57 protein-coding genes (2 of these 57 only partly in view) are annotated in these 56,024 nt (G+C 45.8%); 25 read left to right on the top strand and 32 right to left on the bottom strand.

Going from position 1 to position 56,024, the window contains the following annotated elements:
* Positions 1-271: the 5' end (the start) of a hypothetical protein gene (locus SPIGRAPES_RS00260; RefSeq protein ID WP_014268766.1), read on the bottom strand. 467 nt of this gene lie to the left of the window's left edge; 271 of the gene's 738 nt are visible here — the first part of the coding sequence; it begins with the start codon at positions 269-271; the stop codon falls past the left edge of the window.
* A gap of 109 nt (positions 272-380) precedes the next feature.
* Here SPIGRAPES_RS00260 and SPIGRAPES_RS00265 point away from each other — a divergent pair, with 109 nt between their 5' ends.
* Positions 381-1,031: a TetR/AcrR family transcriptional regulator gene (locus SPIGRAPES_RS00265; RefSeq protein ID WP_014268767.1), complete on the top strand. Its 651-nt coding sequence runs from the start codon at positions 381-383 to the stop codon at positions 1,029-1,031.
* Between the two features lie 140 nt (positions 1,032-1,171).
* On the opposite strand, the gene SPIGRAPES_RS00270 is transcribed toward SPIGRAPES_RS00265, so the two are convergent.
* The 5 genes from SPIGRAPES_RS00270 to SPIGRAPES_RS00290 form a co-directional block, all read right to left on the bottom strand.
* Positions 1,172-1,654, bottom strand: a complete 483-nt coding sequence (locus tag SPIGRAPES_RS00270) for a hypothetical protein (RefSeq protein ID WP_215904760.1) — start codon at positions 1,652-1,654, stop codon at positions 1,172-1,174.
* A gap of 32 nt (positions 1,655-1,686) precedes the next feature.
* Entirely contained in the window at positions 1,687-2,334 is a 648-nt protein-coding gene (locus SPIGRAPES_RS00275; protein WP_155816629.1) for a hypothetical protein, read from the bottom strand.
* 95 nt (positions 2,335-2,429) lie between these two features.
* Positions 2,430-3,209: a hypothetical protein gene (locus SPIGRAPES_RS00280; protein WP_014268770.1), complete on the bottom strand. Its 780-nt coding sequence runs from the start codon at positions 3,207-3,209 to the stop codon at positions 2,430-2,432.
* A 184-nt stretch (positions 3,210-3,393) separates the two neighbouring features.
* Positions 3,394-4,275 carry a hypothetical protein gene (locus SPIGRAPES_RS00285; protein ID WP_014268771.1) on the bottom strand — a complete coding sequence of 294 codons (882 nt, stop codon included), beginning with the start codon at positions 4,273-4,275 and terminating at the stop codon, positions 3,394-3,396.
* Between the two features lie 29 nt (positions 4,276-4,304).
* Positions 4,305-4,979, bottom strand: a complete 675-nt coding sequence (locus SPIGRAPES_RS00290) for a hypothetical protein (protein ID WP_014268772.1) — start codon at positions 4,977-4,979, stop codon at positions 4,305-4,307.
* Positions 4,980-5,178: 199 nt separating this feature from the next.
* Here SPIGRAPES_RS00290 and SPIGRAPES_RS00295 point away from each other — a divergent pair, with 199 nt between their 5' ends.
* Positions 5,179-5,865: a lysophospholipid acyltransferase family protein gene (locus tag SPIGRAPES_RS00295; protein ID WP_155816630.1), complete on the top strand. Its 687-nt coding sequence runs from the start codon at positions 5,179-5,181 to the stop codon at positions 5,863-5,865.
* A 1-nt stretch (position 5,866) separates the two neighbouring features.
* Here SPIGRAPES_RS00295 and SPIGRAPES_RS00300 read toward each other — a convergent pair whose 3' ends face one another.
* The 4 genes from SPIGRAPES_RS00300 to SPIGRAPES_RS00315 all read right to left on the bottom strand — a co-directional run bounded on the left by SPIGRAPES_RS00300 (position 5,867) and on the right by SPIGRAPES_RS00315 (position 10,442).
* Positions 5,867-7,120 carry a serpin family protein gene (locus SPIGRAPES_RS00300; protein ID WP_014268774.1) on the bottom strand — a complete coding sequence of 418 codons (1,254 nt, stop codon included), beginning with the start codon at positions 7,118-7,120 and terminating at the stop codon, positions 5,867-5,869.
* 166 nt (positions 7,121-7,286) lie between these two features.
* On the bottom strand, positions 7,287-8,576 hold the full coding sequence (locus SPIGRAPES_RS00305; protein ID WP_014268775.1) for an ABC transporter substrate-binding protein: 1,290 nt from the start codon (positions 8,574-8,576) through the stop codon (positions 7,287-7,289).
* A 68-nt stretch (positions 8,577-8,644) separates the two neighbouring features.
* Positions 8,645-9,496, bottom strand: coding sequence for a carbohydrate ABC transporter permease (locus SPIGRAPES_RS00310; RefSeq protein ID WP_014268776.1), 852 nt, complete (start codon positions 9,494-9,496; stop codon positions 8,645-8,647).
* Between the two features lie 10 nt (positions 9,497-9,506).
* Complete coding sequence (locus SPIGRAPES_RS00315) at positions 9,507-10,442, bottom strand: carbohydrate ABC transporter permease (protein WP_014268777.1); 936 nt, start codon at positions 10,440-10,442, stop codon at positions 9,507-9,509.
* 364 nt (positions 10,443-10,806) lie between these two features.
* On the opposite strand from SPIGRAPES_RS00315, the gene SPIGRAPES_RS00320 reads away from it, so the two are divergent.
* Entirely contained in the window at positions 10,807-12,360 is a 1,554-nt protein-coding gene (locus SPIGRAPES_RS00320; RefSeq protein ID WP_041384772.1) for a 4Fe-4S binding protein, read from the top strand.
* Between the two features lie 77 nt (positions 12,361-12,437).
* On the opposite strand, the gene SPIGRAPES_RS00325 is transcribed toward SPIGRAPES_RS00320, so the two are convergent.
* The 3 genes from SPIGRAPES_RS00325 to SPIGRAPES_RS00335 all read right to left on the bottom strand — a co-directional run bounded on the left by SPIGRAPES_RS00325 (position 12,438) and on the right by SPIGRAPES_RS00335 (position 14,972).
* On the bottom strand, positions 12,438-12,752 hold the full coding sequence (locus SPIGRAPES_RS00325; protein WP_014268779.1) for a hypothetical protein: 315 nt from the start codon (positions 12,750-12,752) through the stop codon (positions 12,438-12,440).
* A gap of 123 nt (positions 12,753-12,875) precedes the next feature.
* Entirely contained in the window at positions 12,876-14,369 is a 1,494-nt protein-coding gene (locus SPIGRAPES_RS00330; RefSeq protein ID WP_014268780.1) for a metallophosphoesterase family protein, read from the bottom strand.
* A gap of 87 nt (positions 14,370-14,456) precedes the next feature.
* Positions 14,457-14,972 carry an FUSC family protein gene (locus SPIGRAPES_RS00335; protein WP_014268781.1) on the bottom strand — a complete coding sequence of 172 codons (516 nt, stop codon included), beginning with the start codon at positions 14,970-14,972 and terminating at the stop codon, positions 14,457-14,459.
* Positions 14,973-15,117: 145 nt separating this feature from the next.
* Here SPIGRAPES_RS00335 and SPIGRAPES_RS00340 point away from each other — a divergent pair, with 145 nt between their 5' ends.
* Positions 15,118-15,621, top strand: a complete 504-nt coding sequence (locus SPIGRAPES_RS00340; RefSeq protein WP_014268782.1) for a DOMON domain-containing protein — start codon at positions 15,118-15,120, stop codon at positions 15,619-15,621.
* 56 nt (positions 15,622-15,677) lie between these two features.
* Here SPIGRAPES_RS00340 and SPIGRAPES_RS00345 read toward each other — a convergent pair whose 3' ends face one another.
* A complete protein-coding gene (locus SPIGRAPES_RS00345; protein WP_014268783.1) occupies positions 15,678-16,154 on the bottom strand; it encodes an LCCL domain-containing protein in 477 nt (158 codons plus the stop codon).
* 301 nt (positions 16,155-16,455) lie between these two features.
* Between SPIGRAPES_RS00345 and SPIGRAPES_RS00350 the strand changes: the two genes are divergently transcribed.
* From SPIGRAPES_RS00350 to SPIGRAPES_RS16350, 3 genes are read left to right on the top strand one after another with little or no spacing between them, the layout of a single operon-like run.
* Positions 16,456-17,526: an HD domain-containing phosphohydrolase gene (locus SPIGRAPES_RS00350; protein WP_014268784.1), complete on the top strand. Its 1,071-nt coding sequence runs from the start codon at positions 16,456-16,458 to the stop codon at positions 17,524-17,526.
* A 9-nt stretch (positions 17,527-17,535) separates the two neighbouring features.
* Positions 17,536-20,445, top strand: a complete 2,910-nt coding sequence (locus SPIGRAPES_RS00355) for an ATP-binding protein (RefSeq protein ID WP_014268785.1) — start codon at positions 17,536-17,538, stop codon at positions 20,443-20,445.
* Between the two features lie 12 nt (positions 20,446-20,457).
* On the top strand, positions 20,458-21,561 hold the full coding sequence (locus tag SPIGRAPES_RS16350; RefSeq protein ID WP_014268786.1) for a PAS domain-containing protein: 1,104 nt from the start codon (positions 20,458-20,460) through the stop codon (positions 21,559-21,561).
* A 15-nt stretch (positions 21,562-21,576) separates the two neighbouring features.
* On the opposite strand, the gene SPIGRAPES_RS00365 is transcribed toward SPIGRAPES_RS16350, so the two are convergent.
* The 3 genes from SPIGRAPES_RS00365 to SPIGRAPES_RS00375 all read right to left on the bottom strand — a co-directional run bounded on the left by SPIGRAPES_RS00365 (position 21,577) and on the right by SPIGRAPES_RS00375 (position 23,733).
* A complete protein-coding gene (locus tag SPIGRAPES_RS00365; protein WP_014268787.1) occupies positions 21,577-22,764 on the bottom strand; it encodes a nucleoside-diphosphate kinase in 1,188 nt (395 codons plus the stop codon).
* Between the two features lie 83 nt (positions 22,765-22,847).
* Complete coding sequence (locus tag SPIGRAPES_RS00370; protein ID WP_014268788.1) at positions 22,848-23,399, bottom strand: cysteine hydrolase family protein; 552 nt, start codon at positions 23,397-23,399, stop codon at positions 22,848-22,850.
* Positions 23,356-23,733 carry a desulfoferrodoxin family protein gene (locus SPIGRAPES_RS00375; protein WP_014268789.1) on the bottom strand — a complete coding sequence of 126 codons (378 nt, stop codon included), beginning with the start codon at positions 23,731-23,733 and terminating at the stop codon, positions 23,356-23,358. The genes SPIGRAPES_RS00370 and SPIGRAPES_RS00375 overlap by 44 nt, the downstream gene beginning before the upstream one ends.
* Before the next feature lie 129 nt (positions 23,734-23,862).
* On the opposite strand from SPIGRAPES_RS00375, the gene SPIGRAPES_RS00380 reads away from it, so the two are divergent.
* The 6 genes from SPIGRAPES_RS00380 to SPIGRAPES_RS00405 all read left to right on the top strand — a co-directional run bounded on the left by SPIGRAPES_RS00380 (position 23,863) and on the right by SPIGRAPES_RS00405 (position 29,585).
* Positions 23,863-24,696: a phosphate ABC transporter substrate-binding protein gene (locus SPIGRAPES_RS00380; RefSeq protein ID WP_014268790.1), complete on the top strand. Its 834-nt coding sequence runs from the start codon at positions 23,863-23,865 to the stop codon at positions 24,694-24,696.
* A gap of 4 nt (positions 24,697-24,700) precedes the next feature.
* Positions 24,701-25,570, top strand: a complete 870-nt coding sequence (gene pstC / locus SPIGRAPES_RS00385; RefSeq protein WP_014268791.1) for a phosphate ABC transporter permease subunit PstC — start codon at positions 24,701-24,703, stop codon at positions 25,568-25,570.
* Positions 25,560-27,011, top strand: coding sequence for a phosphate ABC transporter permease PstA (gene pstA / locus SPIGRAPES_RS16355; RefSeq protein WP_014268792.1), 1,452 nt, complete (start codon positions 25,560-25,562; stop codon positions 27,009-27,011). Before pstC ends, pstA begins: the two co-directional genes overlap by 11 nt.
* Complete coding sequence (gene pstB / locus SPIGRAPES_RS00395) at positions 27,008-27,772, top strand: phosphate ABC transporter ATP-binding protein PstB (protein WP_014268793.1); 765 nt, start codon at positions 27,008-27,010, stop codon at positions 27,770-27,772. The genes pstA and pstB overlap by 4 nt, the downstream gene beginning before the upstream one ends.
* Positions 27,773-27,786: 14 nt before the next feature.
* A complete protein-coding gene (gene phoU / locus SPIGRAPES_RS00400) occupies positions 27,787-28,443 on the top strand; it encodes a phosphate signaling complex protein PhoU (protein ID WP_014268794.1) in 657 nt (218 codons plus the stop codon).
* Positions 28,444-28,520: 77 nt separating this feature from the next.
* Positions 28,521-29,585, top strand: a complete 1,065-nt coding sequence (locus tag SPIGRAPES_RS00405) for a lipid II:glycine glycyltransferase FemX (protein WP_041384781.1) — start codon at positions 28,521-28,523, stop codon at positions 29,583-29,585.
* On the opposite strand, the gene SPIGRAPES_RS00410 is transcribed toward SPIGRAPES_RS00405, so the two are convergent.
* Both SPIGRAPES_RS00410 and SPIGRAPES_RS00415 read right to left on the bottom strand, forming a co-directional pair.
* Positions 29,573-30,538 carry an XdhC family protein gene (locus tag SPIGRAPES_RS00410; RefSeq protein ID WP_155816632.1) on the bottom strand — a complete coding sequence of 322 codons (966 nt, stop codon included), beginning with the start codon at positions 30,536-30,538 and terminating at the stop codon, positions 29,573-29,575. The genes SPIGRAPES_RS00405 and SPIGRAPES_RS00410 overlap by 13 nt on opposite strands.
* Positions 30,535-31,689, bottom strand: a complete 1,155-nt coding sequence (locus SPIGRAPES_RS00415) for an aminotransferase class V-fold PLP-dependent enzyme (RefSeq protein ID WP_014268797.1) — start codon at positions 31,687-31,689, stop codon at positions 30,535-30,537. Before SPIGRAPES_RS00415 ends, SPIGRAPES_RS00410 begins: the two co-directional genes overlap by 4 nt.
* Before the next feature lie 100 nt (positions 31,690-31,789).
* On the opposite strand from SPIGRAPES_RS00415, the gene yedE reads away from it, so the two are divergent.
* The 4 genes from yedE to selD are packed head-to-tail and all read left to right on the top strand — an operon-like array spanning position 31,790 to position 34,332.
* On the top strand, positions 31,790-32,854 hold the full coding sequence (yedE, locus tag SPIGRAPES_RS00420) for a YedE family putative selenium transporter (protein WP_014268798.1): 1,065 nt from the start codon (positions 31,790-31,792) through the stop codon (positions 32,852-32,854).
* A 10-nt stretch (positions 32,855-32,864) separates the two neighbouring features.
* Positions 32,865-33,074 carry a sulfurtransferase TusA family protein gene (locus tag SPIGRAPES_RS00425; protein ID WP_014268799.1) on the top strand — a complete coding sequence of 70 codons (210 nt, stop codon included), beginning with the start codon at positions 32,865-32,867 and terminating at the stop codon, positions 33,072-33,074.
* Positions 33,074-33,316 (top strand): putative Se/S carrier protein, encoded by a 243-nt coding sequence (locus SPIGRAPES_RS00430; protein ID WP_014268800.1) that lies wholly within the window; start codon positions 33,074-33,076, stop codon positions 33,314-33,316. Before SPIGRAPES_RS00425 ends, SPIGRAPES_RS00430 begins: the two co-directional genes overlap by 1 nt.
* A complete protein-coding gene (selD, locus tag SPIGRAPES_RS00435; RefSeq protein ID WP_041384344.1) occupies positions 33,313-34,332 on the top strand; it encodes a selenide, water dikinase SelD in 1,020 nt (339 codons plus the stop codon). Before SPIGRAPES_RS00430 ends, selD begins: the two co-directional genes overlap by 4 nt.
* A gap of 103 nt (positions 34,333-34,435) precedes the next feature.
* On the opposite strand, the gene murQ is transcribed toward selD, so the two are convergent.
* From murQ to SPIGRAPES_RS00455, 4 genes are all read right to left on the bottom strand, one after another.
* Positions 34,436-35,332 (bottom strand): N-acetylmuramic acid 6-phosphate etherase, encoded by an 897-nt coding sequence (gene murQ / locus SPIGRAPES_RS00440; RefSeq protein ID WP_014268802.1) that lies wholly within the window; start codon positions 35,330-35,332, stop codon positions 34,436-34,438.
* A gap of 11 nt (positions 35,333-35,343) precedes the next feature.
* Positions 35,344-36,198: a carbohydrate ABC transporter permease gene (locus tag SPIGRAPES_RS00445; protein ID WP_014268803.1), complete on the bottom strand. Its 855-nt coding sequence runs from the start codon at positions 36,196-36,198 to the stop codon at positions 35,344-35,346.
* On the bottom strand, positions 36,195-37,109 hold the full coding sequence (locus SPIGRAPES_RS00450; RefSeq protein WP_014268804.1) for a carbohydrate ABC transporter permease: 915 nt from the start codon (positions 37,107-37,109) through the stop codon (positions 36,195-36,197). Before SPIGRAPES_RS00450 ends, SPIGRAPES_RS00445 begins: the two co-directional genes overlap by 4 nt.
* Before the next feature lie 82 nt (positions 37,110-37,191).
* Positions 37,192-38,469 (bottom strand): ABC transporter substrate-binding protein, encoded by a 1,278-nt coding sequence (locus tag SPIGRAPES_RS00455; RefSeq protein WP_014268805.1) that lies wholly within the window; start codon positions 38,467-38,469, stop codon positions 37,192-37,194.
* Between the two features lie 369 nt (positions 38,470-38,838).
* Between SPIGRAPES_RS00455 and SPIGRAPES_RS00460 the strand changes: the two genes are divergently transcribed.
* The 3 genes from SPIGRAPES_RS00460 to SPIGRAPES_RS00470 are packed head-to-tail and all read left to right on the top strand — an operon-like array spanning position 38,839 to position 42,067.
* Positions 38,839-39,654: an electron transfer flavoprotein subunit beta/FixA family protein gene (locus SPIGRAPES_RS00460; RefSeq protein ID WP_014268806.1), complete on the top strand. Its 816-nt coding sequence runs from the start codon at positions 38,839-38,841 to the stop codon at positions 39,652-39,654.
* Positions 39,651-40,649, top strand: coding sequence for an electron transfer flavoprotein subunit alpha/FixB family protein (locus SPIGRAPES_RS00465; RefSeq protein ID WP_014268807.1), 999 nt, complete (start codon positions 39,651-39,653; stop codon positions 40,647-40,649). The genes SPIGRAPES_RS00460 and SPIGRAPES_RS00465 overlap by 4 nt, the downstream gene beginning before the upstream one ends.
* On the top strand, positions 40,646-42,067 hold the full coding sequence (locus SPIGRAPES_RS00470) for an FAD-binding oxidoreductase (RefSeq protein ID WP_014268808.1): 1,422 nt from the start codon (positions 40,646-40,648) through the stop codon (positions 42,065-42,067). The genes SPIGRAPES_RS00465 and SPIGRAPES_RS00470 overlap by 4 nt, the downstream gene beginning before the upstream one ends.
* Positions 42,068-42,190: 123 nt before the next feature.
* On the opposite strand, the gene ablB is transcribed toward SPIGRAPES_RS00470, so the two are convergent.
* From ablB to yqeC, 5 genes are all read right to left on the bottom strand, one after another.
* Positions 42,191-43,042: a putative beta-lysine N-acetyltransferase gene (gene ablB / locus SPIGRAPES_RS00475; RefSeq protein WP_014268809.1), complete on the bottom strand. Its 852-nt coding sequence runs from the start codon at positions 43,040-43,042 to the stop codon at positions 42,191-42,193.
* Positions 43,035-44,372 (bottom strand): lysine 2,3-aminomutase, encoded by a 1,338-nt coding sequence (kamA, locus tag SPIGRAPES_RS00480; RefSeq protein WP_014268810.1) that lies wholly within the window; start codon positions 44,370-44,372, stop codon positions 43,035-43,037. The genes ablB and kamA overlap by 8 nt, the downstream gene beginning before the upstream one ends.
* A gap of 531 nt (positions 44,373-44,903) precedes the next feature.
* Positions 44,904-45,821, bottom strand: a complete 918-nt coding sequence (locus tag SPIGRAPES_RS00485; RefSeq protein ID WP_014268812.1) for an AEC family transporter — start codon at positions 45,819-45,821, stop codon at positions 44,904-44,906.
* 178 nt (positions 45,822-45,999) lie between these two features.
* Positions 46,000-47,805 (bottom strand): selenium-dependent molybdenum cofactor biosynthesis protein YqeB, encoded by a 1,806-nt coding sequence (yqeB, locus tag SPIGRAPES_RS00490; protein WP_014268813.1) that lies wholly within the window; start codon positions 47,803-47,805, stop codon positions 46,000-46,002.
* Positions 47,802-48,518 carry a selenium cofactor biosynthesis protein YqeC gene (gene yqeC, locus SPIGRAPES_RS00495; protein WP_014268814.1) on the bottom strand — a complete coding sequence of 239 codons (717 nt, stop codon included), beginning with the start codon at positions 48,516-48,518 and terminating at the stop codon, positions 47,802-47,804. Before yqeC ends, yqeB begins: the two co-directional genes overlap by 4 nt.
* Before the next feature lie 88 nt (positions 48,519-48,606).
* Here yqeC and SPIGRAPES_RS00500 point away from each other — a divergent pair, with 88 nt between their 5' ends.
* Complete coding sequence (locus SPIGRAPES_RS00500) at positions 48,607-49,230, top strand: hypothetical protein (protein ID WP_014268815.1); 624 nt, start codon at positions 48,607-48,609, stop codon at positions 49,228-49,230.
* On the opposite strand, the gene SPIGRAPES_RS00505 is transcribed toward SPIGRAPES_RS00500, so the two are convergent.
* On the bottom strand, positions 49,224-50,948 hold the full coding sequence (locus SPIGRAPES_RS00505; RefSeq protein WP_014268816.1) for an ATP-binding protein: 1,725 nt from the start codon (positions 50,946-50,948) through the stop codon (positions 49,224-49,226). The genes SPIGRAPES_RS00500 and SPIGRAPES_RS00505 overlap by 7 nt on opposite strands.
* 1 nt (position 50,949) lies before the next feature.
* Positions 50,950-51,627, bottom strand: a complete 678-nt coding sequence (locus SPIGRAPES_RS00510; RefSeq protein ID WP_014268817.1) for a response regulator transcription factor — start codon at positions 51,625-51,627, stop codon at positions 50,950-50,952.
* 168 nt (positions 51,628-51,795) lie between these two features.
* Here SPIGRAPES_RS00510 and SPIGRAPES_RS00515 point away from each other — a divergent pair, with 168 nt between their 5' ends.
* Both SPIGRAPES_RS00515 and SPIGRAPES_RS00520 read left to right on the top strand, forming a co-directional pair.
* Complete coding sequence (locus SPIGRAPES_RS00515; RefSeq protein ID WP_014268818.1) at positions 51,796-52,236, top strand: NfeD family protein; 441 nt, start codon at positions 51,796-51,798, stop codon at positions 52,234-52,236.
* Positions 52,233-53,177 (top strand): SPFH domain-containing protein, encoded by a 945-nt coding sequence (locus tag SPIGRAPES_RS00520; RefSeq protein ID WP_014268819.1) that lies wholly within the window; start codon positions 52,233-52,235, stop codon positions 53,175-53,177. Before SPIGRAPES_RS00515 ends, SPIGRAPES_RS00520 begins: the two co-directional genes overlap by 4 nt.
* A 72-nt stretch (positions 53,178-53,249) precedes the next feature.
* On the opposite strand, the gene SPIGRAPES_RS00525 is transcribed toward SPIGRAPES_RS00520, so the two are convergent.
* Entirely contained in the window at positions 53,250-54,587 is a 1,338-nt protein-coding gene (locus SPIGRAPES_RS00525; protein ID WP_014268820.1) for an acetate kinase, read from the bottom strand.
* Positions 54,588-54,790: 203 nt separating this feature from the next.
* Between SPIGRAPES_RS00525 and SPIGRAPES_RS17530 the strand changes: the two genes are divergently transcribed.
* Both SPIGRAPES_RS17530 and SPIGRAPES_RS17535 read left to right on the top strand, forming a co-directional pair.
* Positions 54,791-55,033, top strand: coding sequence for a hypothetical protein (locus SPIGRAPES_RS17530; RefSeq protein ID WP_425358207.1), 243 nt, complete (start codon positions 54,791-54,793; stop codon positions 55,031-55,033).
* A gap of 724 nt (positions 55,034-55,757) precedes the next feature.
* Positions 55,758-55,859, top strand: a complete 102-nt coding sequence (locus tag SPIGRAPES_RS17535; RefSeq protein WP_425358208.1) for a hypothetical protein — start codon at positions 55,758-55,760, stop codon at positions 55,857-55,859.
* Here SPIGRAPES_RS17535 and murB read toward each other — a convergent pair.
* A protein-coding gene (gene murB / locus SPIGRAPES_RS00535) for a UDP-N-acetylmuramate dehydrogenase (protein WP_014268822.1) crosses the window boundary here: on the bottom strand, positions 55,838-56,024 show its final stretch. 731 nt of this gene lie beyond the right edge of the window; only the last 187 of its 918 coding nucleotides appear in the window; the start codon falls outside the window, past its right edge — the gene reads right to left on this strand; its stop codon occupies positions 55,838-55,840. The genes SPIGRAPES_RS17535 and murB overlap by 22 nt on opposite strands.

Consider the following 56,024-nt stretch of genomic DNA (forward strand, 5'->3'; position numbering starts at 1 on the left):
ATGTATCCTTTTTCAGTGATGGCCTTTCAAACTTGAAAATATCTCTATACTTTCTATTGTCGGCTTTGAAGAGACGAACCAGAAAGTATAGGCAAGTAAAATTCGTGAAGGTCACAAAAAGCGTCCACCAGGCTGAAGCCGAGCTCCATGCTTGCCGGCTCCCTAAAACCAGAAACAGCAAGGCAATGAAAGCTTGGAACGTGAGAAACAGTAGGGTTCTCCCTCCCATCACAATCCAAGGAGAACGTCTGAGAAGAGTAGTCACTTGCATGGTGTATCCTTTTTGTGTTGTAGTATACCTTTGGTTTTCATGATTCTCCAGCATTTTCCCAGATAAAAAAGGGCATTGCATTTTTGTAACCATAAGGTTACTATAAAGTATGGACACAGTTACACCAAAACGGGAAAGAAACAAAGAACAGACCCAGCAGCGACTTATCAATGCAACCATCGAATTATTGAAAACCGATGGCTTTGCATCTTTGGGAATCAATGCCATAGCAGCTCAAGCCAAGGTGAACAAAGCCTTGATCTATCGGTATTTTGACGGTCTTCCCGGCCTCATGCGCGCCGCCGCTAATGAACTCGACCTGACCCAAACAAAATTGATAGACTTTTCCCTGCCACAAACCGAGGGAAAAATTGACCTCAAAGAGTATCTCGTTGAAATCTTTCAAAGCCTTCACCAGAATTTGCAGAACGATTCCCTTGCCCAGAAATTAATGATACAGGAATTAAGCGAGGAAAACGAAATGACTAGGACCTTCGCAGAAGCGAGGGAACAGCAAGGATTGGAAGTTACCGAACAGTCGAAGGTTCTGTTCTCAAATCTTGCAGGGAAAGAGAAGATGGATGCCTTTGATTTGCAGTCAGCCTTGGCTATTACGTCTGCAGCCATCTACTACCTTACCATGCGCTCTACTACCGTGCAGATGTTCAATGGGGTAGATATCCAAAGCAAGGAAGGCTGGGATAGGATTTGTTCCACACTTGCAACCTTTTTTGAAAAGGCCTTAACTTCCCCTGTCTAAGTAGCAAAATTGTTGATTCCTTCAAGCCAATCTTTCTTTGCCTACAAAAAGTAGTAGGAAAACAGCCTGCAACACAACTGCTTGTTACAGGCTGTAAAAATGGATTTCATACGTAAGTAGGAAATACTGATAGCTTCTGCCTAGAACCTCCAGGCAAGTCCAAAATGGAGAGCCTTACTGGTAATCCTGTCGATCCTTTCGACACTCAATTCACTTCCTTGATAGCCTTCACTGTATTCGACATACCCATATCGGCAGCCAATGGTGAAAAGCAGATCCTGCCTAAGGAACGTAAAATGCCATCCAAGGTCGACGCCGAGGGCAGGAAGAATGAGAAAGCCTCCATCGGAATTAAAACCTGTCAATTCTCCAAATACTCCCAACTCAAACGGCGAAGAGGGCAGGAAGAAGCTCTGACGGATACGGACTACCCCTCCGAGAGGAAGGCTTTCTGCTTCCTTGACAAAGGACACGCCACCTTGGATTGAACTTGCCATATAGGTAGAGTAATCAAAACGTACACCATAGGTAAGATCCTTTACCGTTATTTGCGATTGTTGGGTAACCTCGGTTGCTCCCAGACTCTGTAGTGAAGCAATCAAGAGCAACATTATACCTAACAAAAAAGCGGGATTTGTTTTTGATCCAATTATTTTCATAAGACCTGTACCTTTACCGTTTTGACAATGTCTTTTGCGGTTGTAATCTGGGAAAGATCAGTATAGATGGTACCATTTCCTGCCTTTCCCGGTTCGCTATAACCGACAAGTTCGAATTCGACGGTTTTTGATGCATCGCTTTCTCTATCGATAACTGCACAGTATACCAAGGCAGGTTGTCCGCTTCCCCCGATTCCCCCAGAATAATTTGAGGCGTTCATATCGTTTACCCCTTCAAGGAAAAAGCTGTTGTAATCCAAGGAATGGTTGATCTCCAGGTAGAGTTTACATTTTTTCAAATCGGAGGAGGGTATTACCTTGTAGGAACTGGAAGCCAATGGGGTAGCCCCGGTTATTTCATCGGGTGCAGGAGTTTCTTTCGTAGGTTGTCCACCCCGTACAAAGGAATAGAGAGGCAAAGCTTCTTCGCGCGGGTCATCATTGGCAATCCAGGATACCTCGCCGAATTTCTTGGTAACGAAAATGGTATCGATATAGTTGTCCGATTCATCGGTAACCCACAGGGCAAAGGTAGGGGGATTCTTCATGGCAATGGGACCCAAAAGGGGATAATCGTGGAGCCATTCATCTCCGCTTTCCATTGTTATCTTGAGGCTTCCCGTTTCGAATTCCAAGCTTTGCATGCTACAGGACTGAAGTACTAGCAGCACTACCATTGCAACTAGTAGGGAACTAGATAAAACACGTGATTTTTTCATTAAATTTTCCTTGTTCTTTTTCAGTTTGCTTTGTAAACCTTGGGGGAAATTGATTCGATGATCCCCAGGGCACTGTCAATTCCCTGCATATCGGTATAGATGTTTCCATCTGTTCCCGAGGGAGAGCTGTGGCCAATGAGTTCAAAGGTTTTGCTCGATAGTTCAGGATTGGTGAAATTTACGTAGGCTCGGTAGACCAAAGCGGGCTGCCCACTTCCCATTACGCCTCCATTGTAGTTTTCGCTTCCAATCTGTTCATCAGCTGTATATGTATCGTTGAAATCGGTTGAATGGTTTACCTCGAAATACAGATATACCTCATCGTAGGATTTTGCTAAGTCGGTCCTTACCGAGAAATCAGCTTTAGGGGAGGCATGGGTGATAGCATCGGGCATTGGAGTGTCACTGGTCGGCAGGGGCAGACCATCAGAAGCAAGCACCCCACGTTTCCATTCCCATACAGGAAGGGCTTCCAGCCGCCTGATCTGGCCATCTCCGACTGGATCTTTCGATGCCTTCATCCATTTCATCGTTCCGATTTTCTCGGTTACCATCAAGGTGTCTATGAATTGGCCCTCGGTGGTCTCTGCCCATAAAACCATCTGCGGCGGGTTATGCAGGGAAATAAACAAAAAGAGAGGGAACTCATGCAGGTAGTCGGGACCTGGGTTTACCAGGATTTCTACCTGTGAAAGAGTCGGGTCCACAGTATCCATTCCATAGGATATTTCCTTCGTGCCTGTAGAGCAACCTGTGCTCAAAACTATCGTGAGTAACAAAAAAGCTATACATTTTCTCATAGTAATTCCTCTTGTAAAGTATGTAACCTAATGGTTACTTGGACTATACAAATTGGCACCATCTTGGTCAAGTATCCAGACGGTTACATATGAAAATATTTTATTTTCCTCGTTTTCTCTTCGAATGATATTTCAGCCTACACTCTTTTCCAGGTGAAAGACAAACGAGTATAGTTTGCAAAGATTATCTTCCTGCTCGCAAGAAAATGGGTTGTATCCAGGCAATGAAGAATAGAATCATTCCAAGCAAAGAGATATACCATCCCAGAGATAAAGAGCCCAAAAGGGAAATATATCCCTCGAGAGGGAATTGTGCCTGTTGTAGAATTGTGGGGAGGGAGAAAAGAAACAGGGCAAGGGCGGAAAAAGAAACAAGACAACCGACCCCCAGAAACAGGCGAGAGGCCACAAGGCTGGCGGTCAAGGAAATGGAAGCACCCAATACCAGTAAAATCTGCACGATTCTCACCAAACTCACTTCGAAATCCTCACTGGTGTTTCCTGCACTGGAAATAACTGTCCTGCGAATAAAATCCATGGGCAAAATCTCAAAACGATACTGTTTTCCCCCCATGCTAGTTTCTGTTTGGAACAGAGCGAACAAGGGTTTGAAGAAAGCCAGGCCAAAAGCGGAAAGTATGAGGATTGCCCCTAGGATGCCTAGCAAGCGAAAGAGTAATCCATTGCCTGCAGCCAAGTCTGTAGAGCCAAGGGGGGCAGGTTGTATCCAGAAAGAGTAGGCCAGCAGAAATGCGGTAGCTAGCAACATTGGACCTGGAATATACCAAAGTCTCCCCACGGTTGTGAAGCAGATAACTGAGGGAATGAATACACCCAGGAAAATTGCCAGCCTGCTGTTATTCCCCAAGGAGGGGAGACTCCGCGCTGAAAGGATTGACACCAAGGCAAGAACACTCAACAACAGGGTCACAAACCCCAGAATAACCGGATTTTCCTTGTTCCCGATCCACTCTCTGATCAGGAATCCGATACTTAATTCGATTATTCCACTAAGAATCCCAAGTATGCTTGCCCAAATTCCAATCTGGATGGTAAGTTTGTACATTTGCAATAGTTCCCCTTGCTAGAACAGTACTATGCTTTCTCACGTTTGTCTTTGCATTCAATCAGTATTGCACCCAGTGAGAAAAGAAATGCTATTCCCCCTAGCATGGTTCCCAGCATAAGATAGCGGCTCTTTATAATAAAACCAAGCAGACCGATAAGGCAGAAAACCCCGTTCATGATCAGGAGAACCCCAGAGACCTTTTTATTATTTCCAAAAAGGGAAAGGCCGGCAAGCAGGGACGGAATTCCCAGAACCGCATATGCCAGACCATTGGCAAAGGCAACCAGGGAAAAAGAATAGGCATGGATGAAATTTACCATGAAGTCAAAATCCTCAGCTGTTGCCAAAGTCTTCTGGGCCAGAGAGGGAATAAGGAAAACTTGACTCGCATAGCAACATACATTGAGCGCACCATAGAGAATTACAAAGGTAAAACAGGTTTTCTTGTAGTTTCCAAATTCAAAATCCAAATATGATAATAAATTGTAGAAGAACCACACGGCAACAAGCGTGAGCAAGGTTGCATTACCATAATTTATCAAAAAGAAAATATCAGGGTGTGATGCCCACCGCAGGAAATCCCCTGAGGTCCATTCTGATTTTACCTGTGACATCGAGATGAACGTAAAAACCAACCAGACAATGGTTTGGAACAAAAGGAAAACAGTCGATATTCTCAGTTTCGTTTGCGTTTTTTCCATGGTTCTTGTTCTCCGGAAAACAGAATAGTAGCACTGACTGTTTCTGTCTTTCATAAAACCGATGTTCCGCCATACTCATTGTAACAGGAGAAATCCCCTTTGGCGATATTTGGACTTCCCTGTAAAAAGATGTTATGACTCAGTAATATTTCTGGTTTTACTACTATCGCCGGATACGTTGCTCTGTTATAGTTCTGGTATGAAATTATCAGAGCGATTCATGAATGCATTGTTCCGTACCCTATTTCGGATGTTTTTTCGAATAAACCTAGGGGAACTGGAAAAGATTCCAAGAAAGGGTCCTTATTTGATGATGGTCAACCATACTTCAGCCTTGGACGGTCCTATGCTGTATGTGTTTTTGCAGCCCATGAAATTGGTTGCCTTGGCAAAAAAGCAGCTTTGGGAAAAAAAATTTACCGCGTATGTAATGAATTCCTGGCATAGCATCCCCGTCGACCGTGAAAATATGGGGCGTGAAACCATGGAAGCTTGTTTTTCCGTGCTTGACCGTGGGGATGTCCTTGCGATGGCACCGGAAGGGACGAGAAGCCATGATGGGAATCTGCAGCAAGGAAAGGCCGGTATTGCCTACATTGCCCATAAAAAACAGATTCCTATGGTACCTGTTGCGGTATATGGATTTAATGACCCTTCCTACAAAAAGAAACTTTTCAGGCGTAGGCCGATAACGATTGCCGTGGGAAAACCCTTTGAAATCATCCAGAAGGGTGGTCGCCTCGATGCTTCCATGCGTCAGGAAATCATTGACGAAATCATGCTGAGATTGGCAGAGAACATGCCCAAGAAACATTGGGGGTACTATAAGGACCATGTCATAGACTACCAGCTTACCAAGACGCTGCAAGAGGGTTTGCTCTCCTGATTCATTGACCAGTGGGATTGTCCAATATCCCCAGGAACAGCGGGATTCCCTCCTGCCTGTCCATGATCCCGTATACAAACGGTCTGTCAAAGACAAGCGGCATACTCTGTATTGGCATGCTCGTTGCCTTCATCATCACAGCGGTCACTGCTGCCGCTTCAGACCCTTTCTCATCAACGCGTATGAACGTTTTGTGAAGGATTTCGTCAAGTACGAGATCCTTTGTCTTGTTTTCAGTCATAAGCGAAAAATCTGCCAGTTGGGAATCGAAAGCAATCGACATTCCCATGCTCTTCAAGGAATCTGATACACTGGTCTTGTACCTTGCTATGAATTTTGGAATACTCAGTTCTATCTGTTTTTGGATGCTCTCGTCGATCATGGAAACAAGCAGACCACAGAACGACGCATCAGATTGACCTTGCAACCATTGCCGTACCGTAAAGGGGGAAGCGGGGAGCAAGGCAAAGAAAACAAATCGTTCGTTCTTATAAGGGAGTACTATCAACTGGCTCTCATCCACATTGCTATATAAAAATGACCCGTTTCGGTACATAAAAGGGGTTGTAATTGTTCCTGTAGGAGTATGGAAGATATTCTCACGAGTGTTCGATCTTTCAAAGGGAGTGCGCCAGTCAGCCTTGAAATAGATGGCATTTATCAGATACATAGCCATCCCAGGGTCAATTGAGTCGAGGATGGAATCGATTGCACCCTTAGTAGAGTCATTCACCCATCTGTTAATCGTATCTACTGACTGGACTCTGGAGAAATCGAGCGATTGTACCGATGCCCCAAAAAATTCAGTATTGCTTTGCAAGAACTGCGGGTCTGCTTTTATTTCCTTATGCAACCAGAGGCTGTTTGCAATGTCCATTGTAATGGAATCATCAAGCGCCGCTATCGATGCAAGATACGATTTGCTTTTCTCGTTGAGCGAAAGCAATGGGTATTCACTTTTTGTCAGAACCTTGAGCATGGCATCTTTTGTTTGTCCCCCGGCTCCATTTGCTGTCATGCCCAAGGCAAGAAAAACAGAAATGGGGGAGACCAAAAGATTTCCAACCTGTTTGCTTGAAGCCAGGAATAGAGAGTCGGAAAATTGGTTTACAGAATCTTTGAAATAAGAGGCGGGCACTTCCACAGGATTCAGAATCTGGGGAGTCCCCATGATTTTTTCAGTATCTTTGCTCCCACTTCCCAGAAGAAGGGAAGTCACTGATATAAAAAAGATAAAAGCAGCCATTCGTTTCATTTCTGGTTGATCTCCTGTGTCTGCAGTATGGCTTTGTACGATTCAGGTGTAAAGCCACCTGGGAAAACAGTATCTTCAAATAGATGGGAGATCATTGGAAAAGTTCTTTGTCATGAAAAAAGACGATGGATTTTTTACGTTCCACCGTCTTTTCTTCTTGTATCGTTTATTTGAATGACTCGTTATATTCCTTTAGCAAGTCTGCAGTTGTTTCTTGCATGACGGTAAGCGGGTCCCTGTTGGCAATCAAGAGTTTCTCGATCATCTGCCGTAGGATTTCCGTACCTTTTCCCAGGGAAATAACGCTGGCTTGTGGCCGGGTGTACTGCAATTGCTCCAGGGCGACTTTCCGTTCAGGATTTTCCTTGAAGTACTCAACGGTTGCCGGATAATTCAGGGCCGTCGTGCTATTTGGCATATATCCTGTCTTGATTACAACTAATGAGTTATTTTCAGCATTTGTCATGTATTTCATAAACTCATAGGCTGCCTGTTGCCTGCGTTTGTCATTGCTTGTCATTGCAAGGACCGAACCTCCGACTGGCACCAGATTTTGCACCTGCCTGGGAAGGAATGCAGGAATAACCTGGAAATCGGCTCGACTCAAAAGATTCCCCATACTTCCTGTCGACCCAAATACCATAGCTACCTGCTTATTCAAAAAGTCATTGTGAGAGTTGGAGGGCATGGCTGTCTTATCCTTGAACACCATATCCTGCCAGAGTCTGGCAACTTGCAATACTGGTTCCTCGGTTAGATGGATGCCAAAATTTTCATCTGACACCAGACCACCGAAAGAATACACAGCTCCCTGGAAATACCAGTGTGCGCTGGTTTGCCCCATTGTAAAGCCAACGCCGAGTTGTACGGGTTCTCCTGATGTATTGTATTTGGTTACTTTCCTGCTGAATTCTCGAAATTCATCCCAGGTGACAGGAGCACGGCGTGGTAATCCTGCCTCTGCGAACATATCGCCATTTACATACAACAAGGGGGTGCTTCGCATAAAAGGAAGGGCGTACAAAGAACCACCGTAGTAGCCATCCTCCAGCAACCCGGGAATATAGTCCTTTAGATTGAAGCCGCTCGTATCTTTTTTAACGAAATCATCAAGGCTTACCAGGGCTCCGTCCTTGGCAAATAATGCCACAAACGGGGAATCGAGCAAGACGACATCAGGTACTTCCCCGGATGCAAGGGCTGCGAGGATTTTCTGCAAAAGTTCAGCATAGGCTCCTTGGAACTGAGCCTCGACAATGATTTTATCCTGGGAAGCATTGAATTTTGCTACGATTTCATCTTGGACATCCCCAGCAATTCCGGTAAGGCTTCTCCAATAGACAATTTTTACCGGTCCTTCAGGGGCTTTTTCGGCAGCAGGTGCTGAAAAGACAGTTCCGATAGGTAACATGATAAGTACAAGCAGCAGAGCAGAGAAAACAAATTTCTTGATCATGGAAAACCTCCGATTGTTTTCTGGTAGCGCCTTTAACGCTTCATAGATGATGTAGTGCGGTACTTCCCTTAGCCTTTGACAGCCCCAGCCGCAATACCTTCGATCAATTGCCTCTGCGCAATGAAATACACGACGAGCACAGGGGCAAGAACAAACAGAGAAGCTGCCATGAGATGTTCTGGACCAATGGAATATTCAGCAGACCTGACCATGGCGAGCCCTACCGGGAGGGTGCGCATATTCTGGGTATTGGTGACAACCAGTGGCCAGAGATAACTGTTCCATTTGGCAAGGAACAGATACAGCACAAGCGTTCCCAAAACAGGGCGTGAGAGCGGTAGGGCAACATAAAGCAGGGTTCTGAAATGTCCGAGCCCATCAATCTCGGCGGCATCATACAGGGACGAGGGAATGGTAAGGAAATATTGCCTGAGCAAAAAAGCACCAAAAACACTCGATACATGAGGAATTACGATGCCTTGGTAGGTGTTTATCCATCGTAGGTATTTCAAGGTCACATAGTTGGGAATGAGGGCAATCTGGCTGGGAATCATCATGGCAGCGAGCATGAGCATAAAGAAGAATCCACTATACTTGAATCTGATCCTGGCAAAGGCATAGGCCGAAAGACCTGCAATGCTTACCTCCAAAAAGACTCCGGTTCCTGCAGTGATAATGCTGTTTATATAAAACCGTCCGAATGGCGCAAGCGACCAGGCTCTACTGAAGTTATCCCACCTGAAAACCTTTGGCCACCAGATAGGTGGGAACATGGCAACTTCTGCAGGGCTCTTTACAGAGGTCGTCACCATCCAGAGAAAGGGTAGTCCTATGATAATGGAAGCAATGAGCAGGGTAAGGTGGGTGAATAATCGGGTAGCGACCTTTTGTTTGACTGCAATATGCACTTTGTTTCTCATAGAGGTACTCCTAATAATGGACCCAGTGTTTTGATAATCGATTCTGAAAAAGGGTAATGACAATAATGAGGGTGAAAAGGATAACAGCCAAAGCCGAGGCATAGCCAGTCTTAAACCATTGGAAGGCATTCTGATAGAGATACAGCACAAATACATTTGAACTGTTCAGAGGTCCTCCCTCGGTCATGATAGCGACGATATCAAAGGCTTTGAGGGCTGCGATTATAGAGGTGATGGTAAGGAAAAAAGTCGTAGGGGAAAGTAGGGGAAACGTTATATACCAGAAGTTCTGCCAAGGGTTGACCCCATCTACCAGGGCAGCGTCATAGATATCCTTGGGAATGTTTTTCAACCCAGCAAGGAACAATACCATGTCATAACCCAACCCACTCCAGATAAGGACTATGATTACCGCCGGTAAGGAATAATGCACGTCATAGATCCAGTTGGGTGCTTTCATGCCAAAGAGACTGATGAATACTTTCAAGAGTCCAAAATTCGGCTCAAAGATCCAGGTCCAGACCATAGCCACTGCAACACTGGTGGTGAATGTCGGTGAAAAAATAATTGCCCGGTAAAAAGCCTGACCCTTTACCTTGGTATTCAGCTGGAGAGCCAAAACAAGGGCGATGGTTAATTTCACCACCACGGTAACGAAGGCCAAGATGAGTGTATTGCGTGTGACTTGCCAGAAGACCGGATCATCGAATAGGACTTGATAATTTTCCAGACCCAGAAAAGTCTTATTGGGTGCGATCATATTCCACTTGAAGAAACTCAAGAACAGGCTATAGAGTATCGGCCAGAACACAAAGATTCCAAGCAACAGGAAATTCGGGGCAGTAAAACAGATAAATGCAATGGCATCCCTTCTGGAACGGGGAGAGATGGTTTTTTTCCCTTTCCTTTTGAAAAACCCATTATCCGAACTGTCCTTGGATGCCAATAGACCTCCCCGGCTGATGGTTCATTCACCTCTCTGCCTTCAGTGAGAAAGAATAGGCGGAAACACAAATGAAACTATTCACTACACCTATACGTTACCATGACTTGTTTGCCAATTCCAGAGGCAGGTCGGAAAAAATCCATCAAACCAAAAGGGGAAAAAAGAATTAAAATATACGGGATAAGGTTGTATATTTACGGCACGTTTATGGTGTCTTCACAGAATGCACATGTTTCTGCAATATCCTTTGGGTGTACCGTCAAATACAATAAAAGTAGCAATTGAACCAATGGTAGCCTATGCTGATTCCATCAGGATTGTATTTGGGGTTTCTTGCTCGAAGAATCAAAAGAAGGGGAATGAGATGAAAAAGAACAGCCTTGGAAAAAACAAAGTCCAAACATGGCGGAGCCGGATTCAAATTGGGTTTTTTGTGTTGGTTGCCTTTATTGCAACTATTAATGGACTTGCCGAAATAGGGGTAACCTTACCGGCCTTCCTTGGCGGGGCATCGTTGCATGCCATCTGTCCCTTTGGTGGCGTGGTTTCATTTTGGAATCTTGCGACGTTGGGGACATTGGTTAAGAAAGTCCACGACTCCTCTGTAGTGCTGGCTGTCCTCGGACTTTTGCTCGCTCTTCTGTTCGGACCGGTTATCTGTGGCTGGATCTGCCCCTTTGGAACATTTCAGGAATGGATTGGCAAACTTGGTAGAAAGCTGTTCAAAAAACGGTACAATCACTTCGTCCCCAAAAAGCTTGATAGAATCCTCAGATATCTTCGGTACCTGGTCCTTGCCTGGGTTTCCTATATGACCGTCGTAACAGGTAAGCTTATTTTCCAAGATTACGACCCGTATTATGCCCTGTTTAATTTCTGGAGGAGCGAGGTAGCAATTTCAGGGTATGTAATACTGGGTGTTGTCATACTGCTCTCCTTGTTCGTTGAGCGGCCGTTCTGTAAATATGCCTGTCCGTATGGTGCTTTCCAAGGAATATTCAATTTGTTCAGGGTTTTCAAGATCAGGAGAAAAGAAGCTACCTGTATTTCCTGCAATGCCTGTTCAAAAGCCTGTCCCATGAATATTGAGGTTTCAAAAGCCGGAATAGTGCATGACCCACAGTGTATTTCCTGCATGAAATGTACCAGTGAGGCAGCCTGTCCTGTGAAGGAAACCGTAGATTTTTCCAGCGCCAAGACGCGATTTACGGTCAAGACAAAAACAGTAGGCCTTATAGCAGTAGTTGTCTTGCTCGGTGGTATTGGCCTGTCAATGCTTATCGGCCTGTGGAACACTGAATCTTCCAAGCAGCCGGCATTGATTAAGGAAGGCGACTTTGCAGGACTTCCCAGTCCCTCCGACATCAGGGGGTCCTATACCTGGGAGGATGTCTCAAAAGCCTTTGCTATCCCTTCTTCGTTATTGGTTGAAGCCTTTGGAGCCGCCCAGAGCACAGATAAGGTTAATCTATTGGAAGCTGTTTACCTTGGAAAGGTTCCCGAGGGATTGGAAATCGGTACCGATTCGGTTCGACTGTTTGTTTCTTTCTATACAGGTCTGCCCCATATCCCTGAGGAAGGGACAATCCTGCCTGCCTCGGCAATCACCGTCCTGCGAAGGGAAGGAAAAGATACCTCGCCGCTTTTCGAAGAAATTGCAAGCAAGGCAATCAGCCTAGGCGAAACGGTTTCTTTTACAGAGCAACCAGTTACCCCTGCTACGGAAATAATCTCCATAACGGGGAAGACTACCTTCCAAGAACTGATTTCTGCAGGGTATTTGCTGGAGGAAATCGAGGCAATCGTAGGAAAACCTGAGGATTTGAATATGGCAATCAAAGACTTTGTAGCTGAGCAGGGCATAGAATTTTCTGAGATGAAAGCACAATTAGCTATGTTGACGCCTAAGAAGAAATAATAGATAGCCCTCTATACTCAATGTGTCATGGCAAGGCTTGGAATGAAGTTTTCAAGCCTTGCTTCTATTCTGATAGGTCAGTCACATTTTCTTCCGCTGGATTTTCTTCTTGCAAGGGAAAGACCACCGAACCCGCTGATGATGGCCATATAGTAACCAAAGTCATACCACCAGCCAGTATTGAATGACTCATAGATGCGTACTCCGGGTTTAAAGATACTTACAATAAGCGAAATTGGAGCGATCCACCCATGCCAGATACCCATAAAGAACCCGGCAGGTTTTCTGGAACTCGGAAAAAGAGTGCCTGGAAGACATGCTGTGAACAGCAAGGAAACCAATATAACCAGCACAACGATTGCCACGGCTTTTTTTTGTTTGGATTGAAACATAGTTACCTCCATTAGTACCTTCAAAGAGTACTAGACAAGAACGGTCTTTTACAAGAAGCCTACCTGCCCCTATCTTACGTATCAGATACAAGTACAACTCGAACAGCTTGGAATGGATTTATCTCAAGGCTTGTCCTTATCCTGTGTAAATAGCTCTTGAAAACGGTTTCTGGCATAGACTGCTGTATCATGAAACCATTTTCCCAGCGTATCGAAAGATTGCTTTTTCTTGAGATACAACATGATCACGAGCAATACTGCTAAGGTGCAAAGCCCCAGGATGATCAAAACGATTGCCAAGGGATTTTCTTCATAGAGAGCAAGTGCAAAAAGCTGGAGGGTCGCTACATATCGCATGATATAGGTGTTTGCAGGGGAGGGAAGTTCAACCATAGTTATTTCTTTACTGTCTCCGATTTTTGCAATCAAGTAATGAAAATAACTATCTTCGGTCAATAATTCTGCACCTGCACCGCCTGTAATGAGATATCTCACCCCTTTTGAATAGTATTCCTGATAACTATGGATATGAGAAAGGTAGACCGTATCGACAGAGTATTTGCTCATGAGCTCTTCAAATCGGCTGGCTTCCTCCCTGTCCTGAAAACCATGGTTCATACTTTTGCTCACGCTATAGGAATCGAGTTTTCTTTCGACCCAGTTGGAGTTCCCGTCCAACGAGCGTACATACGAGGGAATCAGGTTGGGATTTGTCCCCGGTCTTGGATCAGTGGAAGGAATATGGGTAATGACAAAAATTTGTTTTCCCTTGGCCTTGGCAAGGTCTTTCTCCAGCCAGGAATATTGAGCTTCTGAAATTGCTGTTTTCTCAGCCCAGCCAGGGGAGGAGTCAAGAAATACAAAATGGCTCGTAGCATAGTCAAAGGAATAGTAGGCAGGTCCATAGAGCATCGTGTAGGTTTCTCGGCCGTTTCGCCGTACATCATGGTTGCCAAGGGTTGTACAGATGGTTGAGGATAAATTGGAAATCATCTTATCGAACAATCTGTATTGGTTGGGCTTCCCACTGAAGACCAGATCCCCGTTGTCTATTACAAATACTGGCTTAATTCCATTTACCTGTTGGATAATCTGATCAAATGTATCGTATCCATCCCTGTTGTCTCCCAAGATGACATAAGAATCATGCAAGGTCGAGGTTGGCTGCACAGGCTGTATATTCACCGGTTGTCCCTTCTCGACATGCAGGAGGATACGCACCGAATTATTCGATACCTGCTGTAAGTCCACTTTGTTACCAGCGAGTGCTTTTGCATAGAGGTCAGGGTTTATGTTTTCAACAATCAAGGAAATAGATTCTTGCAACGTTGCCTGTACCTGAAGGGAAGGCAATGGTGACAAAGCCCTGATGACAATACTTGTGGAGTTGTCTGAAGGATCTTTGATCAAAGCTTTGACAAATCCATTTGTCACCGTGATGGTAGCTTGGTTATTTGTATAGGTAGAAGAAGCATCCTCTGGATTGAATTGCAAGGGGATGCTTTCGAAATTATCATGCACTGTATACCTTGAAAACGAATTGAACAGAAAGAGGCCTATGCCTACCATAAGGCAGAGCATGACGAAAAGAACCAAAACAGGTATAAATTTTTTCATCAGTTAGGCTTCCCCCTTCTTAGGTTTGTAGCCTATCACCGAAACAGGTAAAAATATACTCTTCAATGCAAAAGAGAACCTGAGAGCTCAGGATGCAGCTTTTTCTTCGAAAACGCGAAAGATGAGGGTCAGGGCAAGGGCAACCAGACACCCGAGGATAACCGAGAAAATGCGTTCAAGGGCAATGCTCCATTTTGCTGATTCAAATTCTTGGATAAACACGATGACCAAGGCGGCCAGGGCACTTCTGGTAGCCTGCGAGTAATTGAGGAAACTGCAAACCAATATGGTTGCAAGTACCCCGATACACAGCGATATAAGTTGGGGAAAAGGTATAAAGAAACAGAGAAGGCCCACGATTCCCCCTGTCAGGTTTGCCTTGATCCTATTCAAAGGTAACTGGATGGAATTGTTCCAGTCCGGGGCCAAGACAAGCAGAAGCGATATGATCGACCAATAGAGATGATATTGGGGGATTGCTTTGTATAAGGCATAGCAAAAGATGGTTCCTACCAGACATTTAAGCAGGTAGAGAAAGAAGACCGTATTCCAGATTTCTGTTTTTATACGAAGCAAGGTGGGGGTTTTGTCTGGTTTTTCCATATGCATATCCTTATCGTTTTGCAATTGTTGTGCAAGTATGCATTACCTTGTAGCGAAATAATTGCCAAAGTATCATTATCCTTTCAACTGGGAAGTGGTTGTATTACAATAAGTAAGAACTCTCAACAAATGTAAGGAGTCAATGATGAATCAGAAAAAATCTCTATTGTTGGCCTTGTTTGCCTGTGTGTTTGTGTTCAGTGGGTTTTCTGAAACCGTTATTGCAGACAATTGGACCCTATCCTGGGAATTCGTGGGAAGTGAAATAGAATTTACCTTGAAAGCCCCAACAACCGGTTGGGTTTCCATCGGATTCAACCCCAGCAGGATGATGAAGGATGCTGAATATGTGCTTGCTTACGTGAAAGATGGTGAAACGGTAGTCAGGCAAGATTTCGGAACCGGTATGTTTTCCCATAAAGCCGTTACAGAATTGGGCTGGAAGCAGAACCTACGTGTGATTTCAGGCAGTGAGGAGGGTGGGAATACAAGCATCGTTTTTACGCTTCCCCTCACCTGGGGAGAAGCGTATGGCACAAAATTTGAGAAAGGGAAAACCTATAAGATACTGCTCGCCTATGGCCCTTCAAATGCCGATAACTTTACTTCCAAACATCGGAAAAAGGAATCAATAACCCTCACGCTGTAAACAAGAGACCTGCTTGGGCAAGTATGAGCTACCTCTGACAGGTCTCTTGTCAGGGACTACCAGATGACTGCAGTGCCCTGTGGCCCGATAAATACAAAGCTTCCATACCAGCTGTCGTAACTTTGGGAGGTGACCCCATTGCGCGTAGATCCTACATAGTTGTCGATGCCTTCCCTGATTTCAAACGTTACAGTCCCCCCTTCTGCAAAGGTAATAAGTCCCATATGTACGGCAGCAGTCCCTATGCTGGAATCATCTGTATAGATTGCGGTTCCCCAGATTGTATGGGGTTGTCCTCCAGGAGGAATTTCTATCGTGAAACGTTGCCCGATCTCTCCGCTGAAATCTCCAGCAGTTATTCCCCAGGTAAATTGTTGGGGAATGATTTCCTCGATGACCGGCTCTTCCTTTTCTGCAACCATTGGGGGCATTGGTTCAAAGAACTGAAGATTTCCTGCTGTCGAGCAAGAGGTCAGGACGATGGCCACGATAGCGCAGACTAGTACCGTAACATAGTGATCCTTGTGTTTCATAAGCTCCTCCAACGTAGAATTTACCTTTACAGGATAGGCATTTAGTATAACACTGAGTAGGTGATTTGGAAATATGAGCTTATTTTGTCATACTAATGGTTCTGATAGGATTACCTTCCCTCTTTGACTGGTATCCCCCTATTCCTTTTTGCTAGGTTATATATGTTTTTAACAGAAAAAATTACGATAAACAGGTGACATTGCATCGTGCAGAGGTTAATCGTTCTTTACCAGGGGCCAGTCCGATGGTACACTTTACTATCTTTATGGGGTATAATCGCCAGCATTGTGGGGGTAGCCTTTGAACACCATCTTGATTGTCGATGATTCAAATACTGACAGTATTCTGATAGGTGCGATGTTGCGCTCAAATTTTGTCATGTATGCAAAAGATGGTATCCAGGCACTCGAGATTGTTGCAAGTGGCCAACACATAGACTTGATCCTCCTTGACCTCCATATGCCCCTGCTGGATGGATTCGGCGTAATGGCTGAGCTGAACAAATTGAAGAATGAGATTCCTGTCATGATTCTTACCAATTCCGATGAAATCGAAAAAGAAATAAAGGGATTGGAGCTTGGAGCCGTTGATTACATTCGCAAACCATTGAACATTCTTGCCTTGAATAAACGGGTGGATATCCAGCTGAAATTGATAGAAGCTACCAAGAACATCAAGCATAACAACAAAATATTGGAAGAGACTGTTCGGTTGCGAACAAGAGAAGTCCTCAAGACCAATGAAATTACAATAAATGCCTTGATCAGGCTTCTGGAAATAAGAAACATTGAATCAAGCAATCATTCCAAGCGAACCCAAGCCATGATGGAAGTGTTGTGCAAAGAAATTGTAGGGCTCGACCTCCCAGGTTATTATTTGGATGAAAAACAAATACTTGATCTTATCCATACTGCTCCGCTGCATGATATTGGGAAGGTGGGAATTCCAGACAGTATTCTCCTCAAAAAAGGCAAACTGAATCCTGAAGAATTTGAAATCATGAAACGCCATGTGAAATTTGGAGTTGAAGCGTTGGAATTTGGGACTAGCGGAGAAACCTTTAAATTCGATTTTATCAAAACTGCCAAAGAGTTGATCGGGTCTCACCACGAATGGTTCGATGGCAGTGGATATCCCAACGGGCTGGCAGGTACTGCTATTCCCCTTTCTGGCCGTCTGATGGCTATTATCGATGTATATGATGCTTTGACCAGTAAACGTATCTATAAAGAAGCTATGACACATCAAGAAGCAATGGCAATTTTATATGAGGAAAAGGAAAGTCATTTTGACCCTGTAGTATTCCAAGCCTTTTTACACATGCAGATGGAAATTCTGGATATTGTGAAGGCAAATTCGTCAAAAACGTAAAGGAGTCATATGCCGAAAGGAATTGCAAACAAACTGTGCATTTGTCTTATATGCACGTTGTGCATGGTTCCTTCGGTTTGTTTTTCCGCATCTGTTGCATTGTCCTTGGATGAGGCAGCTTTTATTTCAGCACATCCGACAATCCGCATCGGAATAGACCGTGAATTCGTCCCGTTTGAATTTATTGACAGTAATGGTACCTATTCGGGAATTTCTTCTGAGATTCTTGCATTGATTGCTGCAAACACAGGTTTGTCCTTTACCTATGATTCTGCATTGGGTTGGGACGATACGGTTGAAAAAGCAAAGATACAGGAAATCGACCTGCTGCCAGCGGTGGCAATTACCGAGGACCGGAAACAGTATCTGACGTTTACAAGTCCCTACATCTCTTTTCAGCAGTCCATTGTCATAAAGAATACAAATACCAGTATCAAAGGTATTGAAGACCTTTTCAATCGTCAGGTCGCTGTGCAAGTAAATACCTTCTGGGAAGGTTTTCTCAACGACTATCCCCTTATCGGAAAACGACAGTATGAAAACGTTGAGAAAGCACTGCTTGCGGTAAACAGAGGAGAGGAGGTTGCCTACATAGGCAACGAAACCTCTTCGATTTATTGGGCAAGGAAACTGGGCCTTTCGGAATTGAAATTCATTCCCCTGAAGCAAGAACCTGAGCAACAATTGAGTTTTGCCGTCCGCAAAGATTGGTCTTTGTTGGCTTCAATAATAGAAAAAGGGGTACAGTCAATATCCGAGCAAGAATTCAATGAAATTTTCGACCATTGGATTCTTGTGGAAAAACCTACGGATTATTCCCTTGCCATACGCATTTCCCTATTCGCTGGTGCCTTGATTCTCTTTGTGGCCTTGGTTTCGGTCTTTTGGATCAGAAAACTGAAACAGGAAATTATCAATAAGGACAATACGCAAAAGGATTTGGAAATCGAAAAGCAGAAAGCCGAGTTTGCAGATAAAGAAAAATCGCGTCTTATGGCAAGGATTTCCCATGAAATCAGGACTCCCTTGAACGGAATCAATGGGACTACCTATCTATTGGAAAAATCAGAGCTTTCAATAACCCAGAGGAGATATCTATCCATCATTTCGGGGGCAACCCATACAATGCTTTCCCTTATAAATGATATTCTCGAATACTCGAGGATTGATGAACATTGCCTTGCCTTGCAAGAAATTCATTTTCACCTTGATGAGATAATCAGGGAAATTCTATCGTTGGAAGATTGGGCAGCGAAGCAAAAGAAACTGAAGGTTCATGTTCGTATCGATGAAGATGTTCCCTTGGTTCTGAGAGGGGATAGCGGAAAGCTTTCACAGATTCTTACCAACCTTATTCACAATGCCATGAAATTTACCCTACAGGGAAGCATTGATGTACATGTATCAGTGCAACTTAAAGAGAATGACCACTGTATCATTGTCATTGCGATTCAAGATACCGGTATTGGCATGACAGCGCAGCAGGTTGAAGGAATATTCCAACCTTTCACCCAAGCCGATGATTCCATTTCCCGTCGATTTGGAGGATCCGGGTTAGGGCTTTCCATTGTGAAAGGCTTGGTTACCCTCATGCAGGGGACCATCGATGTTTTCTGTGAACTAGGCAAAGGATGCACCTTTACCGTTGCGCTTCCTTTCAAAATTGACCACCAGGAGGAATCGTCAGGATGCAATGATTGTGCTACTTCTCTCCGTCTCGATTGCAGGCACGCTTTGCTGGTAGTCAAGAACAAGGAATCGGTTGCTGCCGTAGGATCCTTGTTGACTTCCTATAAAATTAAATATGATTTGGTCGACTCGGAGCGCTTGGCTATATCCTTGCTTGAAGCCGATTCCTATGAGGCAGTAACTCCCTATTGCCTATTGATTATGGATGCCGTTTCTTGGAATACAAGGCCCAGGCAATTGCTCGATTTTTTGGCAGGAAAGAACAAGAACAAGACCAAGCCTACTGTAAAAACCCTGTTGCTTCTTGAAGATGATAGCAATTTCAACCCCTTGGAGAGTAAGGATAGTGATAATGGCCCTGATTTGGTTTTGTCCTTACCTGTCAACAGTTCAGTTTTTTATAACGCAATGCTTGGATTGTTTCTTCCTGAGGATAGTCTTCCTTCCCCCGTTCCTGAACCAGAGATAGTGCGTATCAAAGACACGCACTATCGCGTTTTGGTTGTCGAGGATAACAAAATCAACCAGATTATTTGCAACGAGGTTTTAACAAGGAGTGGATTTCAGGTAACCCTTGCCTCCAATGGAAAAGAAGGGGTGGAGTATTTCAAGCAAATGGGGGATGAAGTCGATCTTATCCTACTCGATTTGCACATGGATGTAATGAATGGATATGAAGCCTTGGCCATGATACGGAGTTTGAACAAGAGAATTCCTATTGTAATAACCTCGGCTGACCTCCTTGAAATTGCAAAAACGCGGGCTTTGGGGTTGGGTGCCTCTGAGTTTCTTGGCAAACCCTACAATCCTGATGAATTGATCCAGATCAGTAGTGAGTTGATAATCAATTATCGGGTTTTCGAGGCAGGTACCAGATGTATCGATATTGATGAAGGGTTGCTAAGGGTAGGGGGGGATACTCATCTATACAACCTGGTGATAAGTTCGTTCTTACAAGAATATGAGCAGGAAAGCGTTCTCTTGATGACCCAGATTAAGGCCAATCAATATATCCAAGCCTTTGAAACCGTGCATAAAATCAAAGGGGCCTGCGGTTCGATCGGGGCTACCGTGGCTCAGACTCTCGCCGCACAAGTACAAAGCCTGCTCAATGAGGGATATTCTCAAGAGATGCTGGAAAAGGCAGCATTACTGGAGACTGAATTGCGGGGTGTGCTTTTTGAAGGTGCCAGGTGGAAAGAACGTTACGAAACTTCGTATAGAAAATAAACAGGGGAAAGCATGGAACTTATAAAAACAGGAAATCCTAGGGTAGAAAAGCTGGTCCAATATCTTCAAATCCTTTGTACAGGGATCTGTGAAAAAGAGAATTATGATTCCTATAGAGACATTTTGGAAACTGCCACTCCCTTTGAAGTGAACAAAGCCCTTTCTATCGTTCTTGCAGGGGCTACTTCTTTTTCTGATTACATGCTGCCTGTTTCGAGGTTTTTTCGTTCGGTCGGAAAATCGCTTGACAGCCAAATAGTGGCTGCCTATCCCCCGTCGCATATACTTAGCCGACTTTCTGCAGAGAATACTGCTATTGCTGCCTTGTGTTCTGCACTACAAGTCTTATCAAAACAAGTTCATTTGAAAACCCTTAATAGGGAAGTTTTGGTCAACTTTGTCGCATCCTTTGGCTTGCTCAATTCCCACTATACTGCCTTGCAGAACGAGTTGTTTCCTTTATTCGAAAAAGCTACCGTTGACCATGCCTGTGTCAAATTGATGTGGAGTATCCAGGACCTGGTACTGGATGCACAGAAAAAAATCATTCAGTTTGATACTTCCCTGTCAATGGATGAATTCTGGAAACTGTTCGGAAAGTTTTTTTCCTTGGTAGAGATTCTGGTATATCGTGAAACAAGGGTTTTGTTTCCCGTTGCCTACCGAGCTATTTCCCAGGAATATGAAAAAGAGAATTCCTTGGTAAAAGGTGTCTCTCTTGCACGTTTTGTCTCGAATACCGGTTCGTTGGCGTTTGGAGAACTAGAAGCAATTTTTAAATTGCTTCCCCTTGATATCGCCTTCATCACTGCAGATGACAAGGTAGCCTTCTACTCTGATCCTCCACACAGGATTTTTCCTCGGAGCCCGGCAGTACTAAAAAGGCTGGTGCAAAACTGCCACCCTATGAAAAGTGTTCAAACGGTTGAAGCAATACTATCCTCTTTCAAGGACGGAAGCAAAGATTCTGCAGAATTCTATCTCACCGTACAGGGGCGTTTTATCCATATTGAATACTTTGCCGTAAAAAACAACCAAGGTACCTATCTTGGTACCTTGGAAGTAACACAGGATGCCACGCGTCTTCGTGCCCTTGAAGGGGAAAAACGCCTATGACAAGCAAAGACAATCCTATGAGAGCTGGTTGATGTATTCCTGGACTATTTTCGCACAACTGTTTTCCATGAGTCCGAGGATTTTCATTTCTCGAATGGCATTTTCCTTGGAATCGGAAGCATGTGCTGCATTCACCCTGATATTTGTTCCGAAATCACGCCTGATTGTTCCCGCGGGAGCCTTTGTGGGATCAGTTGGTCCCAAAATATCCCTGATTTTTTTTACTGCATCGACCCCTTCGTATATCAGGACCATGCATTTGACCAGTCCTGGTTTCTGCAAATCCTCTGGAGGGCAGGCACTGGGACGGATACCTGACATGAAATCTACGATTCTTTCAAATTGCTCCTCGGCATAGGTTGCCCCAAAGCTCGTAGCAAGAATCTCTTGGATATTATTGTTAAGGATAACATTGAATTCGCTTTCCAAAAGTTCTTTAGCCTGCATGCCATAGATCGGTGCCAGTTTGTTTTTGAGATTTTCCTTGATAGGGCCATAGAATTCCAAGGCCTGGGCTACAGACATTCTCAAAACCTTAATCCCCACAATACGCAATCCAGTCCTGGAAAACATATCGATAATCATCCCGGGACGGGATGACGCATATTTCCAGTTATCCGGTTTGATAATAGCAAGGGTTCTCTCAGTGCCTTTCCGTTCCGATAATGGAAGGTTTTCGATGATATTGCTCTGGGTTACAAGCCAAGAAGAGATCAATTTGAAGGTAGCATCGGCTTCCTCTTGGGTCTGGGCAGTCAAGACTCCCGGTTCGAAATAGGATACCTTCTCACATTTCTCGTCCTCAAAAACCAAATCAGCATAGGTATCCCTGATCGATTCACCGGTGAGCATTTCCACCCTGCTGTTTTCCCCTTGGAAGTTTCCGCAAACATTTGCCAGTTGGGCACAGGGGTTGGAGCCCTGGAAAACGAGTAACAGGGAACGGTGGCGCACACCTTTTGAGGGACCTAGGTTTTTTTCTACATAATCGGCAAGCAACGGTGAGGATTTGAACCCCTCTGATTTTTCTCGTTTTCGTATGAGCTCGGCATACTCGCTTGCGATTTTTTGATCCATGGCAATCATCTGAGCCCCGACCAATTCAAGGTCGATGCGGGACAATAAGCGCGAAAGAACCCCTCCTGTGCGGCTTTTTGCGACCGTGTACGGGGTAATCAAAACATACGATAAGCATTGTTCCATCAAAAGACTCCTTCTGCGATTGTCTGTCTATTTATGGTACAAGGGGCATCGTCTTTTGTCTATTGAGAAAGGCAAAAATTATTTTACATTATTTCAATTTGGCAACAAGCCATGGAAATCAAGGCGGCAGTATGGTTTTCTACCGTGGAACCTGCACAGTTTTCCGCATCAACAGAAATTTCAATGTCAGGTCGAAAGGCTTTTATAAGCAGTGCATTCGAGATGACACAGATATCTGTACAGACCCCTGCCAACTCAACTTTCTTGATTTCCGGCATAGCCGCAATCTGCTTTGCCATCTCTACCGAACCGAAGGTGGGTTTTTCAAAAACCCTGGCGGATTGGAAATAGGGAAGCAGTTCATCGATAATATCATGCCCTTCGGTTCCCTTGATGCAATGGGGAACCGGTAGTTTCAAGCCTTCAGGGGTGTGAAGGTAATCCTGTGTATGGGTGTCCAGGGTAAACCATAGCTGTTTTTCTGTCTTTTTAATTTTGTCGATAAGCTTGGGTACCAGTTGCTGTGCCTCCCTTGATCCAAGGGGGCCGGTTACAAAATCCTTTTGCATATCGATTATGATGAGCAAAGAATCAGAAAGAGGTTTTCCAGATTCCGTGTATGTTGCAATATGCATATACATCTCCATGGTCCTTGTCAGTAAATACGGCGGTTGCCGGTCCATCATTCTTAAGGTTGCTTCTCCGTATTGTCTGTTTGGTTACAAATGTGATAAATGAAATATGATGGCCTTCTGACTGTGGGTGCATCTTTGCTCCCACGTTTACATATAAGAGTCCATTCTGATGGCGGATCTCAGGGATATGGTATTCCTGACCTTCCCCAGAGACTTTGGCTTTTAATAGTTCCATCGGTTGGTTGCAGCAAGCAAGGCTATGGCCACCATCCTCGACGACTTCTACTACACTATTGCACACATTGCATCGATAGAAAGAAATTTTCTTTGCCATGTAGCCTCCTTGCTTAAACGTACTCCTGTTCAAAGAAAGAGAAAAGACTTATTAACAGAATTTTCATATATTCTTGATGCCTTGCTTGCAATTTGACTTCAAGCTCCACACAAGGAGAAACGAAATTCTATGAAAAAAATGACAATTATCCTCATGGTCCTTGCGCTTGCGATTTCCCCGATTCTTGCAACCGGTTCAAAAGAGACGAAAGCTGTCGAAGAATATACGTTCGGGGGTTCGTCCACGGTTGCCCCCGTGGCTGAGGCTGCGATCGAAGCCTACCAGAAAGACAATCCAAAAGTGAAACTGAGCTATGAGACCCTCGGGTCTTCAGTCGGTCTCAAGCAACTGCAGGAAGGTACCTTGAGCCTTGCAGGTTCTTCCAGGGAACTGAAGAGTGCTGAAGTCGAGGCAGGTTTGATCCCCCATACAATCGCCCTCGATGCGCTCAGTGTAGCAACCAACTCCTCGGTAGGCATCGCCAATCTGACGATGAAGCAGCTCTCTGCCATCTTTGCCGGTGAGATTACCAACTGGAAGGAAGTGGGCGGCAACGACGCGAAGATCGTGTTGGTCGTCCGTGACGAAAGTAGCGGCACCTATGGTTCCTTCAAGGAAATTGTCCTTGACTCCCAGAAGAAAAGCCCAAGCAAGAATGCGATTGTGGCCCGGGAGAACGGGGAGCTTGCTGCCAAGATTGCTTCCACTACCGATTCAATCGGGTATATCGGGATGGCGTTCAACCACCTGGTAACTGAGAAAGGTGGTACAATCCTCTCTATTGACGGGGTCAACCCCTCGGAAAGTAACGTCAAGAACGGGAGCTACCCGATCAGGCGCGAACTGTATGTAGTTACCGCCGGCGATTTTGTAGCGGGGAGCATCCAGAAAAGCTTCTTCGACTTCCTGGTTTCCAAGAAGGGCCAGGCTATCGTAAGCGAAGCTGGATTCGTAAGCCTGTAACAGTATGGAAAAAAGAAAAACCTTAGATCAGACATCGACTGTAGTAATTACCATCAGTGCGCTTGTATGCTCTTTTGCCGTATTGCTTCTGGGAGGCTTTATCGTCTCCCAGGGGCTTCCTATGTTTTCAAAGGTTCCCCTGGTACAATTCCTGTTTTCAACTGATTGGAGTCCGACTGGGGACGTCCCTAATTTCGGTATCCTTACGTTCTTTTTCAATACGACGGTAGTTACCGTTCTGGCGCTGGTATTTGCTATGCCCATAGCATTGTCTACCTCAATCTATCTGGCATTGTTTGCAAAGGGAAAGACCGCCAGTTTGCTGCGTAGTGCCATTGAGTTGCTTGCTTCGATTCCTTCGATTATCTATGGACTGGTAGGTATGGTAGTGATTGTTCCCATTGTTCGTTCCCTGTTCGGAGGAAACGGCTATAGTATTCTCTCCTGTGCAATCGTTTTGTCAGTCATGATTCTCCCTACAATAATCAGTGTGAGCGAAGTCTCTATCAGAAGTGTACGGGATGACTTGAAATGGGCTTCGGTTGCGATGGGTGCCACAACCTGGCAGACTATCAAGGGTGTAGTACTGCCTGCAAGCAGATCAGGGATTGTGACAGCGTTGGTAATGGGCGTCGGAAGGGCGGTCGGAGAGACAACTGCAGTATTGCTTGTCGGTGGAAACTCTCCTTTGTTCCCCAAGAACCTCGCTTCCATGGGCCGAACCCTTACCATGAACATCGTTACCGATATGAGCTATGCTGCAGGGACACACCTGCAGGCACTCTTTGCTACCGCAATTCTCTTGTTTATCTGTGTCCTGGCACTCAATATCCTGGTAATGAAACTGGGAAAGGATAAAAACAATGGCAGATAAACGAATCAGGACAAACACTATTGCCCTTGCTATCATCAAAACCCTTGCATTCTCCACTTTGTTTATCCTGGTGTTTCTCATCGGATACCTTACCTTCAAGGGGCTTGTTAAGGATGCTATTACCATTAGTCCCTACAAGGAATCGAAGGACCAGGTTGTTTCTGTCTTCAGCGGTGATTCCCATATCAAGCGAATGTCGTGGGAACAAGTGCGGGATATCCTGGATGGGAAAATCTACTCCATGCGAAGTGTGAGTGGATATGATGACGATATTCAGCTTTTTGTAGATCGCTCCTCCTTACCGGTCATTGCAGAGTATTTTGCCCTAAGCGAGGCATCGATAGCAGAAACTGCCAAGGTTGTCGAGTTTGGGGACAAAGGGATAGCCCGTGCGAACGGGAGCCTTTTTATTGCCAAAACCTCCCAAGGCAAGGCTTCCGGTTTAAGCAGGGTTGAACTTTCTGCAACGGTCGTGGCAGTCAATAAAACCGTTACTACACTTGTAAATAACAAGAAAGTCGGTATTGTGGATGCCTTGGATATTGATAGGCTTGAGAACGGGTCTATCATGAACTGGTCCGATCTCAACGGGTCTGATTTGCGTGTGGTACGTTGCACCAGCTTTGAGCAACTTTTCCAGACTGAAGGTGGCTATTTTGTCACTGAGGCCAACCTTGCATATAGCCATAGCGATGTGGAACTGCTGAGTATAAGAAGTACCCACATGGAAAAAAACCTTACCCTCCGGTTCATGGCAAGCTCTGCTATCCAAGGGGGTAAATATGGTGGTATCGGGTCAATTATCGTGAACACCTTTTTTATGATTCTGCTTTCCATCCTCTTTGCAGCCCCTGTGGGCCTCGGGGCAGCCATTTACCTGAGTCTCTATGCGCACAAGGGAAAACTGCTTTTCATCATCCAAAGCGGTATCGATTTGCTTGCATCGGTTCCTTCAATCATATTTGGTCTATTCGGCCTTTTGGTTTTCGTGCAGACGTTTGGATGGAGCTTCAGCCTGATAAGCGGCAGTTTGACAATTGCCCTGATGATTTGTCCAACAATCATCCGAACAAGCCAGGAAGCAATTAAGAGTGTGGATGCAAGTCTCTTTGATGGCTCCATTGCCCTTGGGGCAACGAAGATTGAAACAATCCTAAAAATAAGTATTCCCAATGCAAGGGAAGGGATCATCGGTGGCATCATATTGGCAATCGGAAGGGCAGCGGGTGAGACTGCAGCCCTATTGTATACGATAGGTAGCGGAACAGAGGTTGCCAATGGCTTGTTCAGCCCTGCAAGATCTCTGGCAATGCATATCTATCTTACGGTGAGCGAGGGAAGGGGCCTTGATGGGGCTTTTGCAGCCTCGCTGGTTCTGATGGTTATTGTCTTGATAACCAATCGCATAGCCCGGCTGTTTTCTAGAAAGGAGTTGAGATGAGTTTGTTCGAAGTAGAGCACTTGGACCTGTTTTATGGTCAGACACAAGCACTCAAAGATGTAAATATTAAGATTGAGGAACAGGCGATCACTGCCTTTATCGGGCCTTCTGGTTGTGGGAAATCTACTTTTCTCCGGGTGTTGAACAGAATGAACGACCTTATCGGCAATGTCACCACAACAGGGACAGTCTTGTTTGGCGGCAAGAATCTGATAACAGACTATGAGCCTATGGAACTAAGGCGTCGTGTCGGGATGGTTTTCCAGAAACCCAATCCATTTCCTATGAGTATTTTCGATAACGTAGCGTATGGGCCCCGGTTGTTCAAACGATATACTAAATCCGATATCGCAGACCTGGTTGAGGATAGTCTAAAAAAGAGTGCCTTGTGGGATGACGTGAAAGACCGGTTGGGGAAAAGTGCCATGAGTCTCTCCGGTGGGCAGCAGCAACGTCTCTGTATTGCAAGAACCCTGGCTACCGGTCCTGAGGTCGTCTTAATGGATGAACCGACCAGTGCCTTGGATCCGATTTCCACTGCACGGATCGAAGATTTGATGATAAGCTTGAAAAAGCAATATACTATCGTAGTGGTCACCCATAATATGCAACAGGCGTCCCGGGTCAGTGATGATGTTGCTTTCTTTCTGGTAGATAAAAACAGGTGTGGGTTTTTGGTGGAATATGGTAATACCCAGGAATTGTTCCTGAATCCCAAGGACAAGCGTACAGAAGACTATATCAGTGGAAAATTCGGTTGATAGGGAGGAATGAAATGAAGACAACCCAGTTGGAAGAGAAATTGCAATATTATCATGAGTTGCTTGTCCAGATGCTCAATGAAGTAGAGGGCGCTTTGTTTTTGGCTGTCGATGCGACCAGAAAACGAGATACTACCCTGGCAAGCCAAATCATTGCCCACGACCAGGCCATCAATACATTGCGCGATACCGCCGAGCATGAAGGAATCATGTTACTCGTCACAGAACGGCCCTATGCACATTTTTTGCGTCAGACCATTTCTGACTTGAAGATTGCAGGTGAAATTGAAAGAATGGGTGACTATGCTTCGCATCTAGCCAAGGTCGGCAGTGCTCTTCCCCATAGCAAAGAGGTTGATTTCATCGTTTCCCAGATTTGCGAGATGGCCCTTTGCGGGGCGAAAATGGCCCGCAGTGTCGCCGATGCCTTGGATAGCCAGACTTCTGACCTTGCCCGTATGGTGGCTAAGATGGATGATACGATCGATTCCAAACGCGATATGATCAACAATTTGCTTTTCGATTACCAGAGCACCACCGATGAAGAGCGGGTGGCCCTGTACCAGTGTTTCTATCTTACCAAAGAAATGGAAAGGCTTGGGGACCATGCGACCAATATCTGCGAATGGATGGTGTTCACTATTGAGAGTGTCAGGCCTAAGCTGAACTAGGGTACAACCTTTGTAGGTTTTGTGGTAAGGTACCAGTGTTTGCCACCATAAACCGAGGAGGGGGTGTCGTGAATCTTATGCTACAGGCGAAGAGCCCTGAGGCCCTGTATGATACGCCATTGTTGCACCAGAGTTCTTTCTGGTCCCAAGTAAAACAGAACCAAGGATTCGCTGCACGGGCCTTTGATATAAAAGTCCGTACAAGCGATGTGCTTCAATTGAGTGGATCTTCCTATTTGCTTGATGATGTGCTGGTCTTGCTTGCTCCCATCGGAAGGTCTTATTCCATGGGATATGTTCCCTATGGACCGGTACTCAACCCCATCGATTCTTTGATGGGGCCCTTCTTGGAAGAACTCTCAGAGCAATTACGGGAAAAACTTCCCAAGGATTGTGCCTTGCTCCGGTTTGATCTTCCCTGGCAACGGCCGTGGCAAGCCGATAACTTGGATACTTCCCTGCAAGAGCTCAGGCTCAATTGGGGTACTGAAAGAAAGGTCCTGCGCAAGGCTTGTTCGGATCAACTTCCTCCTGACACCCTGCTTTTGGATCTGTGCGGCAGTGAAGAATCCATTCTTTCGCGGATGCATAGAAAGACGCGGTATAATATCCACCTTGCCCAGCGTAAAGGTGTGGTGGTGCGGGAAGGGACCTTTGAAGACCTTCCGATATTCTACGAACTCTATAAAGAGACTTGTCTGAGGAATGGCTTGAACCTCCATGACCTTTCCTTTTTTTCCTCATTCTTCGGGCCAAAGGACATCCATGCGGGGTTTTGCCTGCTATTGGCAGAATGGGAAGGTGTTCCGCTTTCTGCAATGTTCCTTACCCGGTCTTCGAACCGGGCAACCTATCTGTATGGGGCTTCTTCTTCAAGGATGAGGAACAGCATGAGTACCTATGCATTGCAGTGGAATGCCATTGTCCTGGCAAAAAAATGGGGATGTACCCAATATGACCTGTTTGGTTTAGCCCCCTCTGACGAGCCTTCCCATCCCATGCATGGGCTGAATGCCTTCAAAATGGGTTTTGGCGGTAAACCGTTTCATAGGATGGGTTGCTGGGACTACGCTTTCGACGAACAGATAAGCAACGAATTGTTTGCCTATGAGATGGTCGAGAAAGGATATCACCTGACTTGAAAAAGTATCTTTGCATCCCCGCCGCAGATCATACCGAGCGAACCTGCCTTGCTACTATCCAGATTGTAGTGGATTATCTCAGCCCTGCTGGCTTTTGCAGATAGCATCTCTTGGGCATGTTCGATGGTCTTTGCCTCTACCATACCTCCACCGACCGTACCTGAGGTGGTCCCATCTGCAAAAATAGCTATCTGGAAACCCACATCACAAGGGGCTGAACCGGTTTTTTCAATGACCCTTGCCAGGATGTACCCTTTGCTTTGGGAAAGTTTTTCCAAAAGTTTCGGGTCGAGCCGTACAGCTTTTTCTTCCTTGCGGTATACGCTGATAATCTCAGCCATGATACTGATGGCAATCTCGCTGGCAGTGATTGCACCGATGGAAAGCCCGATAGGGGAGTGCACCGTTGCAAGCAGGTCCTCGCTGAATCCTTTTTTGCGCAGATTGTCCAAGGTTATCTTGACCTTGTTCTTACTGCCGATCATCCCGATGTAGGAATGGGGGAGGCCAAGTGTTTGTTCCAGGCATACCTGGTCAAATCCATGGCCTCGGGTAACCAGTACATAATAGGGCTTTACCCAGGTCTGTTTTTCAGTGAGGGTTTTCAAAAAAGGAGCACAGTGTAAATCAGCTTTGGGATAAAGCTCTTTGTTACAGAATTCTTCCCGCTCATCAAGTATGGACACTTCCATGTCCATCAGGACAGCTAAGGCATAGAGTTCTTTGGCAACGTGGCCGCCGCCACAGAGAACCAAATGCACCTTTGCCCCCAAAGTCTCGCTAAGTACCTCCCCAGTATCAAACGAGTGGGGAGTCTGCTGGTAGGTTGCGATTTGTGCATTTCCCCTATAGAGGGCTTCATCCCCAATATACGGACCGGAAACAATGGTCTTTCGTACTATATTGCCTGTTTGCAACGCTTTCAGCATCGTATTGTAATAGTTTTCCATCATTTGTTCCTTTTCAATTCTTTCAAGACCTGTGCCAAAGAGGCAAGGGTAACATCGATTTCGCTATCGGTTGTGAAATACCCCGGGCTGAACCGTATGGTTCCCTTGGGGAACGTTCCTAGTGTCCTGTGGGCACTCGGGGCACATTGCAATCCTACCCGAGTCTCTATGCCTGCCAATTCTTGTAACCGAAATGCAATGAAAGCATTGTCGAAGGTAGGGAAATCGATGCTGATTGCACTCGTTCTTCCTTCAAGGGAAGCAAGTCCCTTCAACTCTATCAGATTGTTTGACAAAAAGAAATCGAGCAAAGCCGCACTGGCTTTCTGTTCTTGCCTGATGAGCCGGTCATGGTTTTCCTGCAGGTACGAAAGGCTGGTATGGAGACCTATGATACCTGGGAGGTTGAGCGTTCCCGCCTCCAGTCTGTCAGGAAGCAGGGGGGGGATATCCTCGCTGTCGCTGAAACTTCCGGTTCCCCCGCTGATCAAGGGGTCAATTGCCCTTCCCAGTTCGGGTGAGAGCAAAAGGCCCCCGATTCCCTGGGGCCCGAGCAATCCCTTGTGCCCGGTGAACGCTACTGCGTCTATACCCATATGGTCCATATGAATGGGGAAGACAGGACTTCCCTGGGCAGTGTCGACAATACACAGGATTCCCAGTTCCTTGCAAAGTGAGGCTACCTGCTCGATGGGCATTACAGTCCCCGAGACATTGGAGGCCAGGGTGATGATGATTGCCTTCGTATTTTTCTGCAGTAAAGGACGAATCGCATCAAAGTGAAGGCGACCTTGCTTGTCACAGGGAATCTTGGAAAAAGGAATTTTACTTTGCACGAGCGGGCGCATGACAGCATTGTGTTCCATGGAACTTATCAGTATATGGTCTTCTGCAGTAAACAGGCCTTTGATGAGCATGTTCAATGACTGGGTGACATTCATGGTAAAAACGGTGCATTCAGGATGGGAGAACCCAAAGAGAGTACAGAGTTGTTGTCTGGTTTCCTGGACAACCATGGCGGTGTCATAGGCACTTTCATATCCTCCTCGAGCGATATTGCTTCCGCAATTGGTGAGGAAGTTGGCCATTTTTTGGGCAACTGCAGGTGCTTTTGGCCAGGAGGTCGAGGCGTTGTCAAGATAGATTCTTTGCATAGGCTACAGAATACCACCAAAAATTAAAAATTTCCATTGCATTTTAGCATAAATAATGGTTAAATTGTTGCAGAATGTTTCATAAATTGAAGGGGTGTTTATGGCTGTGTCGAAAGAAAAACGAAATCTAATAATTGCAGGAACGACGATTGGGGTTATTTCTGCAGTTCTTGTCTTGTTGGGAAATCCAAAAAACATGGGGTTTTGCATTGCCTGTTTTATCCGGGATACCGCAGGGGCTCTGTCTTTGCATTCTGCATCTGTAGTGCAATATGCAAGGCCAGAGGTTATGGGACTGTTGCTTGGATCCATGTTCCTTAGCCTGGTAAAGGGTGAGTTCAAACCCAGGGGTGGTTCTTCTCCCTTCATTCGGTTTGTCATCTCATTTTTTGTCATGATCGGGGCTCTGGTATTTCTGGGTTGTCCTTTTAGAATGTTGCTTCGTCTCAGTGGCGGTGATCTCAATGCCTTGGTTGGTTTATTCGGGTTTGCCGGGGGTATTGTTATAGGTTCGATTCTGCTGAACAAGGGATTTTCCTTGGGGAGAAGCTATAAACAGAGTAAAGCTGAAGGATCTGCCATAGGGTTTGTCACGCTTGCTCTTTTGGGAATCCTGCTTTTTATTCCCTCCTTGTTGAAATTCAGCGAGAAAGGTCCTGGAAGTCTGCATGCACCCATTCTTTTCGCCCTTATCGGAGGTTTGGCTGTAGGCATGTTAGCCCAGAGAAACCGTTTCTGCATGGCCGGGGGGATTCGGGATATTTTCTTGTTCAAAGACAGTACCCTGGCAATGGGTTCCCTGTTCGTATTTCTGTCAGCTTTGGTATTCAACCTTTTTACGGGTGATTTTCACCTTTCCTTTGCAAACCAGCCGGTTGCCCATACCGATTGGCTTTGGAATTTCTTAGGCATGGCCTTGGTTGGGTTAGGTTCGGTTTTGATCGGGGGTTGTCCGCTGAGACAGACCATTCTCGCCGGTGAGGGTAGCAGTGACAGTGCCATGAGTGTACTTGGTATGCTCGTAGGTGCAGCCTTTGCCCATAACTTTGGTCTTGCCTCTTCGGCAGCTGGAGCTACCACAAATGGCAAAATTGCTGTTTTTGTCGGGTTTGCTGTCATTTTTCTGATCTCTGCATCTGTCATGCGCAAAGCTAAAACTAATTAGGAGTGATTATATGTTGGAAATTGATGCAAGAGGACTCTCCTGTCCCCAGCCGGTAATAGAAACAAAAAAGGTCTTGGACAGGAAAATCGAAAAAGTTACTGTCTTGGTAGATAATCAGGCAGCGTATGAAAATGTGACAAGGTATGCGAAAGCTGCAAAGTACGAGGTTGCAGCTGAGAAGGATGGCGATAGCTGGTCCTTGGTGCTGACGAAGGCCTAATGTTATTTATTGCTACTTTCTTTACCCATTTCGGTGCTATTAAGTTCAGGGAATTTGCTAAAAAGCAGAACCTTGAATGTATACTGATGCCTGTTCCCAGGGTTTTGTCTTCCTCCTGCGGCACTTGTGCCCGCTACAAGGCAGAACACTGGGATATAGGCTTTTCTGATGAGGCCTTGGAAGGTGTTTTCTCCCTTGATAAGGGAGATGGTTACGAGCAACTTTTCAAGGCAAAGGAATGAACATGGTAAAACTTACTTCATTGGTAAAAACCTCAGGGTGTGCGGCAAAGCTTCCCCCCGCCCAATTGCATGAGGTATTGGGAAGCCTTCCCTTGGTCCATGACGAACATCTCGTCGGTGGTTTCGAAAACAGTGATGATGCTTTGGTCTATCGTTTGGACAATGGGACCTTGGTCATTCAGACTGTCGATTTCTTTCCTCCCATGGTAGATGACCCTTATACATTCGGGCAGGTGGCAGCGGCAAATGCGCTCAGCGACATCTATGCAATGGGGAGTGAACCGAAGATTGCCATGAACCTGATGTGCTTTCCCTCTTGCCTGGAGCTTGAGGTAATGCATCAGATTCTGCTGGGGGGCCTCGATAAGGCAAATGAGGCCGGAGCCGTGATTGCAGGCGGCCACACCATTAGCGACCCTACCCCTAAGTATGGCCTCTGTGTTACCGGCTTTGCCAAAGAAGGGGAAGTCTGGGCCAACAAAGGCGCACAGGAAGGGGACCTTCTGGTGTTAACCAAAAGCCTTGGGGTCGGGATAATCAACACTGCAGTAAAGGCTTCCATGGCAAGCGAAGAGGCAGCCAGTGCGGCTATCAAGAGTATGGTTACCCTCAACAAATATGCCAGGGACGAAGCACTTGGCTATACAGTCCATGCTGCTACCGATATTACCGGGTTTTCCTTGCTTGGACATAGCCAGGAAATGGCTGTGGCAAGTGATGTACAGCTGGTGATTGAAAGCGAGAAGGTACCAATTCTTCCCTTTGTTGAGGAATACTCAATCCAGGGCTTGAATCCTGGAGGGTTGTACAATAACCGGGACTATATCGGGGGAAGTGTAGATATGGTAGCTTCTATCAGGCAGAGCCTGCAGGATGTGCTGTATGATCCACAGACTTCCGGCGGGTTGTTGTTTAGCATGCCTGGCAAAGATGCCAAAGCCTATAGCGAGAAAACAGGCTTTCCCATCATAGGGTATGTCAAGGCAAAAGGTGAAAAACCTATACTCGTAGTGTAGAAAAACAGCAATCTGATGTTGCTGTATACCCAAATGAACAAGGCAATGATTGTCCTTTAGAAGGGCAGCCATTGCCTTGTATCGAATCTGACCAAAATGCCACTTATTTCTGTTTTTGGTCCAGGACTTTATTGATGCTTCCTTCGTTGTTGTCCAGCAGTTCTTTAGCCTTCGAGCAAGAAACCTGCAGCATGGACATCAAAACGGCCACTTTCACATTTCCCCCTGATTGCACATAGAGTTCTTCTGCTTGATCCTCACTGCAGTCGGTAATCTCCTTGATAAGGCGTTTGGCCCTGTCCACTAGTTTTGCATTCAGTGGCATCAGATCGACCATAAGGTTGTTATAGACTTTGCCGATGCGAATCATTGCCGTTGTGGTAATCATATTGAGTACGAGTTTCTGGGCAGTTCCCGATTTCATTCGGGTCGACCCTGTGATAATCTCCGGTTCTACCGCTAGATAGATTTTATGATCGGCATGGTTAAAAACCTTTGATTCCTCGTTGCAGGAAATTGCCCCGACCTTTGCCCCCAACCCCTGGGCGTACATCATCGCACCCAATACATACGGGGCCTGCCCCGAAGCAGTGATTCCGACAAGCACATCATCTTTGGTAAATCCCCTAGATTTAAGTTCGATGATTCCGGATTCAGCATTGTCTTCTGCTGCTTCAATGGCAGACGTAAGGGCTGGGAGTCCCCCTGCGATGAGACCTTGGACCATGGAAGGCGATACCCCGAAGGTGGGAGGACACTCAGAGGCATCAAGCACCCCGAGTCTTCCCGAGGTACCGGCCCCGATATAAAACAACCTGCCACCTTTCTTGAAAGAGACAACGACATCATCGACTAAACTTGCAATGGTAGGGATCATCTTTCTTACGGCAAGGGGTACTTTTTCATCTTCTTTGTTAATTATCTCAAGGATTTCCAAGGTAGATTTTGTATCAATCTTATAAGATGCAGGATTTCTCTGTTCGGTAGTAGGTAGTGACATACAATAACCCCTTATTTAACCGCTCCTGCGGTCATTCCTTTGATAAAATACTTGGACATGAACAGGTACAATACCAGCATTGGCAGAATGGCGATGGATAAGCCTGTGAAAAGCAGGTTCCAGTTGGTGCTATGCTGCCCAAAGAAGGTACTTAACCCGACAGGAAGTGTCTTGAGTGCATTCGATTGCAAAAAGACCAGGGGAAAGAAAAAATCATTCCAGATAGGAACGGCATTATAGATGGTTACCAAGGCAATTGCCGGGGCTACCATCGGCATGACGATGCGTCTGTAAATCGAGAAGTCATTGCACCCGTCGATTCTGGCTGCATACTCCAGTTCAACGGGAATTGATTTCATGAACCCTGAGAGAATAAAGACTGTCGAAGGAAGTCCCATTGCCATAAAGATCATGATAACCGAGAGCCTTGAATTGATCAGTCCCAGGCTTTTGATAAGCAGGAACAACGGGATGATAGCTGCTTTCAAGGGGAGCATGATCCCACTGAGAAACAGCATATACACCAAGGTGTTGCCCCTATAGGTGTAACGTGAGATGCCATAGGCTGCCATGGAACCGAACAATATGACAAAGGCCATGGCTACGACTGTCACTACGATACTGTTGATGAAGAATTGGGAAAACCCCTTGTCGACCCAGACTATCTTGAAATTCTCCAGTGAAAAAGCAGTGGGGAGGGAAAAAGGGGTCGTGAGGATATCCCTGTTGGTCTTGAACGAGGAAGTGAACATGTTGAACAAAGGATACAGTATCAAGACCACATAGATGAGCATGATAACGATCATCACCGTGATAAAGAGTCTTTTTGCCAGGGAAGCTCCCTTATAGTGGAAGTCGGTTATCATAGCTGGATCTCCTTACGTTTGGTGAAAAACACCGAAATCAGCGAAATGGCAAAGGTAAGCAGGTAGATTACCAGTCCGATTGCAGATCCTATGCCTATTTCAGGGCGTCCGGCATCGACAGAACCGAAGGCCGTGCGGTAAAACAACGTCCCGATTGTATCGGTAGAGTAGTTCGGCGATCCGTCAAGTCCGGTCATGATATAGACTTGTTCGAATACATTCAGGCTTCCGATGATTGTCAGTACGGTTATGATAGTGATAGCGGGGATGATCAAAGGGAAGATGATTTTCCAGAATAACTGCCATTCCCCGACTCCTTCAAGATAGGCAGCCTCCAGACATTCTTGGGGTACCCCGTCGATTGCTGCCAAAAATACGAGGGAAGGAAATCCTACCCAACGCCAGATATTCACCATGATAATGGAAGGGGTGGCCAATTGCTCAGCTCCAAGCCAGGCCCTTTGAAGGTTTTCGAGACCGATTACTTGCAAAAAATTATTCAAAAGTCCTGCAGGTTTGAGGTATATTCCCCACAGAAAACCTACGGCGACTATGGAAAAGAGCACAGGGATGAAGAAAATACGTTTAAAAATTGGAGCAAGGGGGATATTCCTGCTGAGCAAATATCCAAAGAGCAATCCAATGGAATTTTGTATGAGCATCGTGGAGATAAACCAAGTCCCATTGTTTCCCAAGGCATTGAGAAACCGTTCTTTGTAAGGGTAGGAACTGAACAGACGCCTAAAATTCTCCAGGCCGACAAAGTCCAATCTGATGAGTTGGTTCCAAGAGAACAGGCTGTTATACAGAGTCATAAAAAGCGGAAGGAGGATGAAAATCCCCACAACCAACAACCCGGGTGTAATAAACAAAGCGATCCATGATGCCTTGTGTAATTTGCGTTGGTTCATGGTAATTCCTTTCTGATTTGATTCTGGACCATACAGAGGTAGAAACCCCTGTAGGATCCAGCATTGGATAACATAAACACGTCTATTTCTGGAAAGGCTTGTAGTAGGAGGCAATGCCGTCCTGAATCTGTTTTGCAGCTTCAGCAGGGGTTAGCGTTCCAGCCATTACACCCTGTGCGGCAGCCTGCCACAAGGAAGAACCAGTTGGCTGGTTGTACCTGAAACCTACGAGGAACAGGTAAGGGGTGGCATTTTTCTGCAGTTCGAGAACGCGTGCGATAAAGGGATCTGCCGACGCATCTACCCCAGGGACTGAGGTAACCATCTTCATTTCTGTGACGACGGCTTTTCCGAATTCCTTGGTTGAGAGGAACTTCAAAAATTTTACCGCTGCATCCTTGTTCTTGGAATTTGCATTCATGGCAAAGTTCATGTCAGCATATACCGATACATATGCAGGATCAGTTGCTTTTTCGCCAGGAACCGCAAAGATGCCAAAGTTAAGGTTCGGGTTCTGAGTCCTGAAATATGCAGCTTCATAGGAACCTGCAATCAAGTGAGGGGACACTTCATTGATAAAGTTGGACCGCATGTCATCATAGCCGATGCCCATGTACATATTAGGCATATATTTGGTCAGTGATTTCATTTTCTCGATCATCTTGATGAAGGCAGGGTCTTGGAAATTCTTTGTTCCTGCTACAACTGCGTTGTAAAAATCTGTACTCCCGTAAAAACCTGGGCCCATCCCACCGAGCATGGTCTCAAGTGTCCATCCGTCTTTTGCACCGTTTCCGAGCGCCAGATAACCGGCTTTTGAAACAGCTTCAAAATTGGCAATGAGTTCATTCCAGGTCTTGGGAATGGAAAGACCGAGCTTCTTATACACGTCGATATTGTAATACATGAATACAGTCTGGCTTACTGCAGGGCTTCCGTAGATTTTGCCATCGGTAGGCGAGGTTGCCCCAAGCAAAGCTGTGGGTGAGTAGTTCTTGAGTTCTGGCATCCACTGTTCAAGGGGTTCCAGAAATCCTGAATCGGCAAAAGTTGCCAGACCACCGTAGGCACGACCCTGGAATACATCGGGACCAGATCCGCCTGAAAGGGAAGCGGCGAGTATGGTATTGTACTCGGTGTTCTTATAGGCAGTCTGCACTACTTTGATATCGGGATTTTCCATCTCAAACTTTGCAATCTGCTTTGCATAGAAATCGACATCTTCCGGCCTCCAGGTCCAGAATTCCAATACCGTTTTTTCTTTTTGGGCAGCAGTGCTTTGCTCTGCAGTCCCTGCGGCAAATACGCTTGCCGATGCAACAAGGGCGATGAGCAACAAGATAACCACGTTTCTTTTCATTGAACTTCTCCTTTTGTTAATGAGACTTTTCCGTCTTAGCGGAAAATTGTTCCGTACACTTTGATTTTGAGGCCCAGCAGTAGCTACTGTCAAGAAAATAATAAAACATAGTTTTAAACATAAAATAATTATTAGTGAAAATAATTTTTAAAAAATTCTGGCAATATTTCCTTTTGATGATATTCTATTGAAAATATAGTGCGGGGGTTTTCTTGATGAAATACTTTCTCTTCAAGCATTTCCCGATTTTGTAGTAGTAGAATGGGCTAATACCCTAGGAATTTGCATACGTTTTATACCAATACAAAAAAACTAAAACTGACGAATCATTGACAGACAGTTTGTATCACGCAATACAGAGGAGAGAGCATGTATATAGTCGTCCCTATCAAGCAGGTTCCCGAGACAAGCAATGTCCAGATGGATAAAGAGACAGGCACTATGATCCGTTCGGCAAGTGAGGCCATTGTCAATCCGCTGGACCTCTATGCCTTGGAGACTGCCTTGCAAATCAAAGAGCGCACCGGTGGCAGGATTACCGTTATTACCATGGGTCCTCTCGGTGCCGCGAAAGTGCTCAAAGAAGCCATAGCCATGGGTTGCGATGATGCCATCCATCTATCGGACAGGGCCTTCGGTGGTTCCGATACCTGGGCCACTTCCTATACCCTGGCATCGGCTATCAGAAAACTGGGTAAGGTTGACCTAGTCATCGCAGGGGAACGGGCCACCGATGGGGATACCGGCCAAGTAGGTCCCGGCCTTGCTTCCTGGCTCGATATGGGCCTGGTTACCTATACCTCCCACATCGAGGAACTTACCGATACCTATCTCATAGCGGAGCGATTGCTTGAGGAAGGCTACCAGAAAGTAAAAGCAACGCTTCCTGTGGTTCTTACCGTAGTAAAGGAGATAGCAATTCCTAGGTTGCCAACGCTTAAAGGGAAAAAACGTGCGATGCACATGACTATCCCCCTTTTGGGGGCAAAGGACCTTGGCCTCGAGAATGCTGACCTTGGTCTGTTGGGTTCACCTACCAGGGTAGTCAAGATAGAAAGTCCGAAGATCAGCCGTGCGTGCACAGTAGTAAAAGCTACCGATGACAGTTCTATACAGGAAGGGATAGACAAATTGATGCTGTTTCTCGCAAGCAAGGAACTGCTGGGCAAGGGAGTTGCAAAATGAATGAAATATGGACGCTTAGCGAACAACATGGGGGAAAACTCAAGGACGTCTCCTTTGAACTGCTTGCACGGGGCAGAGCCCTCGCCGATACGCTTCAAAGCCAGCTCTGTACTGTAGTTTTGGGAAACAAAATCGATGATAAAGAGCTTGAATCGTTGATTTTCCATGGTGCCGATACTGTGTTTTATGTTGAAAACCCCTGCCTTGGCGATATGGTCTGTGAAATCTATGCAATGGTACTTGCCTATCTGGTTGGTGAATATACTCCCCATGTGCTGTTAGCAGCCGCTACGACCACAGGGCGCAGTGTTTTGCCCTATCTTGCGGTAAAGATCCATACAGGGCTTACCGCAGACTGCACCGACCTTGCCATCGAGAAAGAGACGGGAAACCTTCTGCAGACCAGGCCGGCAATCGGGGGGAATATCATGGCTACGATAAAAACCCCGAACCACAGGCCCCAGATGGCGACAGTGAGACCTAAATCCTACAAGGCCCTTGCTGAAGATAGATCGAGAAGTGGAAAGGTGGTAAGGGTTGCATGGAATCCTGAATGGAATGACACAAGGGTCCAGGTTCTCTCGTATCGCGAGGAGTGTGGGAATTCCAGTTCCCTGGAAGAGGCCGATATCGTAGTTTCCGGTGGCAAGGGCCTGAAAAAGCGGGAGAACTTCCGCTTGATCGAAGAGCTTGCAGATAGTCTGGGAGGCCAAGTGGGAGCCTCGCGTGATGCTGTCGACCGTGGTTGGGCCAGCTACCCTCATCAGGTAGGCCTATCGGGAAAGACCATATCACCGAAACTCTACCTGGCTGTAGGGATTTCCGGGGCTGTCCAGCACCTGGCAGGTATCAAGACTGCAGAATATATCGTGGCAATCAATAGCGATGAACATGCCAATATCCTACAGGTTGCCGACTTTGCCCTTGTCGGTGATCTGTTCGCGATTTTACCTCAATTATTGAGGCGTCTGGGCACGCAAGGCGGGGAGAAATGAATACCTATACAAAAGTAACACCAGAAATTGTCTCAGAACTTTCTACAATTGTGGGAAACAATAACCTTATCAGCGATTTCGACCGTATGGAGAACTATGGGCATGATGAGACTTCAAAGGAAGAATATGGCCACATGCCTGAGGTGGTAGTCATGCCACAGTCTTGCGAGCAGGTAGCACAGGTCATGAGACTTGCCACCAGATACCATATTCCCGTAACTCCCAGGGGAGCCGGTTCAGGGCTGAGCGGGGGAGCAATCCCTCTTTTCGGGGGAATCGTACTTTCGGTTGAAAAAATGAACAAGGTTTTGGAAATCGATGAGAAAAACCTTACCGTAACTGCCGAGGCAGGGATTATCACCAACGAGCTGAACAACCAAGTCATAGAGCATAAACTCTTTTTTGCCGGGTACCCGATGAGTCTTGAGACATGTTTCCTCGGTGGGAATATTGCTGAGAATGCAGGCGGAGGAAGAGCAGTAAAATACGGGGTGACCGGAAGATATGTCCTGGGTCTTGAAATCGTTACCCCTGATGGCCGCATCGTGAACCTTGGGGGAAAAGTGACCAAGGATGTCAGCGGCTATGATTTGAAACAGCTGTATATCGGTTCGGAAGGAACTTTGGGTATCATCACCAAGGCTACCATAAAGCTGCTCGGTCTTCCCACGGCAAAAGCCGACCTTCTAGTACCGTTCAAGACAGCGGAGGAAGCCATTGCGGTTGTCTCTGTCATTATGACCAAGGGCATTGTCCCGACAAGCATAGAGTTCATGGACAGGACTTCCTTGCAGATGTCCTGCAATTATCTCAACGAAACCCTTCCTCTTGAAAAAGTGGGTGCCATGCTGCTCATCGAGCTTGATGGCTCAGAGGAAAAACAGGTTGAGGCGGATATGATTAGCGTGGGAGACTTGTGCGAGGCGAATGGAGCTATGGAGGTCTATATTGCCGAGGACAAAAACACTCAGGAACGAATCTGGTCTGTGCGAAGGAACATTGCCGAAGCATTGAAGGTCTATAGCCCGGTGCAGAGTCTGGAGGATATTGTAGTCCCTATCGGCTCTATTCCCCTGGTTCTTCCCAAACTGACCATGCTTTCAGAGAAGTATGGGGTGACCATTCCCTGTTATGGCCATGCCGGGGATGGAAATCTCCATGCCACTATTGTAAAGAACCCAGAGAGCACTATGGAACACTGGCATGAAATAGAGCCTATGATTCTGCGTGAGCTCTATGCCTTCATTGTCACTGAACTCGGGGGAAAGATCAGCGGGGAGCATGGCATCGGTATAAAACGGAGGGAATTCTTGCGTGAGGTTATCTCCGATACCGAATACGACTTGTTCTGTGCGTTGAAGAAGGCCTTTGACCCGCAGATGATTATGAATCCGGGAAAGATCATTCGGATACAGTAAATTGCTGGAGGTTTCAGGTACTACCTGAAAAGGATTTGGAAAATGGGCACCCCCCAGAAAGCTGGAAACAACTTGTAGGGGGTGTACGTAAAAAGGCGGAGACAAGGGTGAATTCAGTCGGAGCTATACAGCTTTGGCCGTCAAGTCCTTATACCAGACATTCATGCTTTCGATATTACCTGAGATGTCAGTATTGTTTTTTAACCTTCCTCCGTATAGGTAGCCTGCCTTTGAGAACGTTATATTCATGCCCTTGGAGATGGCCCTGGCAATGGTAAAGGCTGTTTTGATTCCTTTCTTCTGTGCTTCCTGCTCCAAAAAGAGTAAAAGGTGAGAGGCATAGTTATTTCCCCTGTGGCTAGGCAGCGTTGCAAAATCGGTCATTTCGCTGTGGAGATGGTCTTTTGCAAAATTACATTCAGCGGAGGCAAGGGCTACCAGGTTCCCTTTCTTTTCTATCCCAGCAAACAAGGTAGTTCCTTTCAAAGAAGATTCGATAAATAAAGGGTCGTCAATAGGAAAGGGATACGAGGAGAATACTTGCTTGTAGAGCAATGACATCCGTGGAATATCTTCAACAGTGCAAAGCCGGACTCTAGTACCCTTTCCCAAAGGGGGTAGCGGTGATGTATTCTTTGCCTGGGCGAGGGAGAGTACCTGGTTGTACTCTGGTATTTTCAATTCCTGCTCCCGCTCGGATGTAAAGTATTTGCATAGAAACAATCCTTTCTCTGTGCCCCCATAGAGTCCGTTTACGAGAGCTTCCACGGCAAACCCCGCTTGGAGGAAGGCCTTTGACTTGGATTTGGGGACTTTTGAGAAAATCTTGCCATACCCATGTTTTACGGCAAGTTTGTTCATGTGGGCAATAAGGAAAACAGGGTCAGCTTCCCTGATATCCATCATATATACTCTGCTGTTATTCTCTCCATGCTGAACTAAAGCTCCATCAAGTGCAAGGGTAGTATCATACATTGACAGCCTCCTTGACCTGGGAAGTTTTGGTTGCCTTCTCATGACAACTAGGTGTCATGGAATAGTTTTTCTCATAGTCACAAAGTAATTTCTCGATTCCGATTGCCTTGTATTCGTCCGCTTCCTGGAGTTTGAGCTCAAGGTTGCATTTTTCACAATTCCGATCACAGGTAGTGGGTACGTAGGAACTTGGTTCCTGGTAGGTAGTGATGACTCCCTCGTAGTTGCGGAGAATTACTTTGTTTGAAGACCAGGAAATCAGATAGTTTGGCATGACTGGTATTTTCCCTCCGCCACCGGGAGCATCGATAACATACGTGGGGACGCAGAGTCCACTGGTATGGCCCTGTAGGCTTTCCATAATCTCGATACCTTTTCCTACGGAAGTTCTGAAGTGGGAGAGCCCCTCCGAGAGGTCACACTGATACATGTAGTAAGGTCGGACCCTGTTTTGCACGAGTTTATGGACCAATGACTTCATGATACGGGGGCAATCATTCACTTCATTAAGTAGAACAGACTGATTTCCCAAGGGAATGCCTGCATTGGCAAGTTTTTCCAGGGCTTTTCTGGAGGAGTCAGTCATTTCCCTGGGATGGTTGAACTGGGTGTTCAAAAACAATGGATGATGCTTCTTAAGCATAGCTATCAATTCATCGGTAATCCTATAGGGGAGTACCACCGGCACTCTTGTACCGATACGGATAATTTCAACATGTTTGATTTTCCTCAGTTCGGTGAGAATCCAATCGAGATATTCATCGCTGAGGAGCAGCGGGTCTCCGCCACTGAGCAGGACATCCCGCACAATCGGATGCTCGGCAATATACTGGATGCCTTGTTCGATCCGCTCTCGATCGGGGATGCTCTCGATATCCCCGACTTTTCGTTTCCGGGTACAGTGCCTGCAGTACATGGCGCAGGTATTGCTGACCAGAAAGAGTACCCTATCGGGATAACGATGGGTCAGGCCGGGAACCGGGCTGTCCACATCTTCATGCAAAGGGTCTTCCATATCACAATCCATAATGTCCAGTTCTTTGACCGAGGGAAATGCTTGTTTGAAGATAGGATCGTTTTCGATTGAATCTGTCGAGTCGCTTTGGATGAGAGACAGGTAATACGGGGTGATGGACATGGGGAATTTTTTAATGGTTCTCTCGATATCATTGCGTTGTTTTTCAGGGAAAGAATAGGCTAATAGTTTTTCAAAGGTCTCAATATCCCTGATGCAATGTCTCATCTGCCATTTCCAATCATGCCAGCGTGTATGGTCCACGGTAGTGTCGAATCGATCGATGATCTGTTGTTGTGATTGTGAAAAAGGCATAGAGAAAGCTCCTTGGTTTTAATGTGATCTAAGCACATCTCTGATAGTTTTTGGACATGGTTTATTTTGGCAATGTATTTGCCTGTTTTGCCCAATTACATGAGAAATATTTTTTATATTTTAAGTAATTATAACACAGATAAAGAATAACTGCAATGGTTGTCTTCTGCAGTCAATTAATCGGGTATTTTTTACGGTAATTATTGGGGTAAGAAGTATCTTTCAAAAGGAATTTTAAAGGTGTTTTTTTACGGCAAAAACAAGACATTACAGCTTTTCTGAATGCTCCGGTTTTCCTTGCAAATGACCTCTTTTAACTTACAAAGCAAGGTTGCAGCTTTGGCCGAGGTAGTTTGGTTTGCAGGATCGGAAGCAATATTTGCCATGGCGGGACCACCCCCCCCCTACCTGAAAGCCCCAATAGATCTGTAAGGGGAAAAGGGGCTTGGTTAGACCTTTGGGCAAAGGTAGGTAGTACCTATGTATACGATGTGGCAGGGGGTAGAAACCCCCTGCAGGTATGGTTTGCTATCAGACATATAGCGAAGTCGCAATCATCACCAAGAGAATGGAGAAGAGGGTATCGAGGCTGAGCGTGTTGTCCACATAATCGGCGTTTGCCTTGTCTCCCTGGCGCATATAGATGGTAATGACAAAGGGAGGCGGGGTGAGAAACATAACCAATACTGCATAGCGGTAGATGCTATCCATGTTCAGTAGTCCATCCACTATAAAATAGTTGATTGCCAAAGCCAAGACAAATAGTACAATCTTTCTGAAAAGGATGGTCTTCACAGACAGGGCCAGACCTGCACGTTTGATGTGAATGCCATATCCTATGGAGATGGCGATGAGAGGAACGGTCAAATTTGCAAGGAGTGCGATAGATTCGCCTATTGCTGTCCAGAAAGGACTGGGGGGAATTGCTTTGCCTATGAGGCTGACTACGATTCCTGCAAAGATTGCCACAATCACAGGGGAGGTTAAAAACTGCCTGAGTAAGACTTTTGGGCTGGTTATCCCGTCGCGTTCGCGAATCAGGAGAGCCATCAGGACAAAGAAAACAAAGAGTACCTGTCCAAGGTCCACTAAGGCCATCTTGCCAAGATTCTCGCTGCCATAGACGGAGAGAAACAAAGCATACCCAAGCATTCCCATTTCAAAGCCACCCATCAGCAAAGGGAAATAGGGTGACACTAGCTTGAGCGGTTTTGCAAGTGCTTTGCCAAGCAGGACCATGAAAAGGCATACCAGAAACATGGCGACTACCAGCAACAGGTACCGCTTTTCGATTTCCAGGGAGGAAAAAGCCTGGAACAAGAGTGCAGGCAGGGCCAATGTAGAAACGACTTTTTTGATGCCAGCTAGAGAGGCTTCTGTAAACATTGTCGACTTCTGCAATAAAAAACCAAGCACGAACAATAAAAGAATTGGAAGAATTGACCACATATGCAAACGTACCTCCCTTGCGTTATGTACCGTATCAAGAATTCGTTTGGCAAAACTGTACGTTAAGCCCTAAAACAATAGCATCCCCAAGGAAGTGGGGCAAGGATTCGTGCCTAGTACATGCGACTAGATAACCTCCTATTGGATTGCTCCAATAGGAGTGATTTGTTTCAGTAGGTCATAGACTATTTCTAAAATGATCCAAAGCCTCGAGTACACCGCCTGCAATGGCCTTTGCCTTGTCGCTGGCAGTAGTAAACTGTGCTTCTTTTCCCCTTGGGTCGATGTCGGCTACCTTGAAGCCCTTGGTTACCAAAAGCCCATTGTTGAGCAGTCCCCTAAGCATACCGTCGATGGTTGCCAAAACTGGCTGGTCATCTACTGTTGCGATGCAGTCCCCTGCCTTGACAATATCACCGAGTTTTTTGTCTGAGTAAAAGATTCCTTCGCCTGGGCTGCGCAGGACCCGTTCAGCACCGTACCCGCCGATAATGCCGGGAATCCCACTGTCCGGGATAGCACATCCTTCTTTGATAATCCTTCCAAGGGTATGGCCCCGTTTGGTTTCGATGACAATATGGCAATCTGACCCTGCAGTGAAACCAGGGCCAAGGCCAATGACCAAGGGGGCATCGGTGATGTTGGTGCCCAGATTCCGCTTAGCCAGAATTGCATCGACGACACACAGCGGTTTCAGTTTTGCAATAGACTCACCCTTCGGGTCACAGAGAATTGGGATCTTGCCTTCCTTGAGAATTGCATAGACATTTGCCAGGTTGTCACAGCGTTCGGCAGTCGTATCCTCTACCGTGGTTGTTTTGTCAAACATAGCCTGGGCAAGGCTTACCGTGCACCTGATAACCGTAGGCTTATCGGTTTCCAGGGCAATGACCTGGTACCCTGCATTTGACAACCTGATAATGACCCCGGTCGCAAGGTCCCCGGCTCCCCTGACAATGACCAGGTTTCTGTTCTGGTACTTTAAGCTGTTCCCCGTTGTTTTGTTTTTCACTTTCATGATTTCGGCTAGGACACTCACCGCTATTTCTTCAGGACTCTGGGACCCGATATCGAGCCCAATGGGACTGAAGAGACGACGTTCGTCGCTTGGTGTCAGCTTCAGTTGCTCCTTTAAGGCCCTTTCCTTATTGTGGGAGGCAAGGATTCCCAGATACGGGGCATCGGTCGAGAACAGATAGGAAGCTTCTTCAAATCCGAAGGCATGGGCAGCAATTACGATATAGGTATACGGCGTGACGGTGACCTTATCCAATCCTTCTTTGATAGTAGGGGCCAAGACCAATCTTCTTGCTTTCGGGAACAAGGACCTTTGGGCAAATTCATCCCTGGTTTCCAAGACCTGGATCTCGAAACCCAACATATCAGCCAAGTTGGCTATTGCCTGGTTTACATGTCCCCCCCCGATGAGCAGAAGGGAGGCACAGGTTTGGGGAATATCCACAAAGTAGGTATATTTGTCTTCTTCGATACATATGCCTTTGTTCCTGCTAAGGGCTTCTATTGTCTTTTGTGCAAGCAAAGGGGAGGGATTGCCATATACAAAACCTTCGGGAGTTGCAAGGAAACGTTTTTTTATATCACCGGTAAGGGTCGTAACATAAGCAAAGGGAGAATGAAAATGCTCAAGGTCAGTGGCTAGCAGAAAAAGTTGATCATCCTCTCCAGGTTGTATCTGCTCTATATAGAGTTGCACAGAACCCGCCTGTCTGTTAGCCACCTGCTCGATGGAAAAGGAGCCCAGATAGGTTTTTTCCTTGCTTTTTTGCAGCAAGACAGCCTGTTCAACAGCAAAAGCCTCCAAGGCCCCGCCGCCGATGGTACCGCTACATTGCTTATCTTCCCAGACAAGCATCCTGCCGTTTTCCCGGGAGGCCGATCCTTCTTTTTTAATGAGTGTGACCAAGGAAAACTTAGTTCCTTTCTGTATCAATTCATATGCCTTGGAAAATATCATTGAGCTCATAAATCCTTCCTGTAATAGAGTATGTTTTGCTTTAGCGAACCGAAAAACAGGGGGTAGGGGAGAGAAACCGAATCAGACAATTCCCTGCAGGCGTCAATTTGGTTTGAGGTGACTTGGTTGAAAAGAACCACTCCCTTTCCCGTCATTCTTTTTGTTATTCCTTCCTTATGCAGAAGCAGTTTTTTCAATGTCTCGATATCGACCAATTGTTCGGGAAAATCCTGTGCATAGAGCTCCGAACCAAAACAATTTTCTGCAAACGGTTTTTTCAGGGTTGCAAAGGATGCTATGGCAATCGTTGCCGTCACAAAAGAAGGCACGACAGGATCGCCTTGGTTATGGAGTTTCAAGCCCAGGTGCCTCGAGCCGTCTGCTTCCAGAATAATGACATCATAGAGGGAGCGCAGGCGGTCTATCTCCTCAATAGGGGGAGTCAGGGCTTTTTCTCCCTTTCTTGCATAGAATACCCGTTCGCCTTCTTTGGGCATATGGGAAAAGACGGAAGAGTCAAAGAAATAGGAATCACATCCATATTCTACATCTGAGGGAAGCATAAGCTTTGTCGTAGTGGAAAGAAGCACCCGCTTTTTCTGTTTGCTATACAATGAGGCAAGCTTGATCATGCAAGTGGTTTTCCCACCGCCTCCGGTTATGGCAATACAGGATTCATATCCGTTAAGGGTTTTCAGGATTTCGGCATATAACTCGTGCATGGAGAAACTGTACCACCGTGAGGTCCTGCTTGCAAGATGGATTTCTTATATAACTAGCAATACCGCAAAAAAAGGCTACACTTATTGCATGAATACACAAAATATTTCCTATGCTATTGGGGTATCCATCGAAAATGACCGATATGTACTATGCAAAATGAATCTGCAAGGGAAGGATATCCATTATTACAGCGGAAGAACTGACACAGAGCGGGGACAGCAGAAATTCCTCTCAAGGTTTTCTTTTGATTCGATTGCCTTGATACCTGACTGTTATCTTGCTGTCAGGGCCTATGAACTGTTTTCCGAGCAGGTAGCAATCTTTCCCTCGTCAATTCTCTGGGATACCTGGAAGAAGGCTGGGGTTAAAAATGGTGAGCCCCTCTCCCGGTTTGCAGCAGAGTTCCTGCTCAATGAGCAACTTCCGCCCATGGAACTGTCGGATTACCAGAAAGAGCAAATCCTCTTAGACCAACAAAAGGAATTGGAACAGATCCAGCGTATAGGGGACTCCTCGCAGGCTATCCTGCAGGAAGTTATCAAGGGAAGCAACGACCCGGATCTCTGTAAGAAGGCAATGCAGAATGAGTATGCTAGCAGGACGTTTCCCGCCGCAGGGGAAAGCACTGAAGAAACCGCCGGTCAATTGAAAATACGTGACGATGGTTCCTTCTTTTCACGATTCTACAAAGTGCTCAAGGATTCCTATTGAGGAATGCTTAACGTGAATGTAGACCCTTCCCCTATATGGCTTTCAACAGAAATGTTCCCGTTATGGATGTTGGCAATATGCTTGACAATGGACAGTCCCAGACCGGTTCCGCCTTCCTTCCTGCTCCGTGCCTTGTCGACCCGATAGAACCGTTCGAAAATTCTCTCAAGGTTTTCTTCGGCAATCCCGCAACCCTGGTCCTGTACTTTGAACAGTATCTGGTTCTCGACCTCCTCTACAACGATTGAGATGGTCTTTCCTTCCTCGCTGTAGAGAATTGCATTAAGAATCAGATTTACCATAGCCTGTATCAAAAGACCTTCGTTACCCATACAGTATAGCTTCCGCTGTACTTTGCTTTCGATAACCATTTTCTTCATACTCGCCTTATAGGTACACCGCCTAAGGCTTTCCTCGATAATGTGTTCGACAGAGCAGGACTGCATGGTAATCTGTTTTTCATCGTTCTCAAGCGAGGCAAGCAGGAGCAAGTCTTCTACAATGAGTTGCATCTGTTTGACATTGTCAAAGATTATTTCGAGAAATTGTTGTGCCTGTTTGCCCTCTGCCTGTTTGTTAACCAGAATTTCTGCAAAGCCTCCAATTGAAGTCAGCGGGGTTTTAAGCTCATGGGACACATTTGCCACGAAATCCTTGCGTACCAGCTCGAGGCGTCTGGTTTTGGTAATATCGGTGAAAGTCAGTACCAGCGAGATGATTTTTCCTTTCTTTTCAGCAACTGGTGCCATGCAAACCTGAAAGTACATTCTCTCTGAACCCTCAGGGCACACTGTCAGACAGCAAGGGGTAGCTGATTGACCTGTAAAGGCTTTTTCAATTGATGTCTGTACTGCTTCACTGAATACCCACTGCCGAAGGGGTGTCTCTTTGGCAATGGTGTTATGGGCAAATATTCTGTCAAACGCATTGTTTGACAGGAGAATTCTCAAGTTGCTGTCGATAAGGACTATCCCTTCTTCCATGGCATTGAAAATGGCAAGGAATTCGAAGGAAGTGTTCTGCAGTTGCTTGAACTGCTGTTGCAACTGGACTGCCATCCCATTCAGGGTTTCAGAGAGAATTGTATATTCTGTAGGGCCTATAACCGTTGCATGGTGGGATAGATTGCCTTTGCTATATTCGATTGCCGTGTTTGTTAAAATTTCCAGGGCCTTTGTCGTATGGTTGATAATAAAGACAATCGTGAGCATGGATAAAAGTAGCAAGGCCAAGAATATCAAAGCAAGGTCGGATAGAAACTCGTATGTCCAGTTCTTGATGACCGATAGTTCCCTGCTGACCCGTATGACCTCATTTGAGTCAGTGAGCAAGGCTTCATAGAGCAGTTGTTGCTTGGCGTTGGCACTGCTTCTTATTGCCGTACCGGTTCCTTTTGCAAACGCATCCTTAATTTCCTGGCGATAGAGATGGTTGTCCAGGTCTTTTGGATTGAAATAGGTGTCATAGCTGACTGTTCCGTCACTTTTGATAATGGTTATCCGAAGTGAAAAAGCTGCGGCGTAGGTATCGAGTTCTTTATCACTGAGATTTGCCTCCCTTAAGTAAACCGCATGGTTCGAAAGGCGTTGTTGTTCCCTGGTTATCTCAGAAGACCTGTAATGAAGGACGGTAAACAAGGCACAGGCAAAGATAGCCATAGCCAAAAGGCTTGTGGCTGTAACAATAAGAATAAACCGAAGGGAATGTTGTTTTTTCAAATCAAAGCTCCTTGAATGTATAGCCAATACCCCAGATTGTCTTGATAGAGTTTCCTTCTTCTCCTAATTTCTTTCTCAAGGTTGCAACCTGCACGTCTATTGAACGGTCGGTGACCGGATAATCGTTGCCCTTGACTTTGCTTATGATCTGGGCACGGGTAAATACCTGTTCCTTGTTTGAGGCTAAGAGATACAATAGCGCAAATTCAGTGGCAGTGAGGTCTACTTGTTTGTCTTGTACCATACAGAGATGCCTCGTTACATCCATCGTCAGATTATTTGCACGAACAATTGTCTCCCCTTCGGTATTTGTCTGCATTCTCCTCAGTACGGCTTTGATCTTCGAAATCATAACCTTCATGCTGAAAGGTTTGGTAAGGTAGTCATCGGCTCCAAGTTCCAGCGCCATGACGATGTCGCCTTCGTCTCCTTTTGCAGATGCAATAATTATAGGTACGCTGTTATGCAGGCCGTATCTGATTTCCTTGATAGTTTCCAAACCGTCCATGACAGGCATCATTATATCTAGGATTATAGCATCGATCGTTTCAGTAGCAAGCAGGCGCAATGCTTCTTTCCCGTTTTCCGCGGAAACTGTCTTGTACCCATTGGTTTCAAGATTAAAACACTCGAGCCTGCGGATATCCAGATCATCATCGACAACAAGAATAGTATTCATGCATCTACCCTAGTATGGGAGGCGAGGGGAAGACAAGTGCATGCCTACCTTATTAACACATTTTTTATATTTGGAACAATCTTGTGGTTGTTTAATGAGCAATCCCTTTCCTTTGGTTATTCTGGAATATGTTGGAGCCCAGTGCTATAATCCTGTTGGAGGTACACTATGGTAGCTTGGCAAATCTGGATAGTTGTAGGATTGGTTCTTTTTATCCTTGAATTGTTCACCCCTGGTTTCTACATAATGAGTGTGGGGCTGGGGTGCTTCGTTTCTGCTTTGGGCTCAGCCCTTCATTTGTCTTTTATTTTGCAGGTGGTCCTGTTGGCAGCAGGCTCGTTGGCAAGTATATTCCTCCTACGGCCACTTTTGTTGCGTTACAAGGGTGATGGAAAGAAAAGCGGGGTGGACGCGTTGGTCGGACGTGAAGCTCTCGTAATCGAATCGATCGACAATGCATCGAATGAGGGAAGAATAAAGGTTGGCGGGGAAAACTGGAAAGCCCGCAGTGTTGAAGACCAGCATATCGAAAAGGGAACTATCGTAATTATCGAGCATATCAGTGGCGTAACGGCTTCTGTAAAGACAAAGGAGAGCGAAAAATCATGAGCCCTGCAATTTTGATTGCCATATTGTTTGCGTTTTTTATTTTATTATCTCTACTGAAAGGATTGAAAGTCGTACCACAGGCTCAGACTATGGTGGTCGAGAGGCTTGGGAAATATCACAGGACCTTGGAAAGCGGGGTCACGGTCATTTGGCCTTTTATTGATAAACCAAGGACAATTCCCTGGAGAACGAGCGTTTCCGGGCAGAAAGGGGAAAAAACTGTCAAACTTGTAGATACCAAATGGATAGATTTACGCGAACAGGTCTATGATTACCCGAAACAGAATGTCATAACAAAGGATAATGTAAATGTTGAGATAGATGCATTGCTCTATTTTCAGATTACCGATCCGATGAAGTCAGTCTATGAGATCGCAAACCTTCCGATGGCAATCGAGAAACTGACACAAACCGCATTGCGTAACGTCCTCGGTGAACTTGAACTGGACCAGAGTCTGACAAGCCGCGATACAGTCAACGCCAAATTGACACAGATCCTGGACGAAGCGACCGACAAGTGGGGAGTGAAAGTAAATAGGGTAGAGTTGCAGGATATCAATCCACCCCAGGAAATTCGGGAACAGATGGAAAAACAGATGCGGGCTGAACGTGACCGCAGGGCTGCCATCCTCATCGCTGAAGGACAAAAGCAGGCGCAGATACTTGAGGCTGAAGGTTTCAAAGAGAGTGCAATCAAACGAGCTGAAGGTGAAGCAGAGGCAAGGATCAAACGCGCCAATGCGGAAGCAGAGGCTGTAAAGCTACTCAAAGGGGTGTTTGGTTCCGACTCCACGTACACGCAGTATCTGGTAGCAATGCGCTATATTGATACCTTGGGTGAAATGGTGAAAGGGAAAGACAATAAGGTAATCTATATGCCATATGAGGCAACCGGGGTGTTGTCTTCCCTTGGCGGCATAAAGGAATTGCTGAAATCGTAGTACCTTGGTAATGCATAAGCAAAAGGCGCCGTAATGGCGCCTTTTGTTAGTATTGCTGCTGTTTGCCGAAACTTATCTGGGCAATGCAATGATACTCTTGAGTTCAGGTTTTTTCTTGAGGTTCTTTACCAGGTCCCGTGCACGGCCCTTGTTCACATAGTCTTTGCTCTCAAAGGTGTAATGGAAATTGGTGTGGACATCATAGGTTCCATTCATCAAAGCATAGGCATCTTCGGTAATGACCAATTCTTCATCGGTAGGGATGACGAAAATCTTAACCTGGGAATCATCGGTACTGATCTCAAATTCGCCATTGCGGCAATGGCAGATTTCATTTTTGTACTGGTCGAGTTTTGCGCCGATTACTTCAAGCCCAACGCAGGAACCCTTACGGATGTGTCCGCCCATTTCCCCGACACCGGCGGTAAATACAATGGCATCAACCCTTCCGCCGAGCAAGGCTGCATATCCTGCAATATATTTTTTGAGGCGGTGACATTCGAGGTCGATGGCTAGCTGGGCACGTTCGTTGCCCTCTGCAGCTGCAGCTGCTACGTCACGGCGGTCACTCATGCCACAGATGCCGATCAAACCACTTTTTTTATTCAGGGTTGTGTCCATTTCCATGGCAGACATGCCGGTGTTCTGCATCATGTAAGGAATGATTGCTGGGTCAAGGTCACCGCTTCGTGAACCCATTACCAGACCTTCAAGGGGGGTAAGTCCCATGGAAGTGTCAACACAGACTCCGTTTTTCACTGCACAGACAGATGCGCCGTTGCCGATATGGCAAATGATGACATTTGTATCTTCATTCTTTTTGCCAAGCAGAACAGCAGCTCTCTTTGCACAATACAGGTGGCTGGTTCCGTGGAAACCATATCTGCGGACATTGTTATTAGTATACCATTCATAGGGAACTGCATACATGAATGCCTCGGCGGGCATTGTCTGATGCCAAGCGGTATCCAAAACAATGGCCTGGGGAACATTCGGCATTGCCTTTCTTGCTGCTTCGATGCCCATGATATTGGCTGGCATATGCAGAGGCCCGAGGGGAATGACTTTTTTCAGCTGTTCAACAACTTCATCGGTAACCAAGGCAGACTTTTTAAACAACTCACCACCATGCAGTACACGATGTCCCACTGCTCCGATTTCGGAGAGGCTCTTGATCACCCCATGTTTCTCATCGAGCAACATTTTGATAATGAGTTCAATTGCTTCTTTGTGTGTAGGGGAAGAAAACTTTTCGTTATACTCTTCCTTGCCGGTTGCTTTGTGTTCAATTGTCGAATATTCGAGACCGATACGCTCAACAACGCCAACAGCCAGAATATCCTTGTTTCTCCAATCGTAAACTTGGTACTTGGCAGATGAACTGCCACAGTTCAAGGTCAGAATTACCATGAAAGTCTCCTCTAAGTGATTCAAAAAAAATAGATGAATTTTTCTACCCCGACATTAAACCACTAATGCAGTGAATAATCAACTGAAGCAAAACCCTTGGAAAGGTATCTTTTGCAATATGAAAGAATTTTTCCTGATATTTTTCCAACTTTTCCCCTTTTTATTATTTGCAAACCAGAATCTAACATGTAGTTTTACTCCGAATGAAAGCCATTACTCCCTTTCGGTCGAGAATGTCAGTGACAATGCTTTCTGGCAAACTGGAATCTCTTTTACAGGGAAAGATGGATACTCACTCACGCTTCCTGTTACGGGTTCCCTGCAAACTGACTGGGGGCTTTTTACGTTTGGCAGCCGTGCTCTCTGGGAAAACAGCAGGTTTTGTACATTCCTTGATGGGCATCCTTCCCTCATGTTTTCAAATGGGTGCTTTTCGGCATCATTGACCAACAGCTTCTTGAATTTGCAAGGACCTCGTGCCTTTGAGGTGGAACTTCTTTTAAAAAATGCTTCTATTTCGTTGTTGAATTGGGCTTGGGGTGCCTCAAATATTGAAAAAGAATACCACTATGTTACTACCTGGGATGAACAAAAGGCTGCAGGGGGTTTGGCAGGTAGCCTTTTTCTGCACGGAATGAAGGGTGAGGCCTCTCTTGAAGTGATTTACACTGGTGTCAGTGGCTTGCAAGCCTTCATCCAGCAAAAATTGGTGTTTCCCTTTGCTCAGGTTATGGTTTCCTATGGGGATAAAACCTATCCGAAATGTTTTAGGGTTGAACTTGCATATCAAGGTTGCAAGCTATTTGCAGATTATTCTTTTGAAAGCAAGTATGGAAGTATTCCTGTTTTTGGTGGGGAGTCACAGATTCACAATACCCAGATACAGGCAAGCCTACGAAAAGAAATAGGTCCTTGGTTCCTGGAGGTTTCATCATTTGCAGAGCAAACAATCAAAAAGGATGGAAGTGTCAAGTCCCGAAGGGATCTACAGCTATCCGCGGGAAAACAGGAACCGGACCAGATTTTTGAGGTATCGGTAAAAATGAAAGGGACACGAAATAGCGGCGACAAAAGAGGCCTTGCCTTTGTCAGCGAGGCCTCGTTGAGACTCTCGGATGTACTCATTTGCTATAGGGATGCGGCATTCAGTCTTTCCCTTTCCCACGATTTTTGCATTGGACAAGGAACCTTAGGGTTTCAGATAACCCAAAGGCAAGGAGGCCGAAATGCTCTTTGTGTATCTTACAGTACTACCATCGGCCGATGAATTGAATTTCTGGCTCCAGAGTAATATGCTGCTCTTTTTGCACAACTGCCTGTATATGGGCTATCAGGTCAAAGATGTTCTGAGAGGTTGCCTTTCCATTGAAATTAGTAATAATGTTGCCATGGCGGTTGCTGATGGCAGCCCCACCAATCTGCATACCCTTCAGATTG

It is taken from the genome of Sphaerochaeta pleomorpha str. Grapes (assembly GCF_000236685.1).
Classification (GTDB): domain Bacteria; phylum Spirochaetota; class Spirochaetia; order Sphaerochaetales; family Sphaerochaetaceae; genus Sphaerochaeta; species Sphaerochaeta pleomorpha.

Excerpts from the sequence above, each read along its gene's own strand:
- SPIGRAPES_RS00265 (WP_014268767.1), top strand. The coding sequence starts at position 381 with ATGGACACAGTTACACCAAAACGGGAAAGAAACAAAGAACAGACCCAG.
- SPIGRAPES_RS00275 (WP_155816629.1), bottom strand. The coding sequence starts at position 2,334 with ATGCAAAGCTTGGAATTCGAAACGGGAAGCCTCAAGATAACAATGGAA.
- SPIGRAPES_RS00280 (WP_014268770.1), bottom strand. The coding sequence starts at position 3,209 with ATGAGAAAATGTATAGCTTTTTTGTTACTCACGATAGTTTTGAGCACA.
- SPIGRAPES_RS00285 (WP_014268771.1), bottom strand. The coding sequence starts at position 4,275 with ATGTACAAACTTACCATCCAGATTGGAATTTGGGCAAGCATACTTGGG.
- SPIGRAPES_RS00290 (WP_014268772.1), bottom strand. The coding sequence starts at position 4,979 with ATGGAAAAAACGCAAACGAAACTGAGAATATCGACTGTTTTCCTTTTG.
- SPIGRAPES_RS00295 (WP_155816630.1), top strand. The coding sequence starts at position 5,179 with ATGAAATTATCAGAGCGATTCATGAATGCATTGTTCCGTACCCTATTT.
- SPIGRAPES_RS00300 (WP_014268774.1), bottom strand. The coding sequence starts at position 7,120 with ATGAAACGAATGGCTGCTTTTATCTTTTTTATATCAGTGACTTCCCTT.
- SPIGRAPES_RS00305 (WP_014268775.1), bottom strand. The coding sequence starts at position 8,576 with ATGATCAAGAAATTTGTTTTCTCTGCTCTGCTGCTTGTACTTATCATG.
- SPIGRAPES_RS00310 (WP_014268776.1), bottom strand. The coding sequence starts at position 9,496 with ATGAGAAACAAAGTGCATATTGCAGTCAAACAAAAGGTCGCTACCCGA.
- SPIGRAPES_RS00320 (WP_041384772.1), top strand. The coding sequence starts at position 10,807 with ATGAAAAAGAACAGCCTTGGAAAAAACAAAGTCCAAACATGGCGGAGC.
- SPIGRAPES_RS00325 (WP_014268779.1), bottom strand. The coding sequence starts at position 12,752 with ATGTTTCAATCCAAACAAAAAAAAGCCGTGGCAATCGTTGTGCTGGTT.
- SPIGRAPES_RS00330 (WP_014268780.1), bottom strand. The coding sequence starts at position 14,369 with ATGAAAAAATTTATACCTGTTTTGGTTCTTTTCGTCATGCTCTGCCTT.
- SPIGRAPES_RS00335 (WP_014268781.1), bottom strand. The coding sequence starts at position 14,972 with ATGGAAAAACCAGACAAAACCCCCACCTTGCTTCGTATAAAAACAGAA.
- SPIGRAPES_RS00340 (WP_014268782.1), top strand. The coding sequence starts at position 15,118 with ATGAATCAGAAAAAATCTCTATTGTTGGCCTTGTTTGCCTGTGTGTTT.
- SPIGRAPES_RS00345 (WP_014268783.1), bottom strand. The coding sequence starts at position 16,154 with ATGAAACACAAGGATCACTATGTTACGGTACTAGTCTGCGCTATCGTG.
- SPIGRAPES_RS00355 (WP_014268785.1), top strand. The coding sequence starts at position 17,536 with ATGCCGAAAGGAATTGCAAACAAACTGTGCATTTGTCTTATATGCACG.
- SPIGRAPES_RS16350 (WP_014268786.1), top strand. The coding sequence starts at position 20,458 with ATGGAACTTATAAAAACAGGAAATCCTAGGGTAGAAAAGCTGGTCCAA.
- SPIGRAPES_RS00365 (WP_014268787.1), bottom strand. The coding sequence starts at position 22,764 with ATGGAACAATGCTTATCGTATGTTTTGATTACCCCGTACACGGTCGCA.
- SPIGRAPES_RS00370 (WP_014268788.1), bottom strand. The coding sequence starts at position 23,399 with ATGCATATTGCAACATACACGGAATCTGGAAAACCTCTTTCTGATTCT.
- SPIGRAPES_RS00375 (WP_014268789.1), bottom strand. The coding sequence starts at position 23,733 with ATGGCAAAGAAAATTTCTTTCTATCGATGCAATGTGTGCAATAGTGTA.
- SPIGRAPES_RS00380 (WP_014268790.1), top strand. The coding sequence starts at position 23,863 with ATGAAAAAAATGACAATTATCCTCATGGTCCTTGCGCTTGCGATTTCC.
- pstC (WP_014268791.1), top strand. The coding sequence starts at position 24,701 with ATGGAAAAAAGAAAAACCTTAGATCAGACATCGACTGTAGTAATTACC.
- pstA (WP_014268792.1), top strand. The coding sequence starts at position 25,560 with ATGGCAGATAAACGAATCAGGACAAACACTATTGCCCTTGCTATCATC.
- pstB (WP_014268793.1), top strand. The coding sequence starts at position 27,008 with ATGAGTTTGTTCGAAGTAGAGCACTTGGACCTGTTTTATGGTCAGACA.
- phoU (WP_014268794.1), top strand. The coding sequence starts at position 27,787 with ATGAAGACAACCCAGTTGGAAGAGAAATTGCAATATTATCATGAGTTG.
- SPIGRAPES_RS00405 (WP_041384781.1), top strand. The coding sequence starts at position 28,521 with ATGCTACAGGCGAAGAGCCCTGAGGCCCTGTATGATACGCCATTGTTG.
- SPIGRAPES_RS00410 (WP_155816632.1), bottom strand. The coding sequence starts at position 30,538 with ATGATGGAAAACTATTACAATACGATGCTGAAAGCGTTGCAAACAGGC.
- SPIGRAPES_RS00415 (WP_014268797.1), bottom strand. The coding sequence starts at position 31,689 with ATGCAAAGAATCTATCTTGACAACGCCTCGACCTCCTGGCCAAAAGCA.
- yedE (WP_014268798.1), top strand. The coding sequence starts at position 31,790 with ATGGCTGTGTCGAAAGAAAAACGAAATCTAATAATTGCAGGAACGACG.
- SPIGRAPES_RS00425 (WP_014268799.1), top strand. The coding sequence starts at position 32,865 with ATGTTGGAAATTGATGCAAGAGGACTCTCCTGTCCCCAGCCGGTAATA.
- SPIGRAPES_RS00430 (WP_014268800.1), top strand. The coding sequence starts at position 33,074 with ATGTTATTTATTGCTACTTTCTTTACCCATTTCGGTGCTATTAAGTTC.
- selD (WP_041384344.1), top strand. The coding sequence starts at position 33,313 with ATGAACATGGTAAAACTTACTTCATTGGTAAAAACCTCAGGGTGTGCG.
- murQ (WP_014268802.1), bottom strand. The coding sequence starts at position 35,332 with ATGTCACTACCTACTACCGAACAGAGAAATCCTGCATCTTATAAGATT.
- SPIGRAPES_RS00445 (WP_014268803.1), bottom strand. The coding sequence starts at position 36,198 with ATGATAACCGACTTCCACTATAAGGGAGCTTCCCTGGCAAAAAGACTC.
- SPIGRAPES_RS00450 (WP_014268804.1), bottom strand. The coding sequence starts at position 37,109 with ATGAACCAACGCAAATTACACAAGGCATCATGGATCGCTTTGTTTATT.
- SPIGRAPES_RS00455 (WP_014268805.1), bottom strand. The coding sequence starts at position 38,469 with ATGAAAAGAAACGTGGTTATCTTGTTGCTCATCGCCCTTGTTGCATCG.
- SPIGRAPES_RS00460 (WP_014268806.1), top strand. The coding sequence starts at position 38,839 with ATGTATATAGTCGTCCCTATCAAGCAGGTTCCCGAGACAAGCAATGTC.
- SPIGRAPES_RS00465 (WP_014268807.1), top strand. The coding sequence starts at position 39,651 with ATGAATGAAATATGGACGCTTAGCGAACAACATGGGGGAAAACTCAAG.
- SPIGRAPES_RS00470 (WP_014268808.1), top strand. The coding sequence starts at position 40,646 with ATGAATACCTATACAAAAGTAACACCAGAAATTGTCTCAGAACTTTCT.
- ablB (WP_014268809.1), bottom strand. The coding sequence starts at position 43,042 with ATGTATGATACTACCCTTGCACTTGATGGAGCTTTAGTTCAGCATGGA.
- kamA (WP_014268810.1), bottom strand. The coding sequence starts at position 44,372 with ATGCCTTTTTCACAATCACAACAACAGATCATCGATCGATTCGACACT.
- SPIGRAPES_RS00485 (WP_014268812.1), bottom strand. The coding sequence starts at position 45,821 with ATGTGGTCAATTCTTCCAATTCTTTTATTGTTCGTGCTTGGTTTTTTA.
- yqeB (WP_014268813.1), bottom strand. The coding sequence starts at position 47,805 with ATGAGCTCAATGATATTTTCCAAGGCATATGAATTGATACAGAAAGGA.
- yqeC (WP_014268814.1), bottom strand. The coding sequence starts at position 48,518 with ATGCACGAGTTATATGCCGAAATCCTGAAAACCCTTAACGGATATGAA.
- SPIGRAPES_RS00500 (WP_014268815.1), top strand. The coding sequence starts at position 48,607 with ATGAATACACAAAATATTTCCTATGCTATTGGGGTATCCATCGAAAAT.
- SPIGRAPES_RS00510 (WP_014268817.1), bottom strand. The coding sequence starts at position 51,627 with ATGAATACTATTCTTGTTGTCGATGATGATCTGGATATCCGCAGGCTC.
- SPIGRAPES_RS00515 (WP_014268818.1), top strand. The coding sequence starts at position 51,796 with ATGGTAGCTTGGCAAATCTGGATAGTTGTAGGATTGGTTCTTTTTATC.
- SPIGRAPES_RS00520 (WP_014268819.1), top strand. The coding sequence starts at position 52,233 with ATGAGCCCTGCAATTTTGATTGCCATATTGTTTGCGTTTTTTATTTTA.
- SPIGRAPES_RS00525 (WP_014268820.1), bottom strand. The coding sequence starts at position 54,587 with ATGGTAATTCTGACCTTGAACTGTGGCAGTTCATCTGCCAAGTACCAA.
- SPIGRAPES_RS17530 (WP_425358207.1), top strand. The coding sequence starts at position 54,791 with ATGAAAGCCATTACTCCCTTTCGGTCGAGAATGTCAGTGACAATGCTT.